General features: G+C 65.6%; 45 protein-coding genes (2 of these 45 running past the window's edge). 22 read left to right on the plus strand and 23 right to left on the minus strand.

What is annotated here, in order from left to right; genetic code table 11:
• Positions 1-610, plus strand: the final stretch of a protein-coding gene (locus CFB82_RS23950) for an FUSC family protein (protein WP_089485551.1). The gene continues 1,451 nt to the left of window position 1, outside the view; 610 of the gene's 2,061 nt are visible here — the last part of the coding sequence; its start codon lies beyond the left edge, outside the window; it ends in the stop codon at positions 608-610.
• Positions 611-842: 232 nt separating this feature from the next.
• Here the strand turns inward: CFB82_RS23950 and CFB82_RS23955 are convergent, their stop codons facing one another.
• A complete protein-coding gene (locus tag CFB82_RS23955) occupies positions 843-1,874 on the minus strand; it encodes an AraC family transcriptional regulator (RefSeq protein WP_089485650.1) in 1,032 nt (343 codons plus the stop codon).
• Positions 1,875-2,053: 179 nt separating this feature from the next.
• Here CFB82_RS23955 and fabF point away from each other — a divergent pair, with 179 nt between their 5' ends.
• Positions 2,054-3,322, plus strand: coding sequence for a beta-ketoacyl-ACP synthase II (fabF, locus tag CFB82_RS23960; RefSeq protein ID WP_089485651.1), 1,269 nt, complete (start codon positions 2,054-2,056; stop codon positions 3,320-3,322).
• A gap of 199 nt (positions 3,323-3,521) precedes the next feature.
• On the opposite strand, the gene CFB82_RS23965 is transcribed toward fabF, so the two are convergent.
• Both CFB82_RS23965 and CFB82_RS23970 read right to left on the minus strand, forming a co-directional pair.
• A complete protein-coding gene (locus CFB82_RS23965; protein ID WP_089485552.1) occupies positions 3,522-4,442 on the minus strand; it encodes a bestrophin family protein in 921 nt (306 codons plus the stop codon).
• A 12-nt stretch (positions 4,443-4,454) separates the two neighbouring features.
• Entirely contained in the window at positions 4,455-6,779 is a 2,325-nt protein-coding gene (locus CFB82_RS23970; RefSeq protein ID WP_089485553.1) for an FdhF/YdeP family oxidoreductase, read from the minus strand.
• 155 nt (positions 6,780-6,934) lie between these two features.
• Between CFB82_RS23970 and CFB82_RS23980 the strand changes: the two genes are divergently transcribed.
• Positions 6,935-8,356: an aminotransferase-like domain-containing protein gene (locus CFB82_RS23980; RefSeq protein ID WP_089485554.1), complete on the plus strand. Its 1,422-nt coding sequence runs from the start codon at positions 6,935-6,937 to the stop codon at positions 8,354-8,356.
• 54 nt (positions 8,357-8,410) lie between these two features.
• Here CFB82_RS23980 and CFB82_RS23985 read toward each other — a convergent pair whose 3' ends face one another.
• On the minus strand, positions 8,411-9,661 hold the full coding sequence (locus CFB82_RS23985) for a mechanosensitive ion channel family protein (protein ID WP_069251813.1): 1,251 nt from the start codon (positions 9,659-9,661) through the stop codon (positions 8,411-8,413).
• 494 nt (positions 9,662-10,155) lie between these two features.
• Between CFB82_RS23985 and CFB82_RS23990 the strand changes: the two genes are divergently transcribed.
• Positions 10,156-11,874 (plus strand): SulP family inorganic anion transporter, encoded by a 1,719-nt coding sequence (locus CFB82_RS23990; protein ID WP_089485555.1) that lies wholly within the window; start codon positions 10,156-10,158, stop codon positions 11,872-11,874.
• A gap of 12 nt (positions 11,875-11,886) precedes the next feature.
• Here CFB82_RS23990 and CFB82_RS23995 read toward each other — a convergent pair whose 3' ends face one another.
• Positions 11,887-12,762 (minus strand): LysR substrate-binding domain-containing protein, encoded by an 876-nt coding sequence (locus CFB82_RS23995; protein ID WP_089485556.1) that lies wholly within the window; start codon positions 12,760-12,762, stop codon positions 11,887-11,889.
• A gap of 95 nt (positions 12,763-12,857) precedes the next feature.
• On the opposite strand from CFB82_RS23995, the gene CFB82_RS24000 reads away from it, so the two are divergent.
• A complete protein-coding gene (locus CFB82_RS24000) occupies positions 12,858-13,457 on the plus strand; it encodes a LysE family translocator (protein WP_083266112.1) in 600 nt (199 codons plus the stop codon).
• A 45-nt stretch (positions 13,458-13,502) separates the two neighbouring features.
• On the opposite strand, the gene CFB82_RS24005 is transcribed toward CFB82_RS24000, so the two are convergent.
• The 6 genes from CFB82_RS24005 to CFB82_RS24030 form a co-directional block, all read right to left on the minus strand.
• The gene (locus tag CFB82_RS24005) at positions 13,503-14,957 is read right to left on the minus strand and encodes a DHA2 family efflux MFS transporter permease subunit (protein WP_089485557.1); all 1,455 of its coding nucleotides are present in this window, start codon (positions 14,955-14,957) and stop codon (positions 13,503-13,505) included.
• Entirely contained in the window at positions 14,954-15,517 is a 564-nt protein-coding gene (locus CFB82_RS24010; RefSeq protein WP_089485558.1) for an isochorismatase family protein, read from the minus strand. Before CFB82_RS24010 ends, CFB82_RS24005 begins: the two co-directional genes overlap by 4 nt.
• 67 nt (positions 15,518-15,584) lie before the next feature.
• On the minus strand, positions 15,585-16,040 hold the full coding sequence (locus CFB82_RS24015) for a MarR family winged helix-turn-helix transcriptional regulator (RefSeq protein WP_089485559.1): 456 nt from the start codon (positions 16,038-16,040) through the stop codon (positions 15,585-15,587).
• Between the two features lie 80 nt (positions 16,041-16,120).
• Positions 16,121-16,354, minus strand: coding sequence for a DUF7661 family protein (locus CFB82_RS24020; protein WP_089485560.1), 234 nt, complete (start codon positions 16,352-16,354; stop codon positions 16,121-16,123).
• A gap of 44 nt (positions 16,355-16,398) precedes the next feature.
• Complete coding sequence (locus CFB82_RS24025; RefSeq protein WP_089447874.1) at positions 16,399-17,493, minus strand: serine hydrolase; 1,095 nt, start codon at positions 17,491-17,493, stop codon at positions 16,399-16,401.
• Positions 17,494-17,734: 241 nt separating this feature from the next.
• The gene (locus tag CFB82_RS24030) at positions 17,735-18,052 is read right to left on the minus strand and encodes a hypothetical protein (RefSeq protein WP_089485561.1); all 318 of its coding nucleotides are present in this window, start codon (positions 18,050-18,052) and stop codon (positions 17,735-17,737) included.
• A gap of 51 nt (positions 18,053-18,103) precedes the next feature.
• Here CFB82_RS24030 and CFB82_RS24035 point away from each other — a divergent pair, with 51 nt between their 5' ends.
• Both CFB82_RS24035 and CFB82_RS24040 read left to right on the plus strand, forming a co-directional pair.
• The gene (locus CFB82_RS24035) at positions 18,104-18,979 is read left to right on the plus strand and encodes a LysR family transcriptional regulator (RefSeq protein WP_089447872.1); all 876 of its coding nucleotides are present in this window, start codon (positions 18,104-18,106) and stop codon (positions 18,977-18,979) included.
• Between the two features lie 79 nt (positions 18,980-19,058).
• Complete coding sequence (locus CFB82_RS24040) at positions 19,059-19,343, plus strand: transcriptional regulator (protein ID WP_069251804.1); 285 nt, start codon at positions 19,059-19,061, stop codon at positions 19,341-19,343.
• Positions 19,344-19,401: 58 nt separating this feature from the next.
• Here CFB82_RS24040 and CFB82_RS24045 read toward each other — a convergent pair whose 3' ends face one another.
• The 3 genes from CFB82_RS24045 to CFB82_RS24065 all read right to left on the minus strand — a co-directional run bounded on the left by CFB82_RS24045 (position 19,402) and on the right by CFB82_RS24065 (position 25,365).
• Complete coding sequence (locus CFB82_RS24045) at positions 19,402-20,145, minus strand: transporter (protein ID WP_089485562.1); 744 nt, start codon at positions 20,143-20,145, stop codon at positions 19,402-19,404.
• Positions 20,146-20,225: 80 nt separating this feature from the next.
• A complete protein-coding gene (gene mgtA / locus CFB82_RS24050; RefSeq protein WP_089485563.1) occupies positions 20,226-22,991 on the minus strand; it encodes a magnesium-translocating P-type ATPase in 2,766 nt (921 codons plus the stop codon).
• A gap of 712 nt (positions 22,992-23,703) precedes the next feature.
• The gene (locus CFB82_RS24065; protein ID WP_089485564.1) at positions 23,704-25,365 is read right to left on the minus strand and encodes a S8 family peptidase; all 1,662 of its coding nucleotides are present in this window, start codon (positions 25,363-25,365) and stop codon (positions 23,704-23,706) included.
• Between the two features lie 417 nt (positions 25,366-25,782).
• Between CFB82_RS24065 and CFB82_RS24070 the strand changes: the two genes are divergently transcribed.
• Positions 25,783-26,679: a glutamate/aspartate ABC transporter substrate-binding protein gene (locus tag CFB82_RS24070; RefSeq protein ID WP_089485565.1), complete on the plus strand. Its 897-nt coding sequence runs from the start codon at positions 25,783-25,785 to the stop codon at positions 26,677-26,679.
• 75 nt (positions 26,680-26,754) lie between these two features.
• Here CFB82_RS24070 and CFB82_RS24075 read toward each other — a convergent pair whose 3' ends face one another.
• A complete protein-coding gene (locus CFB82_RS24075; RefSeq protein ID WP_089485566.1) occupies positions 26,755-27,294 on the minus strand; it encodes a hypothetical protein in 540 nt (179 codons plus the stop codon).
• A 297-nt stretch (positions 27,295-27,591) separates the two neighbouring features.
• Here CFB82_RS24075 and CFB82_RS24085 point away from each other — a divergent pair, with 297 nt between their 5' ends.
• A complete protein-coding gene (locus CFB82_RS24085; protein WP_089485652.1) occupies positions 27,592-28,845 on the plus strand; it encodes a multidrug effflux MFS transporter in 1,254 nt (417 codons plus the stop codon).
• Between the two features lie 21 nt (positions 28,846-28,866).
• Positions 28,867-29,388 carry a GNAT family N-acetyltransferase gene (locus tag CFB82_RS24090; RefSeq protein ID WP_089485567.1) on the plus strand — a complete coding sequence of 174 codons (522 nt, stop codon included), beginning with the start codon at positions 28,867-28,869 and terminating at the stop codon, positions 29,386-29,388.
• Positions 29,389-29,421: 33 nt separating this feature from the next.
• Here CFB82_RS24090 and CFB82_RS24095 read toward each other — a convergent pair whose 3' ends face one another.
• Together CFB82_RS24095 and CFB82_RS24100 are read right to left on the minus strand one after the other, a co-directional pair.
• Entirely contained in the window at positions 29,422-30,111 is a 690-nt protein-coding gene (locus CFB82_RS24095) for a hypothetical protein (protein ID WP_089485568.1), read from the minus strand.
• 176 nt (positions 30,112-30,287) lie between these two features.
• The gene (locus CFB82_RS24100; RefSeq protein ID WP_089485569.1) at positions 30,288-30,575 is read right to left on the minus strand and encodes a hypothetical protein; all 288 of its coding nucleotides are present in this window, start codon (positions 30,573-30,575) and stop codon (positions 30,288-30,290) included.
• A 223-nt stretch (positions 30,576-30,798) separates the two neighbouring features.
• On the opposite strand from CFB82_RS24100, the gene CFB82_RS24105 reads away from it, so the two are divergent.
• The 3 genes from CFB82_RS24105 to CFB82_RS24115 all read left to right on the plus strand — a co-directional run bounded on the left by CFB82_RS24105 (position 30,799) and on the right by CFB82_RS24115 (position 33,434).
• Positions 30,799-31,182, plus strand: a complete 384-nt coding sequence (locus CFB82_RS24105) for a hypothetical protein (protein WP_089485570.1) — start codon at positions 30,799-30,801, stop codon at positions 31,180-31,182.
• Between the two features lie 120 nt (positions 31,183-31,302).
• Positions 31,303-32,727, plus strand: a complete 1,425-nt coding sequence (locus tag CFB82_RS24110) for a TPM domain-containing protein (RefSeq protein ID WP_089485571.1) — start codon at positions 31,303-31,305, stop codon at positions 32,725-32,727.
• An 80-nt stretch (positions 32,728-32,807) separates the two neighbouring features.
• Positions 32,808-33,434 carry a LemA family protein gene (locus CFB82_RS24115; protein WP_089485572.1) on the plus strand — a complete coding sequence of 209 codons (627 nt, stop codon included), beginning with the start codon at positions 32,808-32,810 and terminating at the stop codon, positions 33,432-33,434.
• Positions 33,435-33,457: 23 nt separating this feature from the next.
• Here CFB82_RS24115 and pbpC read toward each other — a convergent pair whose 3' ends face one another.
• Both pbpC and CFB82_RS24125 read right to left on the minus strand, forming a co-directional pair.
• Positions 33,458-35,704 carry a penicillin-binding protein 1C gene (pbpC, locus tag CFB82_RS24120; RefSeq protein ID WP_089485573.1) on the minus strand — a complete coding sequence of 749 codons (2,247 nt, stop codon included), beginning with the start codon at positions 35,702-35,704 and terminating at the stop codon, positions 33,458-33,460.
• A 10-nt stretch (positions 35,705-35,714) separates the two neighbouring features.
• The gene (locus CFB82_RS24125; RefSeq protein ID WP_089485574.1) at positions 35,715-41,768 is read right to left on the minus strand and encodes an alpha-2-macroglobulin family protein; all 6,054 of its coding nucleotides are present in this window, start codon (positions 41,766-41,768) and stop codon (positions 35,715-35,717) included.
• 304 nt (positions 41,769-42,072) lie between these two features.
• Here CFB82_RS24125 and CFB82_RS24130 point away from each other — a divergent pair, with 304 nt between their 5' ends.
• The 9 genes from CFB82_RS24130 to CFB82_RS24165 all read left to right on the plus strand — a co-directional run bounded on the left by CFB82_RS24130 (position 42,073) and on the right by CFB82_RS24165 (position 54,437).
• Positions 42,073-42,579, plus strand: coding sequence for a sugar dehydrogenase complex small subunit (locus tag CFB82_RS24130; protein WP_089485575.1), 507 nt, complete (start codon positions 42,073-42,075; stop codon positions 42,577-42,579).
• Positions 42,579-44,198, plus strand: a complete 1,620-nt coding sequence (locus tag CFB82_RS24135; protein ID WP_089447857.1) for a GMC family oxidoreductase — start codon at positions 42,579-42,581, stop codon at positions 44,196-44,198. The genes CFB82_RS24130 and CFB82_RS24135 overlap by 1 nt, the downstream gene beginning before the upstream one ends.
• A gap of 2 nt (positions 44,199-44,200) precedes the next feature.
• Positions 44,201-45,478: a cytochrome c gene (locus tag CFB82_RS24140; RefSeq protein WP_089485576.1), complete on the plus strand. Its 1,278-nt coding sequence runs from the start codon at positions 44,201-44,203 to the stop codon at positions 45,476-45,478.
• A gap of 185 nt (positions 45,479-45,663) precedes the next feature.
• Positions 45,664-46,083: a DoxX family protein gene (locus CFB82_RS24145; protein WP_089485577.1), complete on the plus strand. Its 420-nt coding sequence runs from the start codon at positions 45,664-45,666 to the stop codon at positions 46,081-46,083.
• A 63-nt stretch (positions 46,084-46,146) separates the two neighbouring features.
• The gene (locus CFB82_RS24150; protein WP_046548031.1) at positions 46,147-47,253 is read left to right on the plus strand and encodes a porin; all 1,107 of its coding nucleotides are present in this window, start codon (positions 46,147-46,149) and stop codon (positions 47,251-47,253) included.
• Positions 47,254-47,854: 601 nt separating this feature from the next.
• Positions 47,855-50,359: a type VI secretion system Vgr family protein gene (locus tag CFB82_RS24155; RefSeq protein WP_089485578.1), complete on the plus strand. Its 2,505-nt coding sequence runs from the start codon at positions 47,855-47,857 to the stop codon at positions 50,357-50,359.
• Positions 50,360-50,421: 62 nt separating this feature from the next.
• Complete coding sequence (locus CFB82_RS24160) at positions 50,422-53,310, plus strand: glycoside hydrolase family protein (RefSeq protein WP_089485579.1); 2,889 nt, start codon at positions 50,422-50,424, stop codon at positions 53,308-53,310.
• A complete protein-coding gene (locus tag CFB82_RS42410; protein WP_124577258.1) occupies positions 53,303-54,163 on the plus strand; it encodes a lysozyme inhibitor LprI family protein in 861 nt (286 codons plus the stop codon). Before CFB82_RS24160 ends, CFB82_RS42410 begins: the two co-directional genes overlap by 8 nt.
• 22 nt (positions 54,164-54,185) lie before the next feature.
• Positions 54,186-54,437, plus strand: a complete 252-nt coding sequence (locus CFB82_RS24165) for a PAAR domain-containing protein (RefSeq protein ID WP_047849812.1) — start codon at positions 54,186-54,188, stop codon at positions 54,435-54,437.
• Between the two features lie 2 nt (positions 54,438-54,439).
• Here CFB82_RS24165 and tssF read toward each other — a convergent pair whose 3' ends face one another.
• From tssF to CFB82_RS24185, 4 genes are all read right to left on the minus strand, one after another.
• On the minus strand, positions 54,440-56,233 hold the full coding sequence (gene tssF, locus CFB82_RS24170) for a type VI secretion system baseplate subunit TssF (protein ID WP_089485580.1): 1,794 nt from the start codon (positions 56,231-56,233) through the stop codon (positions 54,440-54,442).
• Between the two features lie 185 nt (positions 56,234-56,418).
• On the minus strand, positions 56,419-56,619 hold the full coding sequence (locus tag CFB82_RS43730) for a hypothetical protein (RefSeq protein WP_166922359.1): 201 nt from the start codon (positions 56,617-56,619) through the stop codon (positions 56,419-56,421).
• 271 nt (positions 56,620-56,890) lie between these two features.
• Positions 56,891-57,433 carry a cysteine hydrolase family protein gene (locus tag CFB82_RS24180; protein WP_089485581.1) on the minus strand — a complete coding sequence of 181 codons (543 nt, stop codon included), beginning with the start codon at positions 57,431-57,433 and terminating at the stop codon, positions 56,891-56,893.
• A 229-nt stretch (positions 57,434-57,662) separates the two neighbouring features.
• A protein-coding gene (locus CFB82_RS24185) for an MFS transporter (RefSeq protein ID WP_089485582.1) crosses the window boundary here: on the minus strand, positions 57,663-57,671 show its 3' portion. It continues 1,299 nt past the right edge of the window; 9 of the gene's 1,308 nt are visible here — the last part of the coding sequence; its start codon lies beyond the right edge, outside the window; the stop codon is at positions 57,663-57,665.

Consider the following 57,671-nt stretch of genomic DNA (forward strand, 5'->3'; position numbering starts at 1 on the left):
GCCGGACAACACGGTGCGCATCGGCGATGCCGCGTTCCTCAACTCGGCGCTCGCGACGCTGCTCGGAATCGCGTTCGGCGCGCTCGTGTTCGCGCTCGTGTTTCCCGGCGACCCCGGCACGAGCCGGCGGCGCCTGCACGGCGCGGTGCGCCGCGACCTGGCGAGCCTCGCACGCGACCCGCGCGCGTGGCCGGCCAGCGCGTGGCTGAGCCGCACGGCCGATCGCCTCGGCCGCGAACTGGGCTTCGCAGGCAGCCTGCCGCAGAGTCTCATCGAGCGCGACCTGCGCGATCTGCTCGCGGCCTGGACGATCGGCGACAGCCTGCTGGCGCTGGCCGATCTGGCGACGCGCGAGCCGGCGGCGCGCCGGGCAGTCGCGGCCGTGCGCGGGCGGATCGGGCAGGGCGATTTCGTCGGGCTCGAACGGACCTGCGACGTGGCCGCCCGCGCATTGCGGCGGCGCGTGGCCGACCTCGACAGCGACGACGGGCGCGCGCTGCTGCGCGGCGTCGTGCTGGTGCGGACGATCGCGGAGGCCGCTGCTGCGCACAGCCGTTTCCTGCGCGGGCGTCTGCATTGGGCCGCGAGCGGTATGGCGTGGCTCAACTGAGCCTGCCGGGCGTCACTTCTGCAGGCCGCGGCTCGAGGTTCGGTTCGAGCCGCGTGCGCTCGATCGGGCGCGTGAATACGTTGAATTTGGCTGGAGCCGCCTGTGTCACATAAGCGAGGTAGAGAAACGCGGCGCGTAGACCCGTAGTGTCGGGCGGTAGTCGATGACGCTACGCGTCGACGTTCGTCCTTGGATTCGCGACAATCATATACACAGGCTTAACGCCTTCTCGTCACTCACCCTGACGCGTGTCCTTGCGATAATCGGAAGGACTACTGCCGGTCCAGTGCTTGAACGCGCGGCAAAAACCGGTGGCATCGGAAAAGCCAAGATCGAACGCCAGCACTGCCACGCTCGTGTTCGAGTTCGTCAGCCGATCGACCGCGATATCCCGTCGCAGCCCATCTTTCACCTGCTGGAAATGTGTTCCTTCTTCCGCAAATCGGCGATTGAGCGTGCGAACGGAAGTATGCAGCGCCTGCGCAAGGCCCTGAATCGTCAGCGGCTGCGCGATGTTCCGCTCAAGATACTCGCGCGTTCTGGCCACAATGGAGCCATGATGAAATGCGCTGAACGTCCAGTCCCCCGGCGCGCCTTTCAGGAACGCCCATAGCTCGTGTTTCTCGCGTTTGAACAGCTCGGCACAATCCTGGTACGAGAAATAAATGCTCGTCATCCCGGCATCGAAGTGCACCGCTCCGGGGAACAGGAATGCATAGTCTTCGACGTGCCTCGGCCTGGCGAAACTGAACTCGGACCGGTGCAGGATGATCTCTCTGCCTAGCAGCCATGATGCGATGCCGTGCGCCAGCTTCATCATCAACTCATGCCCAAGCGGAGTGACCGGCGTATCAGGCGCCCTTTCCACCAGAGCCAGTCGCACCAGATCGTTCTTCGTCGAAATCTGCAACCGATAGTCATCCAGCAGCAAATTCCAGAAACGCACGAACCGGTTGAACGCGACCAGCACGGTAGGCGCATCCAGCAGGCTGAGCATCAGATACTTCAACGTGCCGCCCCGGATCGGCCTGGACCAGAGTCCCAGCATCTCGTCGTCGAGCGTCGCCGCGACCGTCTTGTACAGCACGACGTACTGCTGGCGCGTGATTCGCGCATCCGGCTGATTCAGAAGCGACTGCGGGATGGCGGCGCTTGCGAGTAACTGTGTCGCCACGTCTTCTCCGTGACGGGTGCGAACGGTGCGCAGCATTCCGTGCAGGAAGTGAGCCGAAACGGTGAGAGAACTTTGTCGGGACAGGTTCATGATTCGCCTATTATGGCGCATTTTGCATATCGAATGGCACGATGCGCCAGTTCTTCACCCGCCCTATGCCTATACTGTCAAGCAATTTCCGTGATTCTTGAAATTTACGAACATTGCCAGATGGCGCATTGCGCCAATTTCTGGCGGCGTTTCTACGTCAGTCAAAAGGGGAGCATCGCTTGAATACGAGACGTATCGTCGTGACCGGGATGGGTATCGTTTCGCCGTTGGGATGCGGCGTCGAATCGGTATGGACCCGTCTCCTGAAGGGGCATTCGGGCCTGGCCGGTTTGCCCGGCGATATCACTGAAGGGATTGCATCGAAGGTCGGCGGCGTGGTGCCCATGTTGACGTCAGACTGTCCATGGGGATTCGATCCGGCGCGCGCGGTAGAGCCCAAGGACCAGAAGAAGATGGACCGGTTCAGCCTGTTTGCGCTCGCCGCGGCGCAAGAGGCCCTGACTCAAGCCGGATGGCAACCTGAATCCGAACACGCACGCGAAAGGACGGCAACCATCGTGGCGTCTGGCGTGGGCGGGTTCGGCGCGATCGTGGACGCCGTCAGAATCACGGATAACCGCGGACCGAGGCGGCTTTCTCCTTTTACCGTTCCCAGTTTCCTTGCCAATATGGCAGCGGGCCATATCTCCATCCGTCACGGCTTTCGTGGCCCCCTGGGCGCACCGGTGACTGCCTGCGCTGCCAGCGCACAGGCCATCGGCGACGCAGCGCGCCTGATTCGGGCCGGCGAAGCCGATATTGCCGTGTGTGGTGGGGCCGAGGCCTGCATCGATCGAGTCAGTCTGGGGTCATTCGCCGCGGCAAGAACCATGTCCACCGGCTTCAATGAGCATCCCGTGCAGGCATCCCGCCCGTTCGATACCGGACGAGACGGTTTTGTGATGGGAGAGGGCGCCGGCATGCTCGTCATCGAAGACCTGGAGCACGCACTGCAACGCGGCGCCACGCCGATCGCAGAAGTGCTCGGTTATGGCACGAGCGCCGACGCACACCACATGACGTCTCCGCCCGATGATGGCGCCGGCGGACGACGTGCAATGGAGCTGGCAATCCGCCAGGCGAATCTTGAACCCGGGATGATCGGGCATTTGAACGCACACGCGACGTCCACGCCCGTAGGCGACATCAGCGAGCTCGCGGCCATCAAGGCGATATTCGGAACAGGTCGAGGCCCCGCCGTATCAGCCACCAAGTCGTCGACAGGACATTTGCTTGGGGCAGCCGGCGGCGTGGAAGCCATTTTCGCCGTGCTCGCGCTGCGCGATCAGCTCGCGCCGCCTACGCTCAATTTGACGCAGCCGGATTCGGCGGCGGAAGGCGTCGACATCGTCGGCGGATCGCCCCGCAAGATATCGACGGAATATGCGATCTCCAATGGCTTTGGTTTTGGGGGTGTCAATGCCAGCCTGGTGTTCCGTCGACTTTGATCCTGGGCTCGAGCCGAATGAAGATCCCGAACGCAGGCCCTGGCGTAAGCGTAGGTCGCGGCGTAGGTTTGCACGCTGATTCCTGTCGGATAAGACGCAGGTACTGCTGCATCATCAGCGTGCGCTACGCCGGACTTGGCCGTGGGTCGGCCGGTGCGGAAGCCGTCACGAGTGCCACTGTCGGGCTGAGTCGGCCGGATCAACTGAGCCGATAGGCCTTGCCCGGCGTCACTTCCGCCGGCAGCGGCTCGCGGTTCAGTTCGAGCAGCGTGCGCTCGATCTGGCGCGTCATCGCGTCGAGGGCGAGATGGTTCGGCCCGTTGCCGAACGGTTCGGCGATCGCATGCGCGATCGCGTCGAGCGCGATCAGCGTATAGGCGACGAACACGCTGACGAACGGCGTCGCCGCGCCGATCGAATCGACGAGCCCGAACGGCAGCAGCACGCAGTATGCGTAGATGGTCCGGTGCAGCAGCACGTCGTATGAAAACGGGATCGGCGTCGACGCAATCCGTTCGCAGCCGCTCACCATCGACACGAGATCGTCGAGGCGCGCGTCGAGCATCCACAGCCGCGTGTCGGACAGGTGGCCCGCATCGGCGCGCGCGGCGAACGCTTCGCGCAGTGCGTGCACGATGACGACCGGGCGGAACCGCGAAGCGGCGACACGCGCGTAGGTGGCGGCGTCGAGCAGCCCGCGCAGGTCCGCGGCCGGATCGGTGCCGCGCAGTTGATGCTTGAGCGCATAGACGTACGCGACGACCTTCCGCACGAACGCGCGCCGCGATGCGTCGTCACGGTCGATCGCACCGTAGCAGAGCGCCTGCGACACCAGCGTGCGCGAGGCGGTCAGCACGCCGCCCCACAGTTGCCGGCCCTCGCGGTAGCGTTCGTAGCTCGCGTTGTTGCGAAACCCCGCGAAGATCGCGAGCGTGAGGCCGATCAGCGTGAACGGCGTCGGGTTCAGCGGCACCTTCTCGCCGAGCACGCGGCCGCCACCCCATACCGCGACGAGGCTGATCGCGAGCGTCAGCACGAGCTGCGGCAGGATGGTCGGCAGCACCGAGCCATTCCAGACGAGCAGCATCCGCAGCCAGTGCTCGCGCGGACGAACGATCATCGCCGCGCTCCGTCAGGCGGCGATCGACGCCGGCGCGGCCGCGCGATGCAGCAGCACCGGAATCGACTTCGACGTCGGCGTGTTGCACACGTCGCCGACGCTGTCGAGCGGCACGAGCGGGTTCGTTTCCGGGTAGTACGCGCCGATGCAGCCGCGCGGGATGTCGTACTCGACGAGCAGGAAGCCGTCCGCGCGCCGCTCGATGCCGTCGTGCCACACGGTCTCCATGTCGACCCAGTCGCCGGCCTTCAGGCCGAGCATCGCGAGATCGTCGCGGTTGGCGAACACCACGCGGCGCTGGCCGAACACGCCGCGATAGCGGTCGTCGAGCCCGTAGACGGTCGTGTTGTACTGGTCGTGCGAGCGCGTCGTCATCAGCGTCATCAGGCGCTCGCCGTGCAGCGCGCGGGCGCGCTGGATCGGCGTGTCGGCCGGCAGCGCGTGCGCGATGAAGTTCGCCTTGCCGGTCGGCGTGAGCCATTCGCGGTCGCGCGACGCCACGCGCAGGTGGAAGCCGCCCGGCCGAGCGATGCGCGTGTTGTAGTCGTAGAAGCCGTCGAGCGTCGCCTCGATCGCGTCGCGGATCTTCGCGTAGTCGTCCTTGTACGCGAGCCAGTCGATCTTGCCGCTGCCGAACAGCGCATGGCCCATGTGCGCGACGATCGCGGGCTCCGACATCAGGTTCGCCGACGCCGGCTTGTTCATCCCGTACGACACGTGGACCATGCTCATCGAATCCTCGACCGTCACGCCTTGCGCGACGTTGTCCTGCAGGTCGATCTCGGTGCGGCCGAGCGTCGGCAGGATCAGTGCGTCGCGGCCGTGGATCAGGTGGCTGCGGTTCAGCTTCGTCGTGATGTGCACGGAGAGGTCGCAGCGGCGCATGCCTTCCCACGTGCGCGGCGTGTCCGGCGTCGCCATCGCGAAGTTGCCGCCGAGGCCGATCAGCACCTTCACGTGGCCTTCGAGCATCCCTTCGATCGTCTCGACGACGTCGTAGCCGTGATGGCGCGGCGGTTCGAAGTCGAACACGTGGCCGAGCCGGTCGAGGAACGCCTGCGACGGCTTTTCCTCGATGCCGACCGTGCGGTTGCCCTGCACGTTCGAGTGGCCGCGCACCGGGCACAGGCCGGCGCCGGGGCGGCCGATGTTGCCGCGCATCAGCATCAGGTTGGTCAGCATCTGCACGGTCGCGACCGAATGCTTGTGCTGCGTGATGCCCATGCCCCACGTCGCGATCACGTGCTCGCTGCGTGCATAGAGCTGCGCGAGGCTGTCGATCTGTTCGTACGGCACGCCGCTTTCGGCCGTCAGCGCCGACCAGCTTTCGTTGCGCAGGTCGTCGGCGAATGCGTCGAAGCCGGCCGTGTGCTCGCCGATGAATGCGGTGTCGAGCACACGCGGCGCACCGGCGGCGCGCGCGGCGTCGTCGAGTTCGAGCACGCGCTTCGCCATCCCCTTGATCAGCGCGAAATCGCCGCCGATCGTGGGCTGGATGAACGTCGATGCGATTTTGGTGCCCGACATCGTCAGCATTTCGATCGGGCTTTGCGGATCGGCGAAGCGTTCGAGGCCGCGCTCCTTCAGCGGGTTGATCGACACGATCGTCGCGCCGCGCTTCGCGCACTCGCGCAACTCGCCCATCATCCGCGGGTGGTTGGTGGCCGGGTTCTGGCCGAAGATCAGCAGCGTGTCCGCGTGTTCGAAATCGTCGAGCGTGACGGTGCCCTTGCCGACGCCGACCGACGCCGGCAGCCCGCGGCTCGTTGCCTCGTGGCACATGTTCGAGCAGTCGGGGAAGTTGTTCGTGCCGTACAGGCGCACGAGCAGCTGGTACAGGAACGCCGCTTCGTTGCTGGCGCGGCCGGACGTGTAGAACGCGGCCTGGTTCGGGTCGGGCAGCGCCCGCAGGTGGCGTGCGATCAACTCGAACGCGTCGTCCCACGCGATCGGCACGTAGCGGTCGGTCTGCGCGTCGTACACCATCGGGTCGGTGAGCCGGCCGTGCTGCTCGAGTTCGAAATCCGACTGTTCGAGCAGCTCGGTGACCGTGTGCGCGGCGAAGAATTCGGGCGTCACGCGCTTGCTCGTCGCTTCCGCGGCCACGGCCTTCACGCCGTTTTCGCAGAATTCGAACGTCGATGCGTGCTGGCGATCGGGCCACGCGCAGCCCGGGCAGTCGAAGCCGTCCGGCTGGTTCTGGCGCAGCAGCGTACGGTAGTTGCCGCCCGCGACCTTTTCCTTGATCAGGTTGATCGTGACGGCTTTCAGCGCGCCCCAGCCGGCGGCCGGGTGGGTGTACGGTTCGATGCGCGCGGTGGCGGATTTCTTTTTCATCATGCAGCGGGTGTCGGGGTCGATGGGTGCAGAGTACGCGCGGCCCCCGTCCGGCTGTGTGTACACCTGTTCACTCCAAAAAAGAGTACAGTTTCGGCCATTCAGGCAGTGCGGATCGCAACTGTATTGTTGAAGGGAAGTTGAAAGGGAGGCGCGTGAAGCGTTACGAACAACTGGCCGACGATCTCCAGGCGCGGATCGAGCGTGGCGTGTACCGGCCCGGCGAACGGATTCCGTCGGTGCGGCAGGCGAGCCGGCAGCAGCAGCTCAGCGTCACGACCGTGTTGCGTGCGTACCTCGTGCTGGAAAGCCGCGGCCTGATCGAAAGCCGGCCGCAATCGGGCTATTTCGTCCGCGCGCGCGCGTCGGCGCCGGCCGAGGCCGAGCTGCACATGTCGGCGCCGGCCGCCGAGCCGTCGGCCGTGGACGTGAGCCGGCTCGTGCTGTCGACGCTGCGCTCGATCTCGCGCGACGACGCGGTGCCGCTCGGCTCGCCGTATCCCGATGCGTCGCAGTTTCCGGTGCAGCGTCTCGCGCGCTATGCGCAGACGATCGGCCGCCGCCGCACGCGCTGGGGCGTGATCGACGATCTGCCGCCCGGCAACCAGGAGCTGATCCGCCAGATCGCGCGGCGCTATGCGGAGCGCGGGATCGTGGTCGAACCCGGCGAGATCGTGGTGACGATCGGCGCGACCGAGGCGATCAACCTGTGCCTGCAGGCCGTCGCGAAGCCGGGCGACACGATCGCCGTCGAGTCGCCGACCTTCTACGCGATGCTGCACGCGATCGAGCGGATGGGCATGCGCGCGCTGGAAGTCGCGACGCACCCGGTCGACGGCATCGATCTCGACGCGCTCGAACGGGTCCTCGAACGCGAGCGCATCGCCGCGTGCATGGTGATGCCGAACTTCCAGAATCCGCTCGGCTTCCAGATGCCCGACACGCGCAAGCGCGCGCTCGTCGAGTTGCTCGCGAAGCACGGCGTGCCGGCGATCGAGAGCGACGTCTATCACGAGCTGCACTTCGGCGACACGACGCCGAGCGCGCTGAAGTCGTTCGACCGCGACGGGCTCGTGCTGCATTGCGCGTCGTTCACGAAGAGCCTGTCGCCGCGCTACCGGATCGGCTGGGCGATGCCGGGCCGCTACCGCGACCAGGTCGAGAAGCTGAAATTCCTGAACACGCTGGCCACGCCCGCGATCGAGCAGCTCGCGATTGCCGAGTACCTGAAATACGACGGCTACGATTTTCATCTGCGGCGCATGCGTAAGCAGTACGCGCAGCAGGCGAGCCTGATGAGCGCGATGGTGCGGCGTTTCTTCCCCGAAGGCACGCGGCTGTCGCAGCCGCAGGGCGGGTACGTGCTGTGGGTCGAGCTGCCGCGGCAGGTCGATGCGATGAAGCTGTATGCGGTTGCGCTCGCTCAAGGGATCACGGTCGGCCCCGGACACATGTTCTCGGCGAGCACCGATTACCGGCATTTCATCCGGCTCAACTACAGCTATCCGTGGTCGCGGCAGATCGAGGATGCGTTGAAGGTGCTCGGGCGGCTCGCGTCGGAGTGCGCGGCGCGCTGAGTGCAGGGGGCCGCGCGGCAAGCGGCGGCCGACGATCGGCCGCCACCGCATGCATTAACCCGCGTGCGGCGCCTGCAGCCCGGCTTGCGCGGCGCCGACCATCTGCCGCATGTCGAAGCCCGACGGGTGCTGGTACACGCGCAGCCCGAACTCCGGCAGCACCGCGATCAGGTGATCGAACAGGTCGGACTGGATGGCCTCGTAGTCGACCCACGTCGTCGTGTCGGTGAAGCAGTACAGTTCGAGCGGAATGCCTTCGGCCGTGAGCGGCAGTTGCCGCGCCATGCAGGTCATGTCGCGGCGGATGCGCGGATGGCCCTTCAGGTAGTTCGCGACATACGCGCGGAACGTGCCGAGGTTCGTCAGCTGGCGGCGGTTCGCCGGGCAGTCGCCGGCCGCGCCGAGCGTGCCGTTCCATTGCTCGATCGCGTCGACCTTGTCCTCGAGATAGTCCTTCAGCAGCGTCAGGCGTTCGAGCCGTTCGATCTCGTCGCTGGAGAGAAAGCGCACGCTCGTCGCGTCGACGAACAGCGCGCGCTTGATGCGGCGCCCGCCCGCTTCGGTCATTCCGCGCCAGTTCTGGTAGCTCTCGGTGATCAGTTTCCAGGTGGGCACGGTGATGATCGTGTGATCGAAGTTCGCGACCTTGACGGTGTTCAGCGTGATGTCGATCACGGTGCCGTCCGCGCCGGCCGACGGCATCGTGATCCAGTCGCCGATCCGCAGCATGTCGTTCGACGACAGCTGTACACCCGCGACGAGGCCGAGCAGCGTGTCCTTGAAGATCAGCATCAGCACCGCGGACATCGCGCCGATGCCCGACAGCAGCAGGCCGATCTGCTTGCCGGTCGCGTCGCCGATCACGACGAGCGCGGCCGTGATGAACATCACGAGCTTGACGAGCTGCATCGCGCCTTTCAGCGACAGGTGCGGCTGGCCGCGATGATCGCGCTGGTACGTGCGATGCGTGTGTTCGAGCGCCGACAGCGTCGCGCTGACGGTCATCGTCACGAGGAACACGATCAGCGCGAACAGCACCTTGTCGGCGGCCTGCGCGGCCGTCGCGGGGATACCGGGCACCGCGCCGAGCCCGAGCTTGATCACGACGAACGGGACGATGCGGTTCAGCCATTTGAATGCGCCGAACTCGAACAGCGCGTCGTCGACGCGCGTGGCGGAAAGCCGGGCGAGTCGCGCGACCACGCGGAACAACAGGAAATGGACGACGGCGGTGATCGCGCCGGCGGCGGCGAGCAGGATGAGAGTGCCGACGAGCGGCGCAAACCAGGATTCGTTCAGGGTCATAGGGGCAAACAGGGGCCTTCTCGTGCGTTGAATCGGCGCCGCGGCGCGGCGCGCGCCCGGTGAAGGGCACATGAAAGGGACCGTGATTGTGCCATCGGGTTCCGGGTGAGTTACTGCGAGTGCGTGGTGCGCGTCTCCCGAACCTCCTCACCATTGCGTAGGTTTCCTCTGTAATCGGGTGAGGGCGAGTGGTGAAAACGCATCACCGTGAGCCGCCGCACGCGCATGTTGCCGGATGCGTTGCGCACTGGCCGGGGATCGGCTGGGGCCCGCTATGGCGGGCCTTCGCGCTTCGATGCGCGCGAACGGCGATCCATGCAATCATGCGGGCGTCGCCCGTGCCGGCGCGTGTGGCGCTCGCTTTCGCGTGCGGCTCATCGCCGACGGTGAGCGACACGTGCCACCTTCGCGCACTTGCCATGCGACGCCTGCCCGGGGCACGATGCGCGAACGACTTTGCGAACCCCGTCACCCCGTATTCACGCATTCCACGCATGCAAGATTCCAACGAAAGCCGCCCGTCAGGCGTGCGGCTGCTGAAAGGCATCCTCCCGATCCGCCGTGGCGGGGCCATCCGCGACGTGTTCGCGGGCATTTCGCTCGCGTCGATGGACATCCCGCAGGTGCTCGGCTATGCGCGCATCGCCGGCATGCCGGCCGTCACGGGCCTCTACACGGTGTTCCTGCCGCTCGTCGCGTTTGCGTGCTTCGGCGCGTCGCGGCATCTGGTGGTGGCCGCCGATTCCGCGACCGCGACGATCTTCGCGAGCCGGCTGTCGTCGATGGCGCCGGCCGGCAGTACCGAGTACGTGGCGCTGGCCGGCATGGTCGCGCTGCTGACCGCCGCGATGCTGCTGCTCGCGCGCATCTTCAAGCTGGGTTTTCTCGCCGATTTCCTGTCGCGCACGGTACTGGTCGGCTTTCTCGCCGGCGTCGGCGTGCAGGTGTCGATCGCGATGCTCGGCGACATGCTCGGGCTGGCCGTGCCGTACCCGGCGTCGCGCAGCCTGGCGCAGCTCGGCTACGTCGTCACGCATCTCGTCCATACGAACCGGCCGACGTTCGCGCTCGCGGCGCTCGTCGTTGTTGCGATTCTCGCGTGCAAGCGGTTCCTGCCGCGGGTGCCGATGCCGATGATCGCGGTCGCCGGCAGCATCGCGGCCAGCTCCGCGTTCGGATTCGCAGCGCGCGGCATCACGGTGCTCGGGCCGGTCGCCGGCGGGCTGCCGCCGCTGCGCTGGCCGTCCGTCACGTGGCAGCAGTGCCTCGATCTCGTGCCGGTCGCAGCGTCCTGCTTCGTGATGATCATTGCGCAGAGCGCGGCCGCCGCACGCGTGTTCGCGCAGCAGTATGACGAGGCGGTCGACACCAACGCCGACATTCTCGGCCTCGCGGCCGCGAACGCGGCGGCGGCGGTGGGCGGCGCGTTCGTCGTCAACGGCAGCCCGACGCAGACGGCGATGGCCGATGGCGCGGGCGTGCGCAGCCAGATCGGGCACCTCGCGTTCGCGGCCGTGGTGGCGGTGGTCCTGCTGTTCTTCAGCACCTATCTGCAGTACCTGCCGCATGCGGTGCTGGCCGGCATTGTGTTTACGATCGCGCTCGGGTTGATCAACGTGCGCAGTCTCGCCGCGATCCGCAAGGAAAGCCCCGGCGAGTTCACGCTCGCGCTGGTGACGGCGCTGGCCGTCGTGACGGTCGGCGTCGAGCACGGCATCCTGCTGGCCGTCGCGCTGTCGCTGATGCGGCACGTGCGCCACAGCTACCAGCCGCACACGATGGTGCTCGAACCGGTCGAAGGCAACGGGCGGTGGCAGCCGGTGCCCGCGCGGCGCGGCGCGATGACGGCGCCGGGGCTGATCGTCTACCGGTTCGGCTCCGACCTGTTCTTCGCGAACGATCACCTGTTCACCGCCGAAGTGACCGAGCTCGTCGATGCGGCGCCGGTGCCGACGCGCTGGTTCGTCGTCGATGCGGGCGCGATCACCGACATCGACTATTCGGCCGCGCGGACGCTGATCGACCTCGTCAGAATGCTGCAGGCACGCGGGATCGGCGTGCTGTTCGGGCGCGTCAATCGCTACCTGCGCGCGGACATGGATCGTCACCAGATCACGGAGGTCATCGGCGCGTCGTGCATCTTCCCGACACTGCACCAGGCACTGGAAGCCGCCGGCACGACGCCGGCGCAGCAGGAACCGGGCATCGTGTAGCGGGAGCCGGCGCTAGGCCGCCGCCCGCACGCGGGCGAAGCCATTGCGCAGGTGGCGAGCGAGTTCCGCCGCGGCCGGCGTGCGCTGGCCGCGCGGCAGATGCAGGTTGATCGCGAAGTTCGGCAGCGCGGGCAGGCCGCTGTCGGCCGGCAGGATGTCGAGGTCGGCCGGTACGGTCGACGCGAGCCAGGCGGTCACCGCGAGGTCGGAGCGCACGGTCGCGGCCGTCGCATCGATGCTGCCGTTCTCGAACACCGTGCGCCACGCGCGATCGCAGCCGCGCAGCGCGTCGAGCACCGTCGGGCGGAACGCACAGGTCTGCGCGACCATCGACACGGGCAGCGGCGTATTCCGGTACGCGGTGCCACCTTTCGCGCCGACCCAGACCAGGCGGTCGACGGCGATGCACTCGCCGCGTGACGGCCCGACCGGCGCCTCGATCAGCGCGACGTCGAGTTCGCCCTGCGTGAGCCCCCGGCGCAGCGCCGGCGACGCCGCGCACACGAGCGAGAGCGCGACCTGCGGATGCGCCTGCGCATAGCCTTTGAGGATCGGCGCGAGGCAGCTGCCGACGAGATCCTGCGGCGCACCGAGGCGAACTGTGCCCTCGACCGCGCCGGCCGTCATGTCGGTCAGCAGCGCATCGTGCACGGCGAGCAGCCGGCGCGCCTGCCCGAGCAGCCGCTCGCCGTCCGCCGTGAGCAGCAGGTTGCGATGCTCGCGGACGAACAGCGGGCCGGACAGCGTTTCGAGCCGGGCGACCTGCTGGCTGATCGCGCCTTGCGTCAGGTGCAGTGCGCGGCTGGCTGCCGTCATGCTGCGATGCTCGGCGACCGTGACGAAGGCGCGCAGCAGCGCGATGTCGAGATTGCGTACCATGCGACGCATTATGAACGCTAATGGCAGGCATAAAAAGCTTTCGCTGTCGTAATGGGAAGATCGCGGGTAAAACGAGGCTTCGACGACGACAACCGGGAGCTTCCGTGCCGTTCCGCGACTACCTGCCGCTGATGCTGTTCGTGATCGTGTCCACCGTGACGCCGGGCGGCGCGACGACGCTCGCCACCGCCTCGGGCGCGCATTTCGGTTATCGGCGTTCGCTGCCGCTGATGGCGGGCATCGCGGCCGGCCTGGCGTCGATGGCCGCCGCTGCCGCCGCCGGGCTCGGCGGCGTGCTGCTTGCGTTGCCCGCGTTGCAGCTCGCGATGAAGGCGGTCGGGTCGGTGTATCTCGTGTGGCTGGCCGTCCGTATCGGGCGTGGCGGCAAGCCGCGGCTCGATGCCGCCGTGCATCGGCCGCAGGGGTTCGTCAGCGGTGTCTGGATGCTCTGGCACAACCCGAAAGGCTGGGCGATGACGCTCGGCGCGGCCGCGTCGTTCGCCGCGCTCGCATCCGGCCCGGCCCGGCTCGGCATCTTGCTCGGGCTGGCGTTCGGCGTGGCCGCGATGGCGTCGCTGTCGCTCTGGTGTTTTGCCGGGCTGCTGTTCGCGCGCGTGCTGCGTACGGAGCGGCAGTGGCGCTGGCTGAATGCCGGGCTCGGCGCGCTGCTGGTGGCGTCGATCGTGCCGATGTGGCTGCCATAGCGACGCCGCGCGCGGGGCACGGCGCAGCGTGACGAGCGCTCGCGGTCAGCGCGAACCGGCGCGCGCGGCGCCGGCAGGTTTCCCGCCCGCACCGGCCGACCACAACGGCAGCCGCAGCGTGGTGACGAAGCTCGCCGCGTGCAGCACGCAGAGCAGGGCGAACGCCCACGCATACGCGTTCGCCTGCGTGCCGCCGCTCGCCACCGATTCGGCCTGCAGCCGCCATGCGAGGAACAGCGTGCACACCGTCGTGAACGTCGGGCCACCGAGACGCTGCACGATATTGAGCGAGGTCGTCGCCATCGGCAGGTTGCGGCGCTCAACCGACGCATACGCGGCGGAAATCGACGGTGCGCCGATCGCGCTCTGGCCCATGCCGCGCAGAAACAGCGCCGGCACGAGCAAGTACGGATCGTAGCCGGTCAGCGCGAGAAACACGAACGGCAGCGTCGCGAACAGTGCGAGCAGGGCGCCTGCGGCGGCCAGCCGGCGCACGCCGAACCGGCTCGTCAGCGCACCCATCGACGGGTAGGTGACGAGCATGCCGAGCCCCATCGGCGCGAGCAGCCAGCCCATTTCGCCGGGTGTGCGACCGCAGGCCTGGATCAGGAACACCGGAATCAGCATCTGGCCCGCGAACAGCGCGCCGTTCGACAGGAACTGCGTCGACGCGGCCGCGCCGAATACCTTCCGGCGAAACAGCGCCAGGTCGATCAGCGCGCGGTCGCCCTTGCGCGTTTCGACCCGCAGGAACGTCGCGAGCAACAGCGCGGCCGCGACGATCGCCGCGATGCCCAGCGCTTCGTTGATCCGCTCGATCCCGTACAGGAACAGCACGAGCCCCGGCGACAGCAGCGCGAGGCCGATCCAGTCGAGTTCGCGCGGTTGCGTGTCGTCGCGGTCGCCGGGCAGGAACCGCACGGCCAGCACGAGTGCCAGCACGCCGACGGGCAGGTTCACGAGAAACAGCCAGCGCCACGTTGTGTGCTGCAGGATCGCGCCGGCAACGACCGGGCCGAGAATTGGCGCGAGCAATACGGGCACGGCCACGTAGCCGATCACGCGCGCCATCTGCTGGCCGGCGACACGCGCGATCATCATCTGCGCCATCGGCGCGAGCAGCCCGCCGCTCACGCCTTGCAGCACGCGGAAGGCGATCAGCGAGGGCGCGGACCACGCGAGCCCGCACAGCGCCGACGTGAGCGTGAACGCCGAGAAGCACCACAGATACAGCGCCTTCGCGCCGATCCGGTCGACGAGCCAGCCGTTCAGCGGCAGCACCAGCGTGAGCGCGAGCAGGTAGCCGCTCGTCACCCACTGGATCGTCGAGAGGTTTGCGTGCAGGTCGGTCGCGAGGCTCGACAGCGACACGTTGACGATCGTCGCGTCGAGCTGCGACAGCAGCGAGCCCAGCACCGCGACCGCGCTGACCTTCCAGATCGACGGATCGAGCCGGCCGGCCGCATGGTCCCGCGCCGGCCGCGTGCGCGGGTCGCTCACGCGCCGCGCCGGTCGAGCAGCGCGACGATGTCCTGCGTCGTGCCCGTCTCGCCGAGGCGCGGGAACAGACGCTCGACGCTGTTCACATGCGCATCCGCATTGAGGTCGGTCATGGCATCGACGGCGAGCGTGACGTTGTAGCCGAGTTCGTGCGCCTGCCGTGCGGTCGATTCGACGCCGATGCTCGTCGCGACGCCGGTCAGTACGATCTGCGTGACGCCGGCGGCCTTCAGGTGCGCGTCGAGATCGGTGCCGGTGAAGGCGCCCCAGGTCTTTTTCGTCACGAGGTGGTCGCCCGGCTGCCGGTTCAGTTCGGGGACGAGGTCGGCCCAGTCGGCCGGGAGTTGTGCCGTGCGCGGCGGTTGCTCGGTGCGACCCGGTGCGCCGCCCGCGACGTTGACGAGCACGACCGGCAGGCCGCGGCTGCGGAATGCGTCGAGCAGCGTGCGGGTGTGTGCGATCACCGGTTCGACCGGATGCGCGGTGGGGAGGGCGATGATGCCTTTCTGCAGGTCGATGACGACGAGTGCCGTGTTCGTGTCGAGACGGGTTGCGCTCATGATGGGACTCCGTGAAAGGGACGAAGGAAGCCGTGCGCGCGAATGCCGTGGGGCGCGCCGGCCGGATTCATTGCTCGCCGATGCGGCGGATCAGCGGGATCGCGGCGGCGAGCGTGGCGATGTCTTCGGGATCGAGCTGCGCGATCGCGGCGCCGAGCCATTGGTGTTTCGCGGCGTTGCGCTTGAGCCGTGCGTCGAGGCCGGCCGCGGTCAGCCGGAACAGGATCTGGCGGCCGTCGGTCGGATGCGGTTCGCGTTCGACCAGGCCGTCTTCCTCGAGGCTGGCAAGCGTCGCCTTCATCGACTGCGGCTTCATCGCTTCAGCACGCGCGAGATCGGCGGTCGTCATCGGCCCGTGCCGTTCGAGTCGCGCGAGCGCGCTCGTCTGGGACATGCCGAGCCCGCCGGATTCGATCTCGGAGCGGAGCCGGCGGATCAGCTGGCCGACCGCGAGGGTCAGATCGGCGGCGACGATATCGGCGGAAACGCCGGATTTGCGTGGCGGGTTCATGCGGCGGATCATAAAACACGACAGTTAAACTTGCAAGTTTAACTGTCAAATTGATCGCCGGATCGCCGGATCGCGGTGCGGCAGGTGGGGGATTATGCGCCGGGGAGCGGGACCGGTACGACTTCGCCATATCGCGGGGTCGCGTTCTCGTGCAGCAGGTCGCCGAGGTATTGCGCCAATTCGTCGGCGGCAAGCGTGGACGGAATGTGCAGGTCTGCCGGGCGCCGCTTGCCTTCGGCGCCGAGAGCAAACACGATCCAGCGGTCGTTCTTGCGTACGACGGCGAGTAGCCGGCCAAATGCGTTGAAGCGGTATTCGTCCTGCATGGCATCGCTCCGTGAGGGTGAACGCGCCGGCTGCCCGTGCGTGCTTACTGGATCGAACAGGACAGCCAGCGGTGGATCTTGATGGCATCGCTCGAGACGCCCGCGCGCGTCGGCGCACCGAGCAGCACGACCGTTTCGCGGCGGCCCTTCACACGCATGCGCATCACGACGCCGTGCCCCGACTCGTTGATGAAGCCGGTCTTCTGCAGCCGGATCGGCAGGCGGCGGTAGCGGACGAGCGGATCGGAATTCACGTACAGCAGCTCGCCGTCGCCCGGGCGCACGGTGGTCGACGTATCCGTCGAGAAATAGCGGATCAGCGGATCCTGTGCCGCTGCGCCGACGAGCTTCGCGAGATCCTCCGCCGTCGACACGTTGTGCGGCGACAGGCCGGTCGGCTCGCGGAAGTGCGTATGGCGCATGCCGAGCCGGCGCGCTTCGCGATTCATCGCGTTGACGAACGCGGCGCGGCCGCCCGGATAGTCGCGGCTCAGCGCGGCGGCCGCGCGGTTTTCCGACGACATCAGCGCGATATGGAACATCTCGCGGCGCGACAGTTCCGAGCCGACCTGCAGGCGCGATCCGGTGAACTTGATCGTGTCGCGGTCGTGCGCGGTGACGCGCAGCACGCCGTTCAGCGGGCGGTCCGCGTCGCGCGCGACGACGGCCGTCATCAGCTTCGAGATCGACGCGATCGGCCGCACGGTGCGTGCGTTGCGGGCCAGCAGCGGCGTGCCCGAGTCGACGTCGAGCACGTAGGCCGCACGTGAATGCAGGGAATTGACCGCGCGCGGGCTGTAGCCGCAGCTCGCCATCAGGCGCGGCCTGGCGGCCGGGCGCGGGCGTACGGCGGTCGTGCGCTTGGCGCGACGCTGCTGCGGGGCCGGCGCCGCGTGACGCTTGACCGCCTGATGCTTCACGCGCGGGCGGCGATGCTTGACGGCTTTCCTGTTGCGCTGGGCCGGTTTCTTCTTCACGGTTTTCTTGACGGCTTTCGCCGGCGCGTGAGCATGCGCGGCGCGCGGCGGCGGGTTGCGTGGCGTGGACGACGCGTTCGTCGCGAAGGCGAACATCAGCATCGACAGCGCGACGAGCAGGATGGTCCGGGCGAGAGGCAGGCGCGCGATGAGGCCGGTCAAGCGAAAGTCTCCTTTTCACGCGCGGTGAGGCTGCGTGGAATGCGTGGTGGTCGGCGGGATGCGGAAAATTATACGGTCGATCGCGGGGCGATGACGATTGAAGGCGGGAAAAGATGCGCGATTCGGTGAAGTTGGGAGACGCTGATCGGTGATTCGAGGAGGGTGCAGCGGCCTGCGCGCTTGCGGTCGCTCGATAAATGACGCGATACGCGGCGCGATCTTAGATCGATAGCGCCGATACTTAACGCGGCCAGTTGCGCCGCGACACCACCGCGAAGCTGATCGCGATCGAGCCGGTCACGGGGCGCGGCGGCGCGTCGTTCGGCGCGCTCATCGCGTCCACCGCATCACCGAAACGAAAACGGCGGCCGCGGCCGTCGGCGCGTTCGGTATGGTCGACGCGTTCGGCACGACGTTTCGGCGCGCGCGGATCGGCCGTTGCGGCGCGCTCGTCGAGGGCGGCCAGTGCGCACGAAGCGTCGTCGGGCGGACATTCACAGACGAGATCAACGGACATGACGGTCGATTCCTGAAAGGGCATGTCCGTATTGAACGTCATCGCATTCGATCGGTAAAATGAATGTTTCGATCGTTACGATTCCTTTTAAGAATGGAATTGAAACTGCTGCGAACCTTCCTGACGGTCACCGAGCTGTGTCATTTCAGCCGCGCGGCCGATGCGCTGCACATGAGCCAGCCGGCACTGAGCAAGCAGATCGGCGCGCTCGAGGCGAGCCTCGGCGGCAAGCTGTTCGAGCGCGGCCGGCACGGCGCGGAGCTTACCTCGTTCGGCGAGCGCTTCCTGCCCGACGCGCAGGCGCTGGTGCGCGATGCGGACGAGATTCTCGCCCGCGCGCGCGAGCTGTCGAGCGGGCAGCGCGGTCATTTGCGGCTGGGCATCTGCCTGTCGGTGCTGACGCTCGTCCCGAAGCTCGTCGCCGAGTTTCGCAGCCGGAATCCCGGCATTGCCGTCACGCTGAGCGACCTGTCGTCCGCGGAGCAGACGCGCCGGTTGCGCGCGGGCAAGCTCGATGCTGGGTTCCTGCGCCTGCCGTCGGACGAAGGGCTGTCGTCGTTCAAGGTAATCGACGAGGCGCTGGCGCTGGCGGTGCCGCCGCATCTCGGCCTGAAGCGCGTGCCGGCCGATCTCGGCACGCTCAACGAGATCGGCTTCATCGCGTTGCAGCGCGCACGCGGCCAAGGGTTGGCCGCGCAGGTCGACCGGTGGTGCGTCGAGCGCCGCTTCGTGCCGCACGTGACGCAGCAGGCCGAGGACGTGCAGTCGGTGCTCGCGTCGGTCGCGGCCGGCGCGGGCGTTGCGTTCATTCCGTCGCGTGCGCAATATCTGCTGCGTGACGCGACGGTATTGCCGCTCGACGGCAAGGACGCGAAGTGGCGCGTCGGGCTCGCCTGGCTGTCGGATCGCGACGATCCCGTCACCACACGCTTCGTGTCGTTCATGCGTGCCGCGATCAGGAATGCATGACGGACGAAGCGGTATAGTGTCCTCAGCCGGCGGCGGTCGACCGATCGCAAGCCCCAGTCTCGCTCACCGACCGCAACCCATGACTTCAGAATCCGATGACGCCCCGCTCGATCCCGCACTCGTCGCGACGCTCGCGACGCTGAACGATGCCGCGAGCGATCCGGCCGGCAAGACCTGGTCGCTGCCGAAGATCGCGAAACGCGCGCAACTGCCGATGAGCACGCTGCGCCGCGTGCTGACGCAGCTCGATGCAGCGGGCCTGAGCGCGACGACGTTGAACGAGGACGGCACCGGCAGCGCCGCGCTGACCGACGAAGGGCGCGCGGTGTGCGCGCAACTGTTCGGCGCGAACGACGCGCAATGAAAAACGGGCCGCTGGAAGCGGCCCGTCGTCTTGCGGTTCGACACGCGGCGTCGATGCGTTACCACCGCACCGTCACGCCGCCCATCACCGAATGATCGTAGGTCTGGTCGTTCAGCCCGCGCCGGTAGCCGATGTCGAGATCGAGCCACGGCTTCGGCGAATAGATCGCGCCCGCGATCACGAAGGCGGGATTCGCGCCTGCGCCGCTTTCCGTGTGGCGCGACGTGCCGATGTCGGCCACGATCTGCAGCTTGTCGGTCGCCTTGTAGATTGCCGCGCCGGACACGGCCCAGATCGACGTCAGGTCGCCCTGGCGATTCGGCTGGTATGTCATGCCCGCATTCGCGAGGAACGAGAACCGTGCGACGTCGAGCTGCGCGAGCAGCGTTGCGCCGGCGCCCACGCGGCCGGTGCCGAGCCCGCGCCGGTCGTTGCCGGTCGGTGTCGTCAGTTTCGGCTTCAGCGCGATCGACAGCGGGCCGCGCTCGACGAACCGCCATTTCATGCCGATCTCGACATCGCCGACGCCGGCGCCGTTCTCGTCGGTGCGCGTCTGCAGATGCGTGTACGGCGCGTTCACGTAGAGATCGACGTGTTCGCCGAACCCGCGCGTGAGCGTCGCGTTCCACAGCTGGTGGCGGCCGTTTTCTTCCTGTTTCGAGGTTTCCTCGGCGTTGAATTCGAACTGCCAGTTCGCGTTGCCCTGCGTGCCCGTGTCGTCGCTGACGAGCGGATGGGTGGCGAGGGCATCGAACGGCGCGAGGAGGGCGCTCGCGGCTGCGAGCGGAAGCATTCTTTTCATGGGATCACCTGTCGTGCGTGGCGAGCCTGCCGGCCCGGGCAGGTGGCACGGGCCGGCAGGACGCCTTCAAGCGAGGAAGCTCAGAACCACTGCTTGTAGCGGCGCACGTAGATCGTCTTGACGATCTGCGCGAGCAGGATGTAGCCGACCATCGTCGCGGCGAGCCACAGCCAGAAGGTGTTCGGCAAGTGCATGAAGCCGAGCGACTCCGCGAATGGCGAGAACGGCAGCCAGCAGCCGATCGCGATAGCGGTGAAGGTCGACAGCAGCACCGGCAGCGCGGCCGTGCTCTGCAGGAACGGGATCTTCTGCGTGCGCAGCAGGTGCACGACGAGCGTCTGCGATACCAGGCTCTCGATGAACCAGCCCGAGTTCATCACGATCTGGCCGCCGGTGCCGCCGTTCAGGTGATACATCGCACCTGCGCCGAACACCGTCCACATCAGGATGTACGTCGTGATGTCGAACACCGACGACGTCGGCCCGACCCACAGCATGAAGCGGCTGATGTTGCCGGCTTCCCACTTGCGCGGCTTCTTCAGGAACTCGGGATCCATCTTGTCCCACGGCAGAAGCATCTGCGACGTGTCGTAGATCAGGTTCAGCACGAGCATCTGCGTCGCGAGCATCGGCTCCCACGGCAGGAACGCGCTGGCGACGAGCACCGAGAACACGTTGCCGAAGTTCGAGCTGGCGGTCATGTTCAGGTACTTCAGGATGTTGCCGAACGTCTCGCGGCCCTTGATCACGCCTTCCTCGAGCACCATCAGGCTCTTTTCGAGCAGGATGATGTCCGCGGTTTCCTTCGCGATGTCGGCGCCGCTATCGACCGAGATGCCGACGTCGGCATCGCGCAGCGCGGGCGCATCGTTGATGCCGTCGCCGAGGAAGCCGACCGTGTGGCCGTTCGCCTGCAGCGCCTTGACGATGCGCGCTTTCTGCAGCGGCGTGAGCTTCGCGAACACGGTCGTGCGTTCGACGACTTCCGCGAGCGCCGCGTCGTCGAGCGCTTCGATTTCCGTGCCGAGGATCGGCTTGCCGGGTTCGAGGCCGACCTGGCGGCACACCTTCATCGTGACGATCGGGTTGTCGCCCGTCAGCACCTTCACCGCGACGCCGTTCTCGCGCAGTGCGGCCAGCGCCGGCGCGGCCGATTCCTTCGGCGGATCGAGGAAGGTCAGGAAGCCGCGCACGACGAGATCGTGTTCGTCGGCGGTGCGGTACTGCTGGCGCTCGTCGCCGCGCGGGATCGTGCGCGTGGCGAGCACGAGCACGCGGAAGCCGTCCTCGTTGTAGGCGCTGGCCTGTTCGAGCAGCCGCTTGCGTGCGACGAAGCCGAGCGGGCGCACGCCGTCCTCATCCTGCACGTGCGTGGAGACGGCCAGCATTTCCTCGACGGCGCCCTTGCAGATCAGCAGGTGCGTGCCACGCGTGTCCTCGACGACGACCGACAGGCGGCGTCGCACGAAGTCGAACGGCAGTTCGTCGATCTTCTTGTAGCCCTGCGGCTTCACGCGCTCGCCGATCTCGTCGGCACGCGCGACGACCGCGATGTCGATCAGGTTCTTCTGGCCGCTCTGGTGGAAGCTGTTCAGCCAGCCGAGCCGCAGGATCTCCTCGTCCTTGTAGCCCGACAGGTCGAGGTGATGTTCGAGGATGATCTTGTCCTGCGTGAGCGTGCCGGTCTTGTCGGTGCACAGCACGTCCATCGCGCCGAAGTTCTGCACCGAGTTCAGCCGCTTGACGACGACCTTGCGGCGCGCCATCGCAACCGCGCCGCGCGCGAGGTTCGCGCTGACGATCATCGGCAGCATCTCGGGCGTGAGGCCCACGGCCACCGCGAGGGCGAACGTGAGCGCGCTCAGCCAGTCGCCCTTGGTCAGCCCGTTGATCATGAACACGATCGGCACCATCACGAACATGAACTTGATCAGCAGCCAGCTCACGCTCGCGACGCCGCGGTCGAAGCTCGTCTCGATGCGCTTGTGGCTCACGACGTTGCGCGCGAGCGAGCCGAAGTAGGTGTCCTCGCCGGTCGCGACGACGACGGCCGTGGCCGTGCCGCTTACGACGTTGGTGCCCATGAAGCAGACGTTCTCGAGATCGAGCAGCGAGGCCGACGTATCGGTTGCCCCGCCGGCCGGCCGCATGTCGGCGGATTTGCCGGCAACTGCGCCAAGCGTGTCGTACTTCTCGACCGGCAGCGCCTCGCCGGTCAGCACGGCCTGGCTGATGAACAGGTCGCGCGACGCGAGCAGGCGCACGTCCGCCGGGATCATGTCGCCGGCCGACAGGTGCACGATGTCACCGGCCACGACTTCGCGCATCGGCACTTCGCGGCGTGTCGGCTCGGACGTGTCGGTCATTGCACGCTGCACGGTGGCCGTCGTGCGCACCATCGCCTTCAGCTTCTCGGCCGCGCGCAGCGAACGGAATTCCTGCACGAAGCGCAGCAGCGCGCTGATCGTGACCATCGTCAGCAGGATCGTCATGCCGACGTAGTCGCGATCGTCGGGCGCCGCGAAGTAGACGTCGGTGCAGAAGCTGATGGCGGCCAGCACCAGCAGCACGTAGACGAACGGGTTGTGGAACGAGAGCAGCAACTGGCGGGTCCAGTGCGGCGGCTTGTCGTGCGCGATTTCGTTCGGGCCGTAGTGCTGCAGGCGATCGGCGGCCTGGTCGTAGGTGAGGCCGCGCGTGCTGGTATTCAGCGACTTCAGCGTCTCTTCGAGCGGACGGGCCGCTTCCTGCGCGGCGCGCATGATGCGCGGGTCGTTCTGCTGGGCGCCGCCGGCCTTGATGAAGCCGCGCTGTTTCTTTTGCGATGTGTTGTGTCGTGTTGTCATGAGTCGCTCCTTGCGCACGAGGCGGCGGGCGGGGAGCGACCGTGACGTTATCGACGCACGAGCGCTCCCCGCCGCGTCGCGTCAGGCGCGATCGGCTGTGGATCGGTGAAGGCGGGAACGCTCGCCGGCGCGTGCGGTGCGGCCGGAGGGGCGATGCGCAGCGTCGCGCCGGCGAGCGGTAATCGACTACTGTCGTCTGAGTTCATCTGCACTCCTGTCGGTTGCGAATAATCGGCACGGGCGATCGACAGCGACGCACGCACGAAGGCGCGCGGCCGGACGGCACGCGAACGGAAAACGCACGCGGCTGACGCTGCGCGCAACACGAACGCACGCGCGCGACGGCGCATCGCGTGCATTCGGCAACAATGAAAATTCGGCGGGAGATCTGGCCGGTCAGGCCGGAAGGACGCCGCATCCTGCTTCCCGGGATGCGGCAGAAGACGAGGCTCTGCGCGTTTTCCTCAGGCAGCAGTCAAGTTGGTCAAGGACCAACTACAACTCGCATCGGTGTTCACAGAACACTCCATGTAATTAGACGGGGCGATGGTAATGGGTCGCTGTGCGAAGCGTCAACCCTTTTGTCAGGTGTTATTTCGAGATGCGTAATCCGGCCGGTGCGTGTGCGCAGGCGAGCGCGATAGCGCGTCATGAAACAGCCGCGCGCAGGCCATGTCGGCATGCGCGCGGCTCGCGTCGAGCGAAGTGCAGGTTACCGGTTCGCCGTCGCGACGGCGGCGCCTGCATCGAGGATGCCCGAGCCTGCCGGCATCGCGGTGCACGACGTGCCGGCCGCGAGCTTCGCCGCGCGCGTGCCGCCTTGCAGCTTCTGCAGGATCTGCGAGGGCGTGAGGTTGCCGTTGACCGACAGCATCAGCGCGGCGGCACCCGTCACCTGCGGCGTCGCGAGGCTGGTGCCGTTCGCGAGGTCATAGGTGTCGGAGCCCGGCGTCGTCGTACCGGTGTTGGACGTCGACAGGATGTTGACGCCCGGTGCGCTCAGCGCGACATCGGCGCCGAAGTTGCTGAACGATGCGCGGCGGCCCGTTGCATCGGTCGCGCCGACGGTGATCACGCCACGGCAGTTCGCGGGCTGGTCGAGCCCGGTCGACAGGCCGTCGTTGCCGGCCGCGACGACCACGGTCACGCCCTTCGCGGTCACGTCGTCGATCGCCTGCTGGAACGTCGTGCTGCACGCGCCGACACCACCGAGGCTCAGGTTGATGATCTTCGCGGGGTTCGGATTGTTCGGCACGCCATTGACGGGAATGCCGGCTGCCCAGCGCATGCCGTCGGCGATGTCGCTCGTCATGCCGCCGCACTTGCCGAGCACGCGCACCGGCAGGATTCGGCTGAGCCACGATACGCCGGCGATACCGGTGCCGTTGCTGGCGGTCGCGCCGATCACACCCATCACGCGCGTGCCGTGCCAGCTGCTGTTGCTCGGCTGGCTTGCGCAGCGATAGTACGGGCCGTTGGCGTTGTCGAGTTCCTGCTGCGTGACCCAGTCGCCCGGATCGGTGGCGTCCGGGCCGCGCGTCAAGCCGTTGTTGCTGGTGTTGACGTTGCTGATGAAGCTGTAGCCTTGCTGTATCAGATTGCCGACGAGGTCGCCGTGCGGCCGGTAGCCGGTGTCGAGCACGGCCGTGACGACGGTCGGCGAACCCTTGGTCACGTTCCACGCGGGCGGCATGTCGATGCCGGCGGTCGGGTCGGACAGGTACCACTGCTGGCTGTAGAGCGGGTCGCTCGGCGTGTCGCGGATCTGCATCGGATGATCCGGTTCCGCGTAGTCGACGTCCGAATCGGCTGCGAATGCCTGCGCGAGCGCGGCGGCGTCGGTGGCGGCCATGCGCTGGCCGAGCGACAGCACGGTCGCGCCGTTCGAAATCGTTCGCTCGACCTGCACGTTCACCGGCGTTTGCGCGACCGTGCTCGCGTACGCGCGCGCGCTGCCGGTCACGGGTGCCGTCCAGCGCGTCATCGCGCGCTGGATCACCGCGTCGAGTCGCGAGCCGTTGTCGATCGCTGCCATCGCACGCGTGGCCGTCAGCGTTTTCAGCTTGACGATGAGATGGTCGACCGGCGGCTCGGTCGGCGCCGTCTGCGCGGCCATCTGCACGGCGGCCTGCTGCGACGTGCACGCATTGGCGCCGGACGACGCGGGCGGCGTGGTCGGTGCGGGGGCGGGCGCAGGAGCGGGCGCCGGTGCAGGTGCAGGTGCCGCGTTGGAAGAAGACGGGTTGCTGCCGTCGCCGCCGCCTCCACCGCCGCAACCGGCGAGGGGCAGGAGGGCGGCGGCGGACAGCATGCCGGCGAGCATGCGCGCATGTGCGGAGCGCGCCAGCGCGAAATTGAAACGCTTGGTTCTCATGTTGAAACTCGATCCTCGTAGATAACCGTCGTGCCGGCGGTGGCGCTGGTCCGGCGTAAACCGGACCTTGTTTTTGTCGGGCGCCGCAGGGCTGCTGCGACGCGCCATGCATTGGGTAACGGCTAATGAGGCGGCTTCTTGAATATGTTTTGTGTGAAAAAGATGCGAGACGCAAACGATTGCGATGCTGTCTTGCAGCATGAACGCCCGTTTGGAACGGGCGATCTGTTCATGGGGTGCAAGATTGCGGGCGCTCGACCCGGCGAAACGTGCGGCGCAGGCGCTTTTGCGCGCCGCGGAAACGATTTTTCCCGGTGGAGGCCCGCGACGGAGGGCGCTTGACGCTTGCCCTGATGCGGTGCGAATTTTGTCGGGCGTAGGATCGCGATTTGTTCAAGATTTCGTCAGGAGAAAAGCATGGATCACCGCTTCCGTTTGCTCGCTGTCGCGCTGTCCTGTGCGCTGGCGGGCGCCGCGCACGCGCAGGCCCTCACCGGCACGCTGAAGAAGATCAAGGACACGGGCGTCGTGTCGCTGGGCATTCGCGAATCGTCGGTGCCGTTCTCGTATTCGGACAATCAGCAGAAGAACATCGGCTATTCGCGGGACATCGCGTCGCGCATCATCGACCAGTTGAAGACGGAACTGAACGCGCCGAACCTCGCCGTGAAGGAAATCCCGATCACGTCGCAGAACCGGATTCCGCTGTTGCAGAACGGGACGATCGATTTCGAATGCGGCTCGACGACGAATACGCTCGAACGGCAGAAGCAGGCTGCGTTCTCGAATAGCATCTTTTTGTATGGCATCCGCTTCAGCACGCGCAAGGATTCGGGCGTGAAGAACTTCCCGGATCTGGCCGGCAAGACGGTCGCGACGACGGCCGGCACGTCCGACGAGCGGCTGCTGCGCAAGCTCAACGAAGAAAAAGGGATGAACATGACGATCATCAGCGCGAAGGATCACGCCGAGGCGTTCATGAATGTCACGACCGGGCGCGCGGTGGCGTTCGTGATGGACGAGCCGCTGCTGTACGGCGAGATCGCGAAGGACCGCAACCCGGGCGCGTACACGGTGACGGGCACGCCGCTCGTCCACGAGAACTACGCGTGCATGATGCGCAGGGACGATCCGGCGTTCAAGCACGTGGTCGACGGCGTGATCGCGAAGATGCAGACGTCGGGCGCGGCCGAAAAGCTCTACAACCAGTGGTTCACGCAGCCGATTCCGCCGAAGGGCGTGAGCCTCAACTATCCGCTGTCGGCGGAGATGAAGCAGCTGTTCAGGAATCCGACGGATCAGGCGCAGTACTGATTCGGCCGTCGCAATGAAAAACCGCCGGCGTATGCCGGCGGTTCGAGCGCGCCGCGCCTAGCGGCGCGACGCGTATCAGGCCTTGATTTCCGGACCGCGCGCGGCGGGAGCGGCAGGGGCGGCCGGCGTTGCCGGGGCCGTCGAACGCACCGACGGCTGCGCCGGCACGATGACGAGCACCGGCTCGGGCATGGCCCACGGCGCCATCGCGAAGCCGACGGGCTGCGGCATCGGCATCGCGAACGCATTGGCGAGCGCGATGTGCTGGAGCGCCATCATCTGCTGCTGCATCGCGACCATCTGCGCCTGCGCCGCCTGCATCCGGTACTGCACGGCCTGCATTTGCCGCAACGCTGCCGCGGGCGGCAGGCCGCCCGACGACGACGTCTGCATCTCGAAGCTCGCGCCGCCTTGCGGGCTGTGCCAGCTCCACGTGCTGACCTTCATCGGGCCGACGGCCGTCTGGACGACGCGCGTTTCGGCTTTCACGGGCACGGCCTGCCCGTCGACGTTGACGAACATCGGTTGGGCGGCCGCCGCGCCAGCTTGCCCGGCGAGGGCGAACACGGGCGCCAGCGCCAGCGCGCCCGCCGCCATATACGAACGGAATCGCATCTTCGTATCTCCATCAAACGAGACTGATCGAATCAACAATGACGTGCGGCTCACGGAGTGAGCCATCCGAGACAATGCGGCCGTCGGCTTAAATCAACATTAAAACCGCCGCCGGCCGGCCCGGTCAGCGCATGTCGGGACGCTCCGCAATCGGCATTCAACCTCGCCCGTGCCAGGGGAATCCTGTCGCCCGATGCAACAACAGGCACAATACGGAATTCGCCGCGACACGCACGTGTGTTCGACATTCGAACATTGACGCTGCGGCACTGCTGCCCGATCTCCTTCCCCGTCGTCATGAACGCCACGCTCACTCCCGCGCGCGAGTCGAATTCGCCGCGTTTCCTGCTGTTCCTGATCTGCCTGTTCGCGTCCGCCGGCCAGCTCGCGATCGACATCTACGTGCCCGCGCTGCCCGACATGGCACGGTCGTTCGCCACCACGCCGCAGGCGATCCAGTCGAGCGTGTCCGGCTACATGGCGGCCTACGCACTCGGCCAGCTGATTTTCGGGCCGGTCGCCGATGCCTACGGGCGCAAGCGTGTGCTCGCATTCGGGCTCGTGATCTACACGATCGGCTGCCTGCTGTCGCTCGGCGCGCAGAACCTGGAGACGTTCGTGCTCGCGCGCTGCCTGCAGGGTTTCGGGATCGCGACCACCAACCTGCTCGCGAAGGCGATCATCACCGATTCGTTCGCCGGCCAGGCGCTGATGCACGCGTTCACGTACATGTCGATCGCGTGGGGGCTCGCGCCGATCGTCGCACCGGTGATCGGCGCGCACCTGCAGGAATGGTTCGGCTGGCGCGCATGCCTCGTGTTCCTGCTCGTGTACTCGCTGGTGATGTGGGCGCTGCTGTGGCGATACCGCGAAACCTTGCCGAAACCCGTGCATCTCGAGCCGCGCACGCTGATGACGAACGCGGGCAAGGTGCTGGCGAGCCCGGTGTTCCAGAGCTGCTTCCTCGCACAGGGGCTGTGCTACAGCATCCTGCTCGTGTTCAACATCGTCGGGCCGTTCATGGTGCAGACCACGCTGCACAAGCCGCCGACCTTCTTCGGCTATCTCGCGCTCGGGATCGGGCTGATGTATTTCCTCGGCGGCCTGTCGAACCGGATTCACCGGCCCGGGCTGCCGAGCGCCGAGCAACGGCTGCGCATCGGCGCGCGCGTGATGGCAGGCGCGTCGGTCGCGATGCTGGTGCTGGCGCTGACCGTCGGGCTGCGCGTCTGGACGCTCGCGACGCCGGTGCTCGTGATGGGCTTCTGCGCGGGCGCGATGTATCCGACGCTGATGGCCAAGGGCAATTCGCTGTTTCCGCATATCGCCGGCCTGACGAGCGCAATCCTCGGCTGCGCGCTGCTGCTCGTGTCGTCCGCGATGATGGGCCTGGCCGGTTTCGTGTCGATTCACGTGCTGACGCCGCTCGCGGTGTTCTTCGTCGCGCTGTCGGGCATCGTCGTGTGGATGGTCACCAAGCTGCTGCGGTACCTGTCGCAGCAGCAGGCCCAGGCCGCGCCCGTCGCATGTGGGCGCGGGGAGGCGGCATAAGTGCCGGCTGTCGACCGACCCATGAACCCGATCCTGCTGAATCGGGTCGCCCGAACCGATGCCGCCGACCTGATCGCCGCCAACCGCGCGAGCCGCAGCCACCATCTGCCGTGGGTCGACTCGTTCACCGACCAGGCGGGATTCGACCAGTGGTTCGGCCGCTGCCTGACGGGGCCGAACGTCGGCCTCGTCGCGCGCGAACGCACGTCCGGGGCGGTGGTCGGCGTGGTGAACCTCAACGAGATCGTCGGCGGCGTGTTCCAGAGCGCGTATCTCGGGTACTACGGCATGGCGGCGTTCAGCCGCACGGGTCTGATGACCGAAGCCATGCGCGCGGCGATCGGCGTCGCGTTCGGTGAACTCGGGCTGCATCGGCTCGAAGCGAACATCCAGCCTGGCAACCACGCGTCGATTGCGCTGGTTCGGCGGCTCGGTTTCGCGAAAGAGGGGTTTTCGCCGCGCTATCTGCGCATCGGCGGCGAATGGCGCGACCACGAACGGTGGGCGCTGCTGGCCGACGACGAGCCCCAGGCGCGCACCTGACGCCCGATACCGGGCGATCTTCTTCCCGGCCCCTTACAGCGGATGCGCCGCGCCGGCCTGCGTCAGCAGCGAGACGGCCACCGGATCCGGCATCCCGTTCGAGTCGATTGCACCGGCTTTCGCGAGTGCGATGAGATCGCTGTCGACACCCGGTTGCCCGACGGTGAACGACGTGGTCAGGAATGCCGGCGTCGCGAACGCCACCGAATAGCGCTGCTGCAGGTTCGTCACCACGGCCGATTGCGCGGCCTGTACGGCGTTCGAGCTGTTCATCGCCTGCTGATAGCGCGAATTCCCCTGGAAATTGCCGATCAACGTGGCCGTGTTCGTGCCGAGCTGGGCGGCGAGATAGACCAGCATCAGCTCGGTCTCGGGCGTCGTATTGAACGTGCCGCCCGCATACGCGAGCGAATGCAGGCTCGTGCCGCCCGACGTCACGGTGATCACGCACGGCAGCGCGGCATTGACCGTCACGCGGTAGTTGCCGCCGCCATCCGTCAGCGTGGTCGCCGAACCCGTCACGCAGCTGACCGTCACCTGCGCACTGGCGAGCGCGTCGCCCGTCGCGGCCGTGCCGGAAAGCGCGACCGTCTGCGTGTTGTTGTTGAAGCAGGCATCCACGCCGAAGCAGGCATCGCCGTTGCACGCCTGAAGCGTCGCGAGGGTGGCGACGCAGAGCGTGCCCAGCGCGGGGCGGATGAAACGGCCGGGGTGAATGTCCATGGTCGCGGGCCTTGAGGAGAGTGGGGCAACCGGTGGGCGCCAAAAGTGCGGCGCCGTTCTCATTCTAGGTCCCGAATCGGGGCGCTGCTTGCCCGTTTGGGCTGGTTGGCCCGCTGGTCGGGAGCGATCCGCCGTCGAGCGTGGCGTGCGTTGCGTTGCTTGGCCAGCGACGGGCGTCAGTTGCGCGGCGGACGGGCCGGCGCCATCACGTAGGCGAGCAACAGGCTCAGTACGATGCTGAGTGCGAGCGTGTGCCAGTGACCGGTGAGCAGCCTCCGATAATGCTCGCCCATGTCCGGCGTGATCCACCAGCACGTCATCGGTTGCATTCGAGCCTGGTGACACTCCAGAATGCCGCCACGCCGATAGGCATCCCACAGCGCATCGCCCGAATACAGTCCCAGGAAGAGCGGGACGATCTGTACGCCGTACTGCAGCAGCTTCCCCTCGGTTTCGGTGGTCATTCTTGTCGACTCCGGAATCGGCCTGCGTCGGTTTGTTGTCTGTGTCCGAAAGCATCGCGTGCTTGATATTCTCGACCCAATTTATCGAGGAGCACAATGGTTAGCGGCTCGAGAGGACCGATCGGAAAGTCAGGTGTAAACGGTCCGGAGCGAGGCAAAAGCGGCGACTGATAAAGGTATCCGGATTCACTGCAACCGCGGTGAGGCAAGCAACGGGGAAACGATGAGCAAGATTGGCTGTGTGTGCGGAAACACGATTCGGGACAACACCGATTCGCTGCCTTACAAGGCAAGAATTCTCAAGGATACGGCGTACGGGCCGTTTTTCGACTGGTTGGTGAGCGAGGTGCAAAGCTATGTCGTGGCCGCGGAGCAGGGTGACACTTCCGGTTGGCTCGTGAGCCGCGGTTATTCCAGCGACTACATCGGCTTGCAGCTCGATCATGGCAACGTGCTTCACGATCATCTGCATACGCGCCTTCTCGGTCTTGAAAGAACCGCGTACGAATGCACCGTGTGCGGCAGGCTGCTGGTCGAAACCGCGGAGGACAACCGTTTCGAGACGTATGCACCTGCATCGGGACGATACGACGGCATACTGAAATGACGAGATCGGGAAGTCGACCGGAAACCTTTCAGTTCCCTTCGCAATTGGTTATGCTGCGGGACGATTAAAAACGACGAGAGAACGCGTCGCTTCCGATGGAGCCGGCGCGCCGTTTCCGACATGAACTTGAAACGACAGACGGGCCGGCCGGGTGGCGAGGGCGATCCGGCAGCGTGGGCAGGCACGACCCGAAACGGCATTCCGCACACACGCGGCACGAAGGGTGGGGCTCGCAGGCCCGGCTTCCGGAAGGCCGCGGCCTTGCTGGCGGGCGCGGTCGTGTTGTTCGGCGGCGCGGCCATTGCAGCGCCAACCGAGGACGGCAGCACTGCCGTCGCTGTTTCGTCGGCCGCCACACCCTTCACCCCGGCCCAGTCGGCCTGCTCGCACGTGGCCGCCGCAGCGGCCTATCCGGTCGCCGCAAAACCCGAAGTCGCCCCGCCGCTGAAAGGCCGCGTGACGGACACCACGGGCGTGCTGAGCGCCGCCTGCACATCCGAGTTGACCGACCGCCTCGCTGCGGTCGAACAACGGCTCGGCGTGCAGATCGCGGTCCTGCTGGTCGGGTCGACCGGGCAATCGACGATCGAACAGTTTGCGACCACCGTATTCGACCAGTGGAAGCTCGGCAAGGCCGAGGTCAACAACGGCCTGCTGCTCGTCGCCGCGCTCAACGACCATACCGTGCGGATCGAAGTCGGCTACGGGCTCGAAGGCACGATTCCGGACATCGTCGCGGGCCGGATCATCCGTGAGCGGATCGTGCCGGCATTCCGCGAGAACCGCATTGAAGGCGGCATCAGCGATGCAGTGGACGCGCTGGCACGCGAAATGATGCCGGCGGATGTCGCCACGCCGGAGCAGGCGGCACCCGCGACGGCGCCCGGCGGGCGCGACGACGCATACGAAACGGCCACGGCGGCCACGACGGATGCCACGAACGCACAGCCCCGTGACGCACGGACCGGCGGCGAGCAGTACCAGCCGAACGGCCTGCCGGTGCGGAAACAGGCGAATACGGGCGGCGTGCGGTTCTGGTTCCTGCTCGGGGTGGCCAACGTCGTGCTGGGCGTGGTCGCGCAGTGGCGGCAACTGCGCCGCCGGGTGGCGCTGCTGGCGGCGTGGCTCGTGGCGGCCGTCGTGCCGATCGTGATGCTGCCGGTCGGCGCGATCTTCAACGGCGATCTCGAAGCCATGCTAGTCGCCGCGTTGTTCGTCCCGGCGGCTGCCGGTGTCGCGCCGTGCCTGCTCGGCATCAACCTGTTCCTGTCGGCGCGCGTGCGCAAATACACGGCGATCGTGGGCGGGACGCTGTTCATGATCATCGCGATCGGGCGCGAGATGGACTATTCGGTCGGGGAAGTGTTGTCCGGCATCTTCAGTGTGCTGTGTGTGCTCGCCGTGATCTGGGCAAAGTTGATGGGCTTCGGCTCGTCTTCGTCGTCTTCCTCGTCCGGCTCCCGGTCGAACTCGAGCTCGAGCGCCGATTCGTTCCGCGGCGATGGCGGTTCGAGCGGTGGCGGCGGTGCATCGGGCCGCTGGTAGCCACCGCGCGCAGGGTCTCTGCTCACTCGCTTCTTTTCACCTGCCGCTCCATCCGGAGCGCTCAACCGGAAACATCCACCATGAAATGGTTTCGAATCCTGCTCGTGTGCTGCGTGCTGGCTCCGCTCGCGGGGTGCGGCTATAACGCGATCCAGTCGTCGGACGAGGACATCAATGCCGCGTGGTCCGAAGTGCTGAACCAGTACCAGCGCCGCGCCGACCTCGTGCCGAACCTCGCCGCGTCGGTGAAGGGCTACGCGTCGCACGAGGAGCGCGTGCTGACCGAGGTGGCGTCGGCCCGTGCGCGCGTGGGCAGCGTGCAGATGACGCCGGAGATGGCAAAGGATCCGGCCGCGCTCGCGGCGTTCGACCAGCGGCAGGGTGAGCTGTCGGGTGCGCTGAGCCGGCTGATGGTGGTGTCCGAGCGCTACCCGGAGCTGAAGGCGAACGAAGCGTTCCGCGACCTGCAGACCCAGCTCGAAGGCACCGAAAACCGCATCGCGGTTGCGCGCGGCCGCTACATCAAGACGGTGCAGCACTACAACGTTCAGATCCGCCAGTTCCCGGGCGTCGTGATCGCGAAGATCTTCGGCTACCAGCCGCGCCCGAACTTCGGCGTCGCGAACGAGGCGGCGATCTCGACCGCGCCGGCACTCGACTTCTCCGCGCAACCGCAGTCGCCGAAGGCGAGCGCGGCCGGCGAGTAAAGCCGGCTCACCCACTCAGGCGCTCAGGGCTTGCGCGCGGCCGCTTTCGCGAACGCGCCGCGCACCTCGAAGCTGATCGCATCGGCCACATTGCCGCGCGCATCGACGAGTTCGAGCCGGTGCCGGCCCGGCCACGGCATCCACGCGACGCGATCGGCATGCCCGATCACCTTGTCGTCGAGCCGCCACGCGAATTTCGTGGCGCGCCCGGCCGAACGCTCGAACCAGATCCGCTGGTTCTTCGGCGGAATGTCTGGATCGATCGCGAAGATCGTGCCATCGGTCGGCGTGCCGATCGTCAGCGGCGCGCGCGCACCGTCCTTGCCCGGCGTGACGGGGGCGGCGAGCCGGATCGTGTCGACCGCCGTTCCCGCGATGAACCACTCGTTGCGCGACGGTTCGATATCGCGTTCGAACGTGATGCGGCGCGTCTCGACGCCGGCCGGCGCGCGCGGCGCACGGCTCGGCTGGTCGCGGTGCAGGTAGCCGACGACCGCCGACCACACCGGCGACGCACCCGTGACGCCCGACACGTCCCACATCGGCGAACCGTCCGCATTGCCGACCCACACGCCGACCGTATAGCGCGACGTGAAGCCGACGGTCCAGTTGTCGCGCATGTCCTTGCTGGTGCCGGTCTTGACCGCCGAGAAGAAGCGTGTCGCGAGCGGATTGTCGAAGCCGAACGTGCGCACCCGTGCGTTGTTGTCGGACAGGATGTCGGTCACGACGAAGCTGGCCGACTCGCTGAACACGCGCGTACCGTCGGCCGCGCGGGCGGGTGACGCGGTCGATGCGCCGGCCGCACCGGCCGCCGGCGCCGGCACGTCGATGACCTTGCGCGCGACGCCGCCGTTCGCGAGCGCGCGGTACGCGTTGGTCAGCGACAGCAGCGTGACGTCCGCACTGCCGAGCGCGAGACTGAAGCCGTAGTAGTCGCCTTCCTGCGCGAGCGGCAGGCCGAGCGCGGTCAGCGTGCGCGCGAAGCGGTGCGGGGTGACGAGCACGAGCGTGCGCACGGCCGGCACGTTCAGCGAGCCGCCGAGCGCGCTGCGCACGCTCACCCAGCCCTTGAAATCCTTGTCATAGTTCTGCGGAATGTACAGGCCGCCGCCGGCGGCGAGGTTGATCGGCGCATCGTCGAGCAGCGACGCGGCCGTCAGCCGCTTCTCGTCGATCGCCTGCGCATACAGGAACGGCTTGAGCGTCGAGCCGGCCTGGCGCGGCGCGAGCACGGCATCGACGTCGCGCGCGCCCGACAGCGCGCCGGACGAGCCGACCCACGCGCGAATCTCGCCGGTCGCGTTGTCGATCACGACGACCGCGCCGTCCTGCACGTTGCGCCGGTGCGCGGGCGCGTTGAGTTCGGTCAGCGCGCGCACCAGCGTGTCGCGCGCGAAGCGCTGCAGCGGCGCATCGAGGGTCGTGCGTATCTGCGCGCCGGCCGTTGGCCGGACCTCGGCCGCGATGCGTCGCGCGAAGTGCGGGGCGAGGGCGGCGCCGTCGTCGCGCGCGGCGCTGGCCGGGCGCGCGATGACGAGCTGCACGTAGCCGTCGAGCGACGCGCAGGCCTGCTCGGCATGCATGTCGCGCAGGATCCGGCACGCGCGCTCGGCGACTTTCGCGGGGGTGGCATTGGGCGCGCGCACGAGCGCGGCGGCGATCGCGGCTTCGCGTGCATCGAGGCCCGACGGCGCCTTGCCGAACAGTACTTGCGACAGCGCGGCGAGGCCGATCGTCTCGCCGCGGAACGGCACGAGGTTCAGGTAGGCCTCGAGCACCTGGTCCTTGCGCCAGCCGCGCTCGAGCAGCAGCGCGTTGACCGCCTGCGACGCCTTCTGCGGCAGCGAGCGCTGGCCCGACCGGCGCGGCGAATCGCTGAGCAGCCCGGCGAGCTGCATCGTGACGGTCGACGCGCCGCGCGTGCGCTCGTTCCACAGGTTGCCCCAGGCGGCGCCGGCGATGCCGCGCCAGTCGACACCGCTGTGTTCATAAAAGCGCTTGTCTTCGGACACGACGATCGCCTCGCGAAACGCGGGCGACACGTCGGCGAGCGACACCCAGTCGCCGCGCCGTTCGGTGAGGTCGACGCGCGTGCGCTGCAGCGGCGTGCCGTCGCGCGCGAGCAGCACCCAGTCGGAGCTGCGCCAGTTGCGGCGCACCTCGTCGTAGCTCGGCAGCGCATGCGCGACGAGCGGCGCGGCCAGCACGATGGCAACGAATACGCGGCCGGCGAAACGCGCCGGCCGCGGCAATACCGGATCGATCATCAAGGCCTCGTTACTTGCCCGCTTCGGCCGGCTTCACGGTCATCGGCGGGTTCGGCCACAGGCCATACACGGACGGCGCGTACAGCGCCTCGACACGCGTCGGCGGCAGCCCGAACGTGCCGACGTTGTTCAGCCGCACCGTGTACTCGACCGAGAATTTGCCCTTCGGCAGATAGTCGTAGTACGCGCGGTAGCCGTCGAAGTCGCGCTCGATGAACGCCGGCCACGCGCCGTCCGGCGTCTTCTCGCCCTGGGTCGCGGCTTCGGAGTCTCGGCCCAGGCCCGAGCCGAGGATCGTCGAACCGGCCGGAACCGGATCGTTGACGACGACCCATGTCATGTCGCTCTGCGCATCGATGTCGAGATGCACGCGTACGACGTCGCCGCGCGTCAGCACGCCCTTGACGGCGGGCGACACGGGCGTGACGGTCTTCGTGATCCGGTAGCCGGCCGCGAACGGCGAACGCAGCGGCACCGCCGCGAGGCTTTCGATCGTGGCCCACGGGCGGCCCGTGCCGTCCTGCGTGACGGACAGCGTGGCCGGCGCCTGCGACGCGCGCGGCCACGGCAGCATCACGCTGCGGGCCGCGGCGGCGCGGGTGGCCGGGGTGGCCGATGCCGGCGTGTCGGCGGGCGTGGACGCGGGGGCCGACGCCTGCGACCACGAGATCGTGCGCGCGTCGCCGCCGAGCGCGACCTTCGTCGCGCCGGCCACCGGCGTGCTCTCGTAGGTGCGCGAGAAGCGCTCGACCGCGAGCAGACCGAGCGCGTTCGACGTCGTGGTCTGCCAGGCGCCCTGGCGCTGCAGTGCGAGCAGGCCGGCCGTCACGCGCGGCATCTCGTCCTTCCATGCCGGGTCGCCAGCGAATTCCAGCGCGAGCCGTGCCGCGTTGGTCTCGTTGCTGGTCATCAGCCACCACAGGTCGTCGTCGCGTGCGGTCGAGAACACGAGTTGCGTGCCCTGGTACGTCAGGCGTGCCCGCAGGATCTGTTCGACCTGCGCGCGTTTCTCGTCGCGTTGCGGGATGTCCTTCACGCGCGTCAGGATCGCGTGATAGTCGATCACCGCGGAAGTCGGCCACTGGTTCGGCGCGATCTCGATCGAGCCGAGCATGCGGCCCTGCGCGGCGCCGTAGCGCGACAGCGCCTCGATCGCGGCCAGCTTGCGCAGGTCGCGGTCCTGGCGCGGCGCCCACGTGTTGCGCTCGAGGCGGCCGTCGACGAAACGCGCGAGCCCGGCCTCGAGCTGCGTGCGCAGGTCTTCCGGCAGCGCGAAGCGCGGGTCGAGACGGCTCGCCTCGTCGGACACCACGAGCAGGTACGACGACAGCGTCGCGCTGCCGGCATGCGAGTCGTCGGACGACGGCGGGAAGTAGCTCGCGAGCCCGTCGCTGTCGAGATAGACGGGCATGCGGGCGATCAGCGCCTGCCATTGCGCGGGGTCGCGCAGGCCGATCGCGCGCGACGTCTGCTGTTCGAGGCAGCGGTACGGATAGCGCTCGAACCAGCGTTTCACGCCGGGCAGCCCGTCGGCGAGCTTCGACTGCAGTGACACGGCGATGCCGCCGCGCGGCAGGCCTTGCGCGTTGTTCGCCGCGCCGGCCGGGGAGGCGATCGGCACCGTCAGCGTGCCGTCGACTTGCGCGAGGGTCGCCTGCTGGACCGTGACCGGCAGCGCGGGCACGACCTTCTGCGCGACCGCCAGCGCGTCGGACGCGCGCTTGCCGCCTTGCTCGGCCGCTTCGATGCGCCAGTTCAGCGCACCGACCGCGTCGAGTGCCTGCTCGGGCACGGTGATCGTCCACGCGACCTCGGTGGCCGTGTTGGCCGCGAGCGAGACGGTTTGCGGCGCGACCTCGAGGCCCGTCACGCGCGGCGTCACGACGACCTGCATCGCGCGGTCGGTCGTGTTGCGCAGCGTGACCTGCGCACGGAACGCGTCGCCTTCGCGCACGAGCGGCGGCAGGCCGGAGATCAGCTGCAGATCCTGCGTGCTGCGGATCGACGTGCTGCCGGTGCCGAAGCGGTCGGGGCCGACCGCCGCGATCGCGACGATCCGGAAGCGCGTGAGCGCATCGTTCAGCGGTACCTCGACGGTCGCGCTGCCATTGGCATCCAGCGTCACGCGCGGATTCCACAGCAGCAGCGTGTCGAACAGCTCGCGCGTCGGCGCGCTGCCGCCGCCGCCGCCGGCCGGCACGGCCTTGCGGCCGAAGTGGCGGCGGCCGACGATTTCCATCTGTGCCGTGGATGTCTCGACGCCGTACGCGCGTCGCCGCAGCATCGCGTCGAGCAGGTCCCAGCTGTTGTTCGGCATCAGTTCGAGCAGCGCCTCATCGACGGCCGCGACCGCGATTTGCGTGCCGGCCGGCGCGGGCTGGCCGTTCGGCAGCGTGACCTTCACGTGCGCCTGCGCCTTGCTGCGCACCGTGTAGCGCGTCGCGTCGGTCGTCACGGTCACACCGAGGCGGTGCACGCCCGTGCCGACCTTGATCTCGCCGAGGCCGTAGCGGAACGCGGGCTTCGACAGGTCGACGAACGCGGTCGGCGCTTCATAGTGACGGCCTTCGCGCCAGAACGCGCGCGCCCATTCGACCGGTGCCTTCCAGCCCCACGTGAAGAACGAGTACCACGGCACTTCGCGAATCCGGCCGCGCAGCGCGAGCACCGACACGTAGACGTTCGGCCCCCACGATTCGCCGACCTTCAGGTCGACCGTCGGGTTCTTGCCGTTCAGCTCGACGATGTGCGTTTCCATCACGCCGCCGCGTTCGACCGCGACCAGCGCCGTTGCATAGCGGAACGGCATGCGCACCTGGAAGCGGGCCGTTTCGCCCGGCTCGTAGGACGTCTTCTCCGGAATCACGTCGATCCGGTCGGTGTTGTCGCCGCCGAACCACAGTTCGTCCTCGCGCGTGACCCACACTGACGTCGACGCGTTCGACGTGCGGCCGTCGCCGTCCTTCGCGACCGCGATCAACTGGACGTTGCCGGCCTGTTCGAGCGTCGCGTCGCAGGCCATGCGGCCCTTGTCATCGGTCTTGCCCGAGCACAGCACGCCGAGGTCGCGCGTGTCGCTCTTGTTGTCGTACGCGTAGAAGCCGCCGACCATCCGCTTGCGCGACGACGTCGTGATGCGCGCGACGCCCTTGATCTCGATCGGCACCGACGCGCGCGGCTTGCCTTGCAGGTCGACCGCCAGTGCCTGCACGGGCACGCGCTGGCCGACCGATACCCAGCGGCCCGCCTTGATGCCGGCCACCACCGCGGCCGGCCACAGGATCGTGTCGCCGCGAATCGTCTGCACTTCGCCGTTCGGGTCGGCGAATGTCGCTTCGAGCGCGATGCGCTTCGGTGCGTCGACGTCGGGCAGGCCCTTGAGCGTGACCGAGCCCGCGCCGTTGCGGTCGAGCGTCAGCGGCAGCTTGTCGGCGATCAGCTTCGTCGCGTCGGGATCGTTGTTCGACGCCGACGAATTTTCGCCGTCCTGCGAATCGTCGTCGGCATTGCCGTCGCTCCGGTCGGGGCGGTACGGCGTGAAGCTGAAATCCTCGAAGCGATCCGCGAACGGCGGCGAGGCCCACTTCATCAGCGCCGACACCTGCACCGGCAGGTTCGATGCGCCGCCGCCCGACACGTAGTCGATCTGCACCGCGAGCGGCGCTTCCTTCACGGCGACGAGCGGGCTCTTCTGCGCGTCGCGCGCGCCGATCGACCCCTTCAACACCGGCAGGCGGAACGCCTCGACGCGGAAGCTGCCGCTGTAATAGGTGGCGGTCGGTGCGTCTTCCGGGCCGCCTTCGAGTTCGACGCTGTATTCGCCGAGCTTCGCGGCGGCCGGCAGCGTGAACTGCGTGTCCGCGCTGCGGTCGGCTGCCCACGTGAGCGGCAGCTTGTAGGTCTGGCCCGTGCCAAGATGGCGGATCGTCACGCGCGTCGGGTATTGCGACGGGAACGCGAGGCTCTGCAGCGTCTCGGCACGGATGAAATGCTTCATCGACACGGTTTCGCCGGCGCGCAGCAGCGTGCGGTCGAAGACCGTATGCGCGCGCACGGTCCGTGCGCTGTCCGTGTCGGTCGGCACGTTGAAGCGCCACGATTCGATCCCGCGGTTCCAGCCCGAGCTGACGAACGCCATGTCGGGGCCCGTCTTCGGATCGTTCACGCGGGCCGACACGAAGTAGTCGTCGAAGCGTTGCTCCGAATCGGACGAGCTGCATGCGCGCTTCGATTCGAACGCGCCGTCGATCTTCAGCAGGCCCTGCGCATCGGTCTTGCCGGACGCGATCTCGTCGCCGTTGCAGTCCGATACGCGGATCTGCGCGTTCGGCACGGGCTTGCCCTTGTCGAGCGTCGTGACCCACACGAGGTTGTTCTCGCGGCCCTGTTTCAGGTGCACGCCGAGGTTGGTGACGAGCACCGTGGTGCGCACGTACATGCTCGACGGTTTCGCGAGCAGCGAGCGGCCGAGCGCGGGCGACGCGAGTTCGAGCACGTAGAAGCCGGGCTTGTCGATCGGCACGCCGACGACCTCGAACGGGCGCAGCGCCTTCGGATCCGCTTTCGGCAGCGTCAGCGCCTGCACGCCGGGCTGGCCCTTGAGCAGCGTCAGCGAGCGCACGTCGATGCGGCGATCCTTCGGCGCGGGCGCCTTTTCGCCGGCTTCGCGCGGCACGTAGACGGGGTGCTGGCCCTTGCGTTCGAGCAGGCCGGGAATCTGGCGGTCGATCGAGCCGGCCGTCATCGACCAGTTGTCGAAGCGGTCGACCGTGCGCATCCACTGGCGGATCGCGGTGTCGTCGTCGACCTTCAGGTTCGAGAACTGCGCGCCCTGGGTGTTGAGGCCGTCGATATGCAGGTCGGCCTCGACGTTGCGCAGAGTGACGGGCACGAGCGCGGGCGAATCGGGTTCGGCGAAGCGCTCGACGATCCCGAAGGTGCCCGACGAGAATTTCGCGAGCGGCGGCATCGGCGCGGTGCGCGTCGCGAGCGGGAACAGGTCGGCGTTGGACAGCGAACGGTCGGTCACGTCGCGCAGGCCCGACGGCAATTCGATCGTCAGGGCGGCCTGTTCGGGCAGCGGCGGGTTGAACGTGACGGTGGTGACTTCCTCGCTCTTGTCGTCGGCCGCGAAGGTCGGCGCGAGCGTTCCGTCAGGGCCGCGCAGCTTGATCGCCTCGGCGTTCTTGCGCGAGATCGGTGCGTTGAACGACAGCGTGAGCGGGCGCAGCGGCGTGCAGGGCGCCTTCGCGTTCTCGCGTTCGCACAAGAAGCTCGCGGCGAACGGCGCCCGCACGGTGAAGTCGAAGCGCCGTTCCGTTTCGTTCGGGATCCCGCTCGGGCTCGTGACGCCCTTGCCGTACACGAGCTGCATTTTCGCGCTCGCCGGCAGTGCCTGGGCGCACGACAACGTCAGCACGCGCGCGGCATCCTTCTTCAGACCGAAGTGATCGAGCAGTGCGTTGCGTGCATCGTCGTCGGCGGCCGTGACGGGAATGCGGTTGCCGATGCCGGCTGCTTCGCACCAGATGTTCGCGAGCGCCGAGCGCGGTTCGGCCGGGCCGTTCAGCTTCAGCACGAACACCTGCCGTTCCTCGATCTCGCGCGAGCCGGGGCGGACGTTCACCGGGAACGGGCCGCCCGTCTGGAACGTGAAGCGGCGCGGGCCGCTGGCCGCGTTGCCGGCGACCGAGCGCAACGTGTCGTTGAGCGCGACCGAGCAGCGCACGCCGGGCGGCAGGTCGTTTTCGAAATCGTAAACCCAGGTCTTGTCGTCGAGCCAGTGACCCTGGCCGCGCGCGGCCGTGGAATCGTTGCAGGTGACGCGTGCGGGATTCGGCGCGGAGGCCGAGCCGAACGCGACCATCGGTTCGTCGAACTTGACGACGGTTTGCCGGACCTCGGTGACGGTGCCTTGCGGCGACACGCTCACCGTGCGCGCCGCGCCCGCATGCAGCGACAGCGCGGTGGCGCCGCCGAGCGCCGCGACGGCGCCGATGCGCCAGAGCAGCCGGGTGGTGTGGTTGGTTCGTTTTGCTTTGTTCTGTTTGTCGTGCTGCTTCATCGCTCGATTGCCCTCGGAGGGAAGCTTTCTGTTTGATTGCACGCGATTCTAACCGACCGACCTGCGTGCGCATTGCGCTGCACAGTGTGTCGTCGGCGTGCGACACTGGCGTGCGTGCCGCAGATTTGTCGCGTCAACGACACAAAAAAGCAGCGAAATGTCGATTGTCTCGGATTGCGGAACATTTAATGGACTATAAAAAGATTGTTCGATCCGATTTGTGCGCGTACATTTCAGGTCCGCGCCAATGTTTGAGAAATATCAAGCGTGGTTTTCCCGAATCCGGTGTTCGAGAGAAGGAAACATGCACAACGACAACACTCCCCACTCGCGTCGCACGGGCGACGCAGCCGTAACAGGCATCACACGGCGTCAATGGCTGCAGGGCGCACTGGCGCTGACGGCGGCGGGCCTCACGGGCTCGCTGGCGTTGCGGGCCCTGGCCGACGATCCCGGCACCGCGCCACTCGATACGTTCATGACGCTCTCCGAAGCAGTGACAGGCAAGAAGGGGCTGAGCCGCGTGCTCGGCCAGCGCTTCCTGCAGGCCTTGCAGAAGGGTTCGTTCAAGACGGCCGACGGCCTGCCGCAACTCGCCGGCGCACTCGCGTCCGGTTCGCTGAATCCTGACCAGGAAGCACTCGCGCTGAAGATTCTTGAAGCGTGGTATCTCGGCATTGTCGACAACGTCGTGATTACCTACGAAGAAGCATTAATGTTCAGCGCCGTATCCGATACGCTCGTGATCCCGTCGTATTGCCCCAACAAACCCGGCTTCTGGGCCGAAAAACCGATCGAGAGGCAAGCCTGATGGCCGATACCGATACGCAAAAGGCCGACGTCGTCGTCGTCGGGTCGGGTGTCGCCGGCGCGATCGTTGCACACCAGCTCGCGATGGCGGGTAAATCCGTGATCCTGCTGGAAGCCGGCCCGCGCATGCCGCGCTGGGAAATCGTCGAGCGCTTCCGCAACCAGGTCGACAAGACCGATTTCATGGCGCCGTACCCGTCGAGCGCGTGGGCGCCGCATCCGGAATACGGTCCGCCGAACGACTACCTGATCCTGAAGGGCGAGCACAAGTTCAACTCGCAGTACATCCGCGCGGTGGGCGGCACGACGTGGCACTGGGCCGCGTCGGCGTGGCGCTTCATCCCGAACGACTTCAAGATGAAGACCGTGTACGGCGTCGGCCGTGACTGGCCGATCCAGTACGACGACATCGAGCATTACTACCAGCGCGCCGAAGAGGAACTCGGCGTGTGGGGCCCGGGCCCCGAGGAAGACCTGTACTCGCCGCGCAAGCAGCCGTACCCGATGCCGCCGCTGCCGTTGTCGTTCAACGAGCAGACGATCAAGAGCGCGCTCAACGGCTATGACCCGAAGTTCCACGTGGTGACCGAGCCGGTCGCGCGCAACAGCCGCCCGTACGACGGGCGGCCGACCTGTTGCGGGAACAACAACTGCATGCCGATCTGCCCGATCGGCGCGATGTACAACGGCATCGTCCACGTCGAGAAAGCCGAGCAGGCAGGCGCGAAGCTGATCGACAGCGCGGTCGTCTACAAGCTCGAGACCGGGCCGGACAAGCGCATCACCGCCGCGGTCTACAAGGACAAGACGGGCGCCGACCATCGCGTCGAAGGCAAGTACTTCGTGATCGCCGCGAACGGCATCGAGACGCCGAAGATCCTGCTGATGTCCGCGAACCGCGATTTCCCGAACGGTGTCGCGAACAGCTCGGACATGGTCGGCCGCAACCTGATGGACCACCCGGGCACCGGCGTGTCGTTCTACGCGAACGAGAAGCTGTGGCCGGGCCGCGGCCCGCAGGAGATGACGTCGCTGATCGGTTTCCGCGACGGCCCGTTCCGCGCGACCGAAGCCGCGAAGAAGATCCACCTGTCGAACATGTCGCGCATCAACCAGGAAACGCAGAAGATCTTCAAGAGCGGCAAGCTGATCAAGCCCGACGAGCTCGACGCGCAGATCCGCGACCGTTCCGCCCGCTACGTGCAGTTCGACTGCTTCCACGAAATCCTGCCGCAACCCGAGAACCGCATCGTGCCGAGCAAGACGGCCACCGACGCGGTCGGCATCCCGCGCCCCGAGATCACGTATGCGATCGACGACTACGTGAAGCGCGGCGCCGTGCACACGCGCGAGGTCTACGCGACGGCCGCGAAGGTGCTGGGCGGCACCGAAGTCGTCTTCAACGACGAGTTCGCGCCGAACAACCACATCACGGGCGCGACGATCATGGGCGCGGATGCACGCGACTCGGTCGTCGACAAGGACTGCCGCACGTTCGACCATCCGAACCTGTTCATCTCGAGCAGCTCGACGATGCCGACCGTCGGTACGGTGAACGTGACGCTGACGATCGCGGCGCTTGCGCTGCGGATGTCGGACACGCTGAAGAAGGAAGTCTGACCGTGCGGAAATCTACTCTCACCTTCCTCCTCGCCGGCTGCCTCGCGCTGCCGGGTCTCGTACGCGCGGCCGATGCGGCCGATCCGGCGCTGGTCAAGCGCGGTGAATATCTCGCGGTCGCGGGTGACTGCATGGCGTGCCACACCGCGAAGGGCGGCAAGCCGTTCGCGGGCGGTCTCGGCATGCCGGTCCCGATGCTCGGCAAGATCTACACGAGCAACATCACGCCCGATCCCGATACGGGCATCGGCAACTGGTCGGCCGAGGACTTCGAGCGCGCGGTGCGTCACGGGGTGTCGAAGAACGGCGACAACCTGTACCCGGCGATGCCGTACGTGTCGTACGCGAAGATCAACGACGACGACGTGCAGGCGCTGTACGCATACTTCATGCGCGGCGTCGAGCCGGTCAAGCAGGCGCCGCCGAAGAACGAGATCCCCGCGCTGCTGAGCATGCGCTGGCCGCTGAAGATCTGGAACTGGCTGTTCCTGAAGGACGGTGTATACCAGCCGAAGCCGGCGCAGAGCGCCGAGTGGAACCGCGGCGCGTATCTGGTCCAGGGCCTCGCGCACTGCAGCACGTGCCACACGCCGCGCGGCATCGCGATGCAGGAGAAGTCGCTCGACGAGACGGGCGGCAGCTTCCTGTCGGGCTCGGTGCTCGCGGGCTGGGACGGCTACAACATCACGTCCGACCCCAACGCGGGGATCGGCGGCTGGACGCAGCAGCAGCTCGTCCAGTACCTGCGCACCGGCAGCGTGCCGGGTCTCGCGCAGGCGGCCGGCCCGATGGCCGAGGCGATCGAGCACAGCTTCTCGAAGATGACGGAAGCCGACATCGGCGCGATCTCGACGTACATTCGCACGGTGCCGGCAGTCGCCAGCGGCGACGCGAAGCAGTCGCGCGCGTCGTGGGGCAAGCCGTCCGACGACGGCGAGAAGCTGCGCGGCGTGCCGTTGGCAACGTCGGGCATCGATCCGGCGCGGCTCTATCTCGGCAACTGCGCGACCTGCCACCAGATGCAGGGCAAGGGCACGCCGGACGGCTATTACCCGCCGCTGTTCCACAACTCGACGGTCGGCGCATCGAATCCGACCAACCTCGTGCAGGTGATCCTGAACGGCGTGCAGCGCAAGGCCGGCAGCGAGGACGTCGGGATGCCGGCGTTCCGCCACGAGCTGTCGGATGCGCAGATCGCCGCGCTGACGAACTACCTGACCGGGCAGTTCGGCAATCCGGCCGCGAAGGTGACCGAGCAGGACGTCGCGAAGCTGCGCTGATGCGGCACGTGACGAAGCAGGGCGATAACTGACAAGAGGAGGAGCACAGCACATCGGGTTGTTGCCCGATGCCGGTTGTTGCAGAGCGGGGCGGGCGGCGCTGGCGGCCGCCCGTCCTGGTTCATTCGCAATCCGGTGCGCCGGGGCGGTTCCCGCCACGCGCATCGTTTTCGTTGATCGACACCATGACACCGAATCAACCGTTTCTCGCGTCCCAGCGCGATGTGCTGCTGCTGCTTGCCCGGATCCTGCTCGTGATCCTGTTCATCATGTTCGGGTGGAAGAAGATCGTCGACTTCCCCGGGACCATCGCGTTCATGGGTTCCGAAGGCGCGCCCGCGCCGATCATCTCCGCCGCGATCTCCGTCGTGATGGAGCTGTTCGTCGGGATCGCGATCCTGGTCGGTTTCCAGACGCGGGCGCTCGCGCTGCTGCTGGCGCTCTATACGATCGGCACCGGCATCATCGGCCACCACTACTGGACGATGACGGGCGGCGAGCAGATCAACAACATGATTCATTGCTACAAGAACATCGCGATCGCCGGCGGCCTGCTCGCGCTTTGCGCGGCGGGCCCCGGTCGCTTTTCGATCGATCGCGGATAAACGGACCCGGGGCGCGCGCATGGGGCACGCGCTGGAAGGTCGAGACTCCGAGGGGGCATCATTTTGCGACTCAAACATTTCGCATGGCTGATCGCGGCTGCCACACCGGCGGCCGCTTTTGCACAGACGAGCGTGACGCTGTACGGCCGCGTCGACGGCGGCATCGAATACCTGAACCACATCGCGAAGCCGAATGGCGGCAGCGGGACCCGCTGGAGTGCCGAAAGCGGCGACTGGGGCACCAGCATGTTCGGGCTGAAGGGCATCGAGGATCTCGGCGGCGGGCTGTCGACCGTCTTCAACCTGGAAACCGCGTTCCAGGTGATGAATGGCCAGACGGGCGGCGGCCGCATGTGGTCGCGTCGCGCGTACGTCGGACTGAAGAGCAACACATGGGGCCAGCTGCAGGCCGGCCGCAACCTGTTCATCGACAGCGACGGCGTGTGGGAATTCGACCCGTTCGTGCAGCAGGCGTTTTCGTCCGCATCGCTCGTGCGCGGCCGTAACTGGCAGCAGACCAGCAACAACATCGAATATCACAGCCCGGTGATCGGCGGCTTCGACGTGCAGGCGCAATACGCGTTCGGCAACCAGTCGCGCGGCTTCAACTACGGCGCGGCCGACGATTTCGGCCGCTCGGACGGGATCATGATCTCGTACCACTCGCCGTTGCTCGACGTGCGTGGCATCTACGACGAACTGCGCGACAACAACGGCAAGTTCAGCAACATCTTCACCGCGTCGCGCGAGTATTTCGTTGGCGCGAACGTGAAGGTGTCGAAGTTCAAGATCCAGGGTGCGTATACGCACTACCAGGCGCCGGACAGCCCGGCAGGTGTGGCCGATCGCGCCGATCACTACTGGCTCGGCGCGACTTACACCGCGACGCCGCAATGGGCGGTGACGGGCGGCGGGTACTACGTGAAGGTGGGCGACGGCGGCGGCGATGCGTCGCACGATCCGTCGGGGCACGCGATGATGTACGTGCTCGGCACGACGTACAACCTGTCGAAGCGCACGTTCCTGTACGGGACGGTCGCGTATGTGCGCAACGGCGGCAACTCGAACTTCTCGCTGCTCGCGACGCCGCGCGATGCGACGTCCGGGACGAGTCCGATGACGGGCGAGTCGCAGACGGGGGCGTATGTGGGGATGATGCATACGTTCTGAGGGTAGGCACGCCAGATGCGCAAAAGGCACGGGTGATCGTACCCGTGCCTTTTGCGTTTACAGCGGTGCGAAGCATTGTGGCAAGCATGCCAATCTCGGGCGGTGGAACCGAGGCATCGTATCGGACGCGGCATTTCTCACGTACCCAACCGCACGTTGCTCGACTATCCATTGGCCCGCAGAGGGCGCATGGCTTGCGCGAGCATTGCGTTGCGGGGAGTTCGCGCTCGATGGATTCACGGTTTCTGACGTTTATGGACTGGAGGCTTCGAGGTAAGCGGCGGTTATTCGATTTATCGCTATCTGGCTGGCCCGAGCTACGGTGGGCGCTGTCGGTAGCGAATGCCGTGGCCCACGGGCTGCGTGCCGGTACCGCCTGACGGCATCGATTTGCGCGAAAGCATGACGTAAGCCGCATCCGAGTTCGTTTTGATATGATGAATTCCGGTTCGGTCAGATGTGGCTTGAATCGTGTCTATGCCGAAGGCCTCTGTAGGGGCCAGAAAAATTCTGGGCCGTTTCCTATTTCGAAGAGATACCAATCTGCCGCCCGGCGATGCCCGGCGGCCGTTTTTGTTACTGCACGGGACGGGGTAGCCTGATGTTTTCCGATCTCCTGAACAAGGCACTGCGCACGCAATACGTACAACACGGACGCATTGTCCGCCTCGATACGCCGCTTGGCGAAGACTGGCTGGTCCCGCTTTATGTCCGTGGGCGTGCTTGCCTCGGGCGAGACTTCGAATTCACGATCGACGCAACGTCGACGCGACTCGAAACGATTCAGGCGAGGGCACTGATCCGGCAGTCCGTGACGCTGTGGATTCGGCAGACGAACGGCAGCGAAATGCCGATTCACGGCTACGTGACTGCGTTCAGTCGCTTGGGCGGGGACGGAGCCAACACCTATTACCAGCTCCGATTCAATTCGTTCCTCGCGCTGCTGCGGCTCGGCAGCGACCGGCGCGACTGGATCGAGACTCCTGCGCAACAAACCGTGTCCGATGTGCTTGGGAAGTATCCGCAGGCGGCCGGTAACTTTACGTGGCAACTGAGCCGAGGACTGCGTTCCTATTCCTACCGGATGCAATGGGAATCCGACTGGAACTACGTCCACCGTACATTTGAAGAACTCGGCCTTTTTCCGCGTTTCGATATCGCGCAGGACGGCAAGTCGCACAAGGTCGTCATCATGGACGATCTTTTCTCGGTTCCCGAGTTGAAGCAAGAGACCATTTTGTTTAGCCGCTCGGTGCAGAACGAAGAATTCGATGGTCTTAGCGAGTGGATCGATTCGCAGGAAATTCAGTCGGCCGAACTCGACACAGGCACGTTCGACTACAAGCGCCCGGATCTTTCGAAGCACGTCACGATGCCTGCGTTCGATCTTGACGATGTACCGGGGCTGGGTGAGCAGTACGAATACACCGGGTCGCATACGTGGTCCGATCGCGACATGGGCGAGGCTCGGGCAAACGTTGTCACCGAGGAATGGCGCTCACGCGCGCAACGCTTCTACGGTGTGGGCGCATTGCGTTGCGCATGGCCTGGCCGCTATGGGGTGCTGACCGGGCACCCGGTGCATGACGCACAACCGGATCAGGATCGCGAAATGGCGATTCTTTCGGTGAACTGGCTCATCCAGAATAACGTGCCGGGACTCGAGAACCTGATGCGTTTTCGCAGGAGCCTGCGCGCTGAAGTCGAGCAAGCGCGCGCGAGCGGTGCGGGTTCGTCCGTACGCCATGACGACGGCGGCGTGGGATTCTTCCACGTCGAAATCGAGGCGCAACGGCGCCGCGTCGCGTTTCGTAGTCCGTTCGAACACAAGAAGCCGATCATGCAGCTTCAGACGGGCATCGTCGGCGGTCCCGAGGACGAAGAGATTTATACGGATGCGATGCTGCGTGCGAAGGTGCGGCTGACGTCCAATCGACTCAATGACGGCGACCAGAACGTGTCGGCGTGGATACGTGCGGCGATGCCCGATGCGGGCCACAAGCGCGGCGGCATGTTCCCGCTGCGCAAGAACGACGAAGTCTTGATTGGCTTCATCAACGGCGATTGCGATCGTCCCGTGATCCTGTCCAGAATGCACGGCGGCGAAAGCATGCCCGAATGGCACACGCACGGGCTGACTTCGGGCTTGCTGTCGCGCGAGTACGGCGGTGAAGGTTATAACCAACTGATGATGGACGACGCCAGTGGGCAGAACCGCGTGCATTTGTACTCGACGAGTTATAGCTCCCATCTGCACCTGGGCTATCTGATCCAGCATTCGGGCAACACGCGCGGCGCGTTCATCGGGCAGGGCTTTGACCTCAAGTCATTGGGCTACGGTGCGGTGCGGGCCGAACAAGGGCTCTACGTTTCGACGCAACCTGCAACTACACAACCGCTGAGTGCGACGGCGGCGTCCGAACAGCTTACCCGCGCCGAAGCAATGCTGGCGACGACGTCGAAGGCGAGCCAGACGAATCGGGCGCAGAGTCAGCAAGACGGCCACGATGCACTGAAAACTTTCACGGACGCAACGCAGCACCCGGTGGCTGGCACGACCAAGGGCGGCCGCACGGCAGGCGGCGGCACGGGCAACGCGAACGGCTTCGCGAAGCCGATCATGCTGCTGTCGAGTCCGGAAGGCATTGCCGCATCGACGCAAGGGTCAGCGCATATCACGGCAAACAAGCAAACCAACGTGGTTGCCGGGGAAGACATCAACCTTGCAGCCGGTCGGGCGTTGCTCGCCAGTGTGTTGGAGCAAATCAGCCTGTTTGCGGAAAAACTCGGTGTCAAGATCTACGCGGCGAGCGGCCCGATAGACCTTCAGGCGCAGAATGATTCAATGAGTTTGGCCGCTTCGCAAGATGTGAAGATTACGGCGGGCAAGAAGATGTATCTGTCGGCCGATGAAATCTGGATCGGTGCGAACGGTTCGTATATCAAGCTGACGGCGAACATGATCGAGAACGCAACGTCGGGACAGATTGTAGAAAAGTGCGCGAATTGGGAGAAAGCAGGAGCGGCAAGCGGCACCTTGCAAAACCCGCTGCATTCGTCGCCGGTATCGGTCGACGGCGGGCGTTTTACGCTGTTCTCCGGTTGAGTCGCGCGGCCGGTATAGCGGCAACATAAGAAATTCTGAAAACCGAATCCGAGTCGGGAATCATGAGCAACAAGACAGCGCCTAAAAAGAAGCACCATCCAGCGGCCGCTCCTCACTCGGCCCCCAAGCACGCCGAGCCGGTTGATAGGCCGCTGAGTTGGGCCTACCCGTTCACGCCCGCAGACAAGAGCGACGCGGCGGACCCGATGACGTATTTCAAGGCGCTCGCGAAGTGCGGGACCGGCTTTTTTCCGTTGGGCATCAGTGGCATGTGGCATGGGGGCGTGCACTTCGACGAAGGCAGTGCGCAAATGCTGACGCAGGATAGCGGCGTGCGCGCAATTGCGGACGGTAAGATCGTCGCGTACCGGCTGAACACGAAATACGAGGAAACGAAGTACCCGGACAATAGTCTGGCGCACTTCTCGACCGGTTTTGTACTGGTCCGGCATGAACTGAAACTGCCGCCGAAGCCAGCACCGAAAGAGCCTGCCAAACCAGCGTCGGCTCCTGCGTCGGCTCCCGCGCCCGCATCGACCACCGCCGCGCCTCCCACACCCGCGTCCGCTCCGGCCGATCACGCGCCAGCAAACAGCAAACCGGGGAACGACAAACCCCTCGTGTTCTTCAGCCTGTACATGCACACGATGGATTGGAACACCTATCAAAAATCGCTTGGACAAGCGAAAACCGACCGGCATCCGAATCAAGTACCTCTCTCGCCGATGTCCTATTGGGAAGGCGACCGCTATTATCGGGTGGGCGACAAGGCGAAGGACAAGCAAGCCGTTCCGAAGCCGAAAGCGCCTGCGCAGCCGCCTGCGAGGCGCACCGATGGGGCCGACGATCTGCCGATTAACAATACGAACGAGAACGCACCGCCGCCCGTCGATACCGATCAGGATGTCGCCCTGCCGCCGCCCGAGACGGGATTGCATATTCGAGAATTGCCGAACGGCAAGAGCAAGATTATCGGGATATTACCGACCGGGGCCGAAATCATTGCGGGCGAAGGCGATCCCGCCCACCCGGACTGGATCAAGATCAAGTCCATCAAATCGGGCACGGTTTTGTCTGCGGAAGTTGGTAAGCCGGTGTCTCCCCAAGCGCAGTGGAGCTACGTGTTCAAAGGGGAACTGGACGCCGTTGTCGATCCGCAGCCGCTTGATACGGTCGTGATCCTGAAGGAGCCGCAACGTGTCAAAGCGGGCGAAGTCGTCGCGCATGTCGGCCAGTATCAATGGCCCATGAAAGCCAGTCCGATACCGCCGAAGCCGAACTACCCGATGCTGCATCTCGAAGTATTCGCGGGGCCGGACCTGAAGGACTTCATCGATCGAAGCCGCGCGCGTGCGAAAGAATTGAACGAGAAAAACAAACCGCTTCTGGAAATCGAGCCGGGGGCCAAACTGGTCAGCGAAATTCCCACGCCCGATCAGAAACTGACTCAATCGGGGTTGAAGCTCGTGCCGATAGGCGATGTAAAAAAGGGTTCGCGCTGGATCAAGGTGCAGCCCAAGAGCGTGACTAACGTGCCCGCGAAAGGCAAACAGAAGGCCCAACAAAAGTTAGCGGACGTTGGCAATCCGCTGTGGGTCGAAAGCAGTCTGGCGAACACGATCAGCACGACGAACGTTGCGGGATGGCAGAACTTTCCGCTGGACGTTTCCAAGGCAAGCGGACCGGGCGCGGACTTCCGTGACGTGCTGCGTCGTACTGAACTCGACAAACTCGGTGAGGGCAATGTCGCGGTCGACGACAAGGGCCATCATTGGTGGAACATCACGGTTGGCTCGAAGGACGGCTCCGGCCTGACTGGCTGGGTGTGCGACACCGATCACCCTCACGTACAGCTTCGTAGCCCTTGGGAATGGCCGGGTTTCGAATTGGTGGACAACGGCAGCGTCAACCCCGCCGACATGTTCAAACGTCATATTCATACGACCGAGCAGTATATGGCGGACGAGGAAGGCACTGAGTTTTTGGGGGAAACTGCGAAGGTCAACGCTGGCGAACTCATCACAAAGATTGAAAAGGCGATCGATACGGACCACGACGGAAAGGTGACGGCGCAAGAACTGAAACACGCGCTGGAAACTCCGTGGATGGCCGAAGCGGTGTCGCATCTGGTCGTGCGTAACGAAACCGAATGGGGTGGCGGTCTGGGCAAGTGGGAAGAACTCACCCCGCTCATGCAGAAGCAGACCGAGATGTGGAAGACGGAACTTGAACGGCTCGCGAAGCTTCAGTGGTGGGAGCAAATCAAGGGCGTCGACGGCTTCCCCGCGGACCTTTCTCCTTGGCATCTTCATCCGATTGGGTTGATCGGGAATTTCACGGCGAAAGAGGTGACCATCGGTCACGCTCTTTCTGACGATGGGTTATGGTTTATATTTTCACACGAGGCGCAGGCTGGCACGACTAATCGATTGCATTGGCCCGGCGGAGCAAGCGGAGTTACGTTGGGAGCTGGATATGATATGAAGGGGCGCAGCGAGGCAGGGATTGCTGCGGATATGAAAGCCATTGGCCTGTCTGACGAAGCCGCCGCAGGTATCGCGAAGGCTGCGGGAAAACAGGATTCTGACGCCAATGATTTCGCAAAAAATAATCGAAACTTGGTCGATCTGACCCATGAGCAAGAGGTCGGTTTACTGCGCCATACCGTCAAGCCATATGAGGAAATGGTCCGGCGCTCAATAAAAATCGAACTCTCTCAGAATCAATTTGATGCACTTGTCAGCTTTGCCTACAACCCTGCGGCGCGATGGGACAGTGTGACGAATTTGATTAACGATGGAAAAGTTGACGCTGCAATGAGTAAGATTAAAGAGGGCATTAAATCAAAGGGAACGGTGCTTCCCGGTCTCGTGCACAGACGAGATGATGAAGTGAATTTGTATCAAGAAGGGCGATATGAAATGAACGGTGTGCCGATTAATCATGAATGATCGAACTTGTAAGTCCATAGGGGGTGGCATGTTGATAAGATTGCGAGAAATTTTTAAACTGATGTGGGTTGGGTTATTTATTTTTCTCCAGTCGTTGCAAGCTATTGCTGCCGAATGGAATCCAGTCATTGAAGGTCGGTGGGAAGTAGAGTCGGTGCACTTGAATGCTGATGCGGAGTGGACTCCAAGCTACGGATGGAATGATCCAAGGTTGGTAGGAAGGCTGTTCGTTTTTAAAAAAAATCAGATATGGACTGACGCCCCTGAAAATCAATCTTGTGCCGAAATAAATAGCAAAACCTCACAAACTAGCTTGCGCGAACTGATTTCATCAAGCATGTCTGGATTTGGAAATCCAGCAATAAATGCTACCGAAAAAAATTACAAAATTGATATTCCGGGATCAACGGCGGTTGATGTTATTCGGGTCTTTTGTGGTGCTCAGCCATGGCAAGGAAGTTTGGGGGCATCAAATAAAGAAAGTGGTGCGTGGATGTTTTCTCCTAGTTCCGGAAAACTTCTGCTGCGGTGGTATGGGGAAACGATTCTCACTCTAAAACGGGTTCGCGATAACGCGAAGCCTAATCCATCTTTCAACTGTAACAAGGCAAAGAGTGAAGTGGAGATGGAGATATGCGGCTCATATGAGCTTTCATCGTTTGATAAAAGCGTTGCTACATCGTTTTCACAATTGATCGAGCAAAGAAAATCGGCCGGGGAGTCGCTGGGCGACGCAATTGGCCAACAAAGAGAATGGCTTTCGAAGCGAAATTTATGCGGCAAAGATGCTACCTGTATTCTTGATGCAATGAAGGCGCAGCTTCTAAAGCTTGACGGCATGGGTCGAAATTAGCGAAAACTATCTAGGTCATTTCATGATGAACTTGATTCGCGTCGGTGACGACACTGACCACGGCGGCAAAGTCGAAACGGGCTCATCGACCATGAAATTCGATGGTCGCTATGTCGCTCGCAAGGGCGATCGCGTGTCGTGTCCGCAGCATCCCGACGTGTCACCGAACCTCATCGAGGAAGGCGATGAATCGATGAAGGACAACGGCATTCCGATTGCTCGACACGGCCATCGAGCAACATGCGGCTGTCACCTGATTTCGAGTCTTGTGTAACGCTACAACAGCGGCGCGAGGCCCGGCCGCGTCGGGCAACGAACGATCACGGAGCCGTCGTTCTTCGATAGCACGACGAGCTGCGTAAAGCTATTGGCTGGCGCGTACCGCGACAGGTATAGGTCGAGCTGAAGGATCAGCGTACCCATGCTGTTTTCAATGAACGCGCTCTCATCTGCCGCCATCACAATTTCGAAGCCTCTCACTAGGGCCGAATGCGGCTTGATTGCCAGTAGTCTCTCGACGACGTTTCGCTTGACGAACGAAATCACCCCGACGTGTTCGGCGCGTCGGTCGCTCGGTGCAAGTTGGCGCATAAGTTTCACGAAGTCCGGCCACCCCCCGCGTGTCAACTGCGTCAGGTTGGCTGTCGTCAGTGCGAGCACGCGCCACTGCGCTTCCGACTCACGGGACGCGCTATAGGTCGGCGTCGGCTGTTTCAGCAGCGTAATCCAGCAAGGCACTTGATCGTTTTCGTTTTTCAGATCGCCCTTGAGGGAGCCGATCCGCATCCGCGATGGCCAGTCGCGATTCGTGCAGGTGAGGTCTGCACTCAATTGCAGCGGTGTTTTCGCCACCGCTGTCCCGTCCGCGCGTAGCAGTACGAGCGACGTTTCACGTCCGGGGTGATGGATTGCCGCGTAGGGATCGTGGCGCGTGATCCAGAACCGTTCGCCGGCCCCGACGCCCCACGCATTCAGCGGCGGAATAGCGGTCCCGTCTGACAGATCGCGAACCGCATCAACCGAATAGATGCCGCGTATGTCTGGTCGGCTCGGTTTCGGCACTACGGGATAATCCGCGACGATTTCGCCGCGCGACGACTTCACTCCCATATGCTTAAAAAGGTTCACGATTGGCGTACAGAACAATCCCATGTTGTCCGCCGATAGCGGGGTGAGCGCTTGCGCGACCCGCGAATCGGCGTGCATACCTTCGATCGCCAAATGCAGGGTTAATCGCAGCGCGCGATTCATTTGGTCGGGTTTAAGATATCGGCGTAAATGAATGTCGACAAAATCGAACTTTTCCGGAAATCCGACGTATTCCAGCAGCGGTTGAACCAGCGGCGAATTTTGCGACGGCAGCAGCATATCGTTCGGGCCGAACCCGACCGGCGTGACCGGTATCCCTGCAATTGGCAACCACCGTCCACTGTCGTCCGCTTCGATAAATGCGCCCCGGACGCGTAGCAGGACCGTATCCAGCAGCGCGACGACGGTCTGGCGTTCTCCAGCGAAATGGACGCGCAGCGTGTCGGGCGAAACGGCGCCGAGCGGCGAGGCGGCGACCGTCGGCTCAATCGTGATGGAGATGAAGCTGGTTGTGTTCGGCGGCAATGCGACTTGTGCCGGTGCGACGGTGCTGCGCGAGAATCGAGCGTTTGCGATGCGGATCGGCGCAAGCGTTACGTCATAAGCGGTTCGAAAGCGAACTTCCCCGCCGCGCGACGTGAGCTCCATGCCACGCGGCAAGACGACCGGCTTGCCTGGTAATTCCTTGATCGGATCGAAGCGAGCGATCGAACATGCGGGGAACGGTCGCAAGTAGTGCGGGTGCAAGACATGAAGCAGCGCTTCGGTGAACTTCGGTGCGCCGTCGTCCAGGTTGGCCCGGATTTCGGCTGCAATCAACGCGAATGCCTGCATCATCCGCTGGACGTGCGGGTCGTCCGTCTGTCCGCCTGTAAAGCTCAGGCGGGCGGCAATTCGTGGATATTCGTTGGAGAAGGTTGCGAACTGATTTTCCAGCTTCGCCAGTTCCTGTTCATAGTAGCCGCGCAGCTTGTCGTGCATATTCAACGTCGTCAGGCCCTGCAGGTCACGACGTGCGTCGTCTTATCCAACGGTCATCGTAGTCGAATCTTCATTCTCCGAGTTCTCGCAGCCCAATAGTCCGACGCCAAAATATGAGTCCGATGCGATTACGGTAACTGCACGACGGCGGGAAAAAGCCGCTTACGTTCGCATGCGATTGATATTCAGTAACCGATATTGATGGATTTTGGCGTCAGCCGTCGTTCCTTCAATCTCGGCGTGAATATGTTTCGCACTGTGAAATTCGAGAGGCGGCTCGTCGAGATAAAGTCGAGGCGGCAGCCGCCGACGCGGGACGGGATCGGCAGGGTGATGTTGGCGAGCACGCGTTTCTCTTCGTATGGACGTTCGAGGCCGTAAAGCATCCCCGCATGTGTGTCGTTGATGGACAGTGCGCGTTGAAGATAGCGGATCGGCCATCGCGTTCTCGAGAGTGATCGGTATGGACGGAGACGCGGAAAGACCCCGTCTGGAACCTGCGGGGCCAATGAGGCGTATTGCTGAGAGACGTCGAGTATCTCGGCGGCAGCGATGCGTCGCACGCTCCGTCGGGGCACGCGATGATGTGCATGCTCAGTGCTGACGTTATCGCAACGCGCTCTCTCGCGCGCCCCAGTCCGATCGGCGCGTCGTGCGTCAAAACCCGCACAGCTCGGTCGTCGTCAGTGTCGCGAACGGGCCGCCAAGCGTCGCGTTGTGATGCGCGATGATCCGCTCGGCCGGTAGCTCCGGCGTGTCCATGCAGGTGTGCGCATCGGTCACGAGCACCGCGCGAAAGCCGTGATCGGCGGCGGCGCGGCAGGCCGTATCGACGCAGTATTGGGTCTTCATGCCCGCGATGACGATCTCGCCGATGCCGGCTTCGCCCAACCATTCCGCGAGCCGCGTACCCGCGAAGCAGCTCGACTGTGTCTTGTCGAACACGATGTCGCGCGTCGTATCGATCGCGAGTTCCGGCGCCAGCGCGGTCAGCGGCGTTCCGGGTGCGATCGGCGAACCGGCGGGCCCGGTGTGACGCACGGCGAACACCGGCGCGCCGGCTTCATGCGCGCGACCGATCAACCGGTTGATGTTCGCGAGCACGCGTTCGCCGTCGTATGGCTGCTCGGGGCCGTGAAACAGGCCGACCTGCATGTCGACGACGAGCAGTGCACGTTTCGGGGAAGGAACTTCGGACATTGCGTTTCTCCTGAGTGACCGATACGGACGGAGAAACGACAAGACCCCGTCCGGAACCGGCGGGGCCTGTGAGGGATGGCGCTAAGACCTTGCGCGCACTCGCCGCACGAGCCCGCCGAAGGCGGTCGTGCGTGTCGTGGTCGAAGAGGTGGTCGTGATGTGGCGCATGAAGCGATCATGCACGATGCGCGCGCGTCACGTCAATCGCGCATCGGGCATCGGCCACCGGTCAGTCGAG

Origin of the sequence: Burkholderia sp. HI2714, from assembly GCF_002223085.1 — a bacterium.
Taxonomy (GTDB): Bacteria; Pseudomonadota; Gammaproteobacteria; order Burkholderiales; family Burkholderiaceae; genus Burkholderia; species Burkholderia lata_D.

What these genes read in the sequence shown, in the direction of transcription:
- CFB82_RS23955 (WP_089485650.1), bottom strand. Translation starts at nt 1,874, where the DNA reads ATGAACCTGTCCCGACAAAGTTCTCTCACCGTTTCGGCTCACTTCCTG.
- CFB82_RS23965 (WP_089485552.1), bottom strand. Translation starts at nt 4,442, where the DNA reads ATGATCGTTCGTCCGCGCGAGCACTGGCTGCGGATGCTGCTCGTCTGG.
- CFB82_RS23970 (WP_089485553.1), bottom strand. Translation starts at nt 6,779, where the DNA reads ATGAAAAAGAAATCCGCCACCGCGCGCATCGAACCGTACACCCACCCG.
- CFB82_RS23985 (WP_069251813.1), bottom strand. Translation starts at nt 9,661, where the DNA reads ATGACCCTGAACGAATCCTGGTTTGCGCCGCTCGTCGGCACTCTCATC.
- CFB82_RS23990 (WP_089485555.1), top strand. Translation starts at nt 10,156, where the DNA reads ATGCAAGATTCCAACGAAAGCCGCCCGTCAGGCGTGCGGCTGCTGAAA.
- CFB82_RS23995 (WP_089485556.1), bottom strand. Translation starts at nt 12,762, where the DNA reads ATGCGTCGCATGGTACGCAATCTCGACATCGCGCTGCTGCGCGCCTTC.
- CFB82_RS24010 (WP_089485558.1), bottom strand. Translation starts at nt 15,517, where the DNA reads ATGAGCGCAACCCGTCTCGACACGAACACGGCACTCGTCGTCATCGAC.
- CFB82_RS24015 (WP_089485559.1), bottom strand. Translation starts at nt 16,040, where the DNA reads ATGATCCGCCGCATGAACCCGCCACGCAAATCCGGCGTTTCCGCCGAT.
- CFB82_RS24020 (WP_089485560.1), bottom strand. Translation starts at nt 16,354, where the DNA reads ATGCAGGACGAATACCGCTTCAACGCATTTGGCCGGCTACTCGCCGTC.
- CFB82_RS24030 (WP_089485561.1), bottom strand. Translation starts at nt 18,052, where the DNA reads ATGACGTTCAATACGGACATGCCCTTTCAGGAATCGACCGTCATGTCC.
- CFB82_RS24035 (WP_089447872.1), top strand. Translation starts at nt 18,104, where the DNA reads ATGGAATTGAAACTGCTGCGAACCTTCCTGACGGTCACCGAGCTGTGT.
- CFB82_RS24040 (WP_069251804.1), top strand. Translation starts at nt 19,059, where the DNA reads ATGACTTCAGAATCCGATGACGCCCCGCTCGATCCCGCACTCGTCGCG.
- CFB82_RS24045 (WP_089485562.1), bottom strand. Translation starts at nt 20,145, where the DNA reads ATGAAAAGAATGCTTCCGCTCGCAGCCGCGAGCGCCCTCCTCGCGCCG.
- mgtA (WP_089485563.1), bottom strand. Translation starts at nt 22,991, where the DNA reads ATGACAACACGACACAACACATCGCAAAAGAAACAGCGCGGCTTCATC.
- CFB82_RS24065 (WP_089485564.1), bottom strand. Translation starts at nt 25,365, where the DNA reads ATGAGAACCAAGCGTTTCAATTTCGCGCTGGCGCGCTCCGCACATGCG.
- CFB82_RS24070 (WP_089485565.1), top strand. Translation starts at nt 25,783, where the DNA reads ATGGATCACCGCTTCCGTTTGCTCGCTGTCGCGCTGTCCTGTGCGCTG.
- CFB82_RS24075 (WP_089485566.1), bottom strand. Translation starts at nt 27,294, where the DNA reads ATGCGATTCCGTTCGTATATGGCGGCGGGCGCGCTGGCGCTGGCGCCC.
- CFB82_RS24085 (WP_089485652.1), top strand. Translation starts at nt 27,592, where the DNA reads ATGAACGCCACGCTCACTCCCGCGCGCGAGTCGAATTCGCCGCGTTTC.
- CFB82_RS24090 (WP_089485567.1), top strand. Translation starts at nt 28,867, where the DNA reads ATGAACCCGATCCTGCTGAATCGGGTCGCCCGAACCGATGCCGCCGAC.
- CFB82_RS24095 (WP_089485568.1), bottom strand. Translation starts at nt 30,111, where the DNA reads ATGGACATTCACCCCGGCCGTTTCATCCGCCCCGCGCTGGGCACGCTC.
- CFB82_RS24100 (WP_089485569.1), bottom strand. Translation starts at nt 30,575, where the DNA reads ATGACCACCGAAACCGAGGGGAAGCTGCTGCAGTACGGCGTACAGATC.
- CFB82_RS24105 (WP_089485570.1), top strand. Translation starts at nt 30,799, where the DNA reads ATGAGCAAGATTGGCTGTGTGTGCGGAAACACGATTCGGGACAACACC.
- CFB82_RS24110 (WP_089485571.1), top strand. Translation starts at nt 31,303, where the DNA reads ATGAACTTGAAACGACAGACGGGCCGGCCGGGTGGCGAGGGCGATCCG.
- CFB82_RS24115 (WP_089485572.1), top strand. Translation starts at nt 32,808, where the DNA reads ATGAAATGGTTTCGAATCCTGCTCGTGTGCTGCGTGCTGGCTCCGCTC.
- pbpC (WP_089485573.1), bottom strand. Translation starts at nt 35,704, where the DNA reads ATGATCGATCCGGTATTGCCGCGGCCGGCGCGTTTCGCCGGCCGCGTA.
- CFB82_RS24125 (WP_089485574.1), bottom strand. Translation starts at nt 41,768, where the DNA reads ATGAAGCAGCACGACAAACAGAACAAAGCAAAACGAACCAACCACACC.
- CFB82_RS24130 (WP_089485575.1), top strand. Translation starts at nt 42,073, where the DNA reads ATGCACAACGACAACACTCCCCACTCGCGTCGCACGGGCGACGCAGCC.
- CFB82_RS24135 (WP_089447857.1), top strand. Translation starts at nt 42,579, where the DNA reads ATGGCCGATACCGATACGCAAAAGGCCGACGTCGTCGTCGTCGGGTCG.
- CFB82_RS24145 (WP_089485577.1), top strand. Translation starts at nt 45,664, where the DNA reads ATGACACCGAATCAACCGTTTCTCGCGTCCCAGCGCGATGTGCTGCTG.
- CFB82_RS24155 (WP_089485578.1), top strand. Translation starts at nt 47,855, where the DNA reads ATGTTTTCCGATCTCCTGAACAAGGCACTGCGCACGCAATACGTACAA.
- CFB82_RS24160 (WP_089485579.1), top strand. Translation starts at nt 50,422, where the DNA reads ATGAGCAACAAGACAGCGCCTAAAAAGAAGCACCATCCAGCGGCCGCT.
- CFB82_RS42410 (WP_124577258.1), top strand. Translation starts at nt 53,303, where the DNA reads ATGAATGATCGAACTTGTAAGTCCATAGGGGGTGGCATGTTGATAAGA.
- CFB82_RS24165 (WP_047849812.1), top strand. Translation starts at nt 54,186, where the DNA reads ATGATGAACTTGATTCGCGTCGGTGACGACACTGACCACGGCGGCAAA.
- tssF (WP_089485580.1), bottom strand. Translation starts at nt 56,233, where the DNA reads ATGCACGACAAGCTGCGCGGCTACTATGAACAGGAACTGGCGAAGCTG.
- CFB82_RS43730 (WP_166922359.1), bottom strand. Translation starts at nt 56,619, where the DNA reads ATGCTTTACGGCCTCGAACGTCCATACGAAGAGAAACGCGTGCTCGCC.
- CFB82_RS24180 (WP_089485581.1), bottom strand. Translation starts at nt 57,433, where the DNA reads ATGTCCGAAGTTCCTTCCCCGAAACGTGCACTGCTCGTCGTCGACATG.